The sequence below is a fragment of the Mesorhizobium alhagi CCNWXJ12-2 genome, from assembly GCF_000236565.1.
Classification (GTDB): Bacteria; Pseudomonadota; Alphaproteobacteria; order Rhizobiales; family Rhizobiaceae; genus Allomesorhizobium; species Allomesorhizobium alhagi.
In genome coordinates, this window is sequence record NZ_AHAM01000033.1 from 1 (window position 1) to 55,638 (window position 55,638).

The window sequence follows — 55,638 nt, forward strand, 5'->3', positions numbered from 1 at the left end:
GGCTCCATTAGCCGGCGGCGGCGTGATCACACCTTGCGTCGTCTGGTCGCCGGCGCCCTTGACGTTGCCGTTCTCGTCAAAGGTGATGGTGCCGAAGGTCTTCGGCGCGCCTGGCGCGGACGGGTCGACACTGGTCGCGTCGCCGGTGATGATCTCCTCGACGCTACCGGGCGCCTGTGCGGCGCCGCCGGCAGGCGCCTGCCGCTCGGACGCCGGCGCTTCGGCGACGTTGCGGTTGGATTTGCCTTTGGCGTCCGAGCGCTTTTCAAGCTCCTGGAATCGGAACTCGTTGTCTTCCTGCATCTTGCGCATCTGCTCCTGCATCTGCAGGATCTGGAAGTTGAGCTCCTCGATCGTGCCCGACAGCGAGCGAATCTGCTCTTCGAGCGCGACCACGCGCGGGTCGCCGGCTTGTGCATACCGCACGGTCTCGTCGGCCTTCTTGGAGCCGAATACGCCGGGAAGTCCGAATTTGGGCAGCAGGTCGATGATGCCGGGGCGGTCTTGCTCGCTCGGCTGCGCGAAGGCGGCCGTCCCGGAAAGAAGGATTGCGGCGAGTGTGCCGCTCAGGATCGCTCGAAAATACATATGCCTCTCGCGGAAAGTGGATGTTGCCTCGCGCGGAACCGCGCTTTTTCGCTTTTATCAGGGCGTGAGACTTCGGCCAAATTTTGTTTGCGGGCAGCATGAACAAAAAAGGCGGCCCTTGGGACCGCCTTTGAATGCAACTGTGTCAGGGAGGTCAGCTTCCGGCGCCGCTCAGCGCGGTGACGGCGCGGCGGTTCTGTGACCAGCAGGAAATGTCGTCGCAGACCGCGACCGGCTTTTCCTTGCCGAAGGAGATGGTGCGCATGCGGTTGGCGGCGACCCCACGCGCGGCGAGATAGTCGCGGGTCGCGGCGGCGCGGCGTGCGCCGAGCGCCAGATTGTATTCGCGCGTGCCGCGCTCGTCGGCATGGCCTTCGATCTGGATGGCGTAGTTGGGGTACTTGTTCAGCCATTGCGCCTGGCGCGCGAGCGTTCCCTGAGCATCGGCGCGGATTGCCGAGGAGTCCGTATCGAAGAAGATTCGGTCGCCGACATTGACGGTGAAGTCCTGCGCCGAGCCGGGGGTCGCCGCACCCGCACCAAGGCCGAGATCGGCCGCGCTGTTGGGCGTCTTCCTGGAGGCGCAGCCGGTGATCGCCAGCGCCGCCACCATGGCGATTATTACGGGATTCGTGGTCAGTCTCGCGATGCGGCGCATCCCCGCCTCTCCTTCGCATTTGAGTGAAATCATTGAATTTCCAGTAACCACGTTGCGGTTAACCGGGGTTCAAAGAACATGGTTAAATTTCGGTTGCCGCCACCGCCGTCCGCAATGCCGGGCCGTTCCATGTTCCAGTTTGCGCGCACCCTAGGCGGAAATGGGGCGCAAACGCGGCGATATGGTGAGCCGCCGCGCTTAGCGGATTATTCGAGCAGCGGCGACCAGGCCGGGTCCGAGGCGAAGTTCGCTGTCGGGATAGGCTGTTCATTGCGGCCGGTCAGGTCGATCGAGTGTAGGCGCGGTCCGCCCGAGCCGGCCGCTTCCTTGAAGAACATGATGACACGGCCATTGGGCGCCCAGGTCGGGCCTTCCTGCTGGAAGCCTGTCGACAGGATGCGCTCGCCGGAACCGTCAGTCTTCATCACACCGATCGAGAACTGCCCGCCCGACTGCTTGGTAAAGGCTATGAGGTCCCCGCGCGGCGACCACACCGGCGTCGAATAGCTCCCGCCACCGAAGGAGATGCGGGTCTGGCCGGAGCCGTCGGCGCCCATCACGTAGATCTGCGGTTGGCCGCCGCGGTCGGAGGTGAAGACGACTTTGCTGCCGTCAGGCGAATAGGAGGGCGAAGTGTCGATCGCGTTGGAATTGGTCAGCCGCGTCGTCGTGCGGCTGCGCAGATCCATGGAAAAAATGTTGGAGTTTCCGTCTTCGCGCAGCAGGCTCATGATCACTTTCTGGCCGTCGGGCGAAAAGCGCGGCGCAAAGGTCATGCCCGGGAAATTGCCGACGAGCTCGCGCTGCCCGGTCTCGATCTGCAAGAGATAGACCTTGGGCTCGCCGCTCTCATAGGACATGTAGGTGATTTCCTGGCGGGTCGGCGAAAAGCGCGGCGTCATCGCGATCGACTTGCCATCCGACAGGTAGCGCACGCCGGCTCCGTCCTGATCCATGATCGCCAGGCGCTTGCGGCGCTGGTTCTTGGCGCCGGACTCGTCGATGAACACGACGCGCGTGTCGAAATAGCCCTTCTCGCCGGTCAGCCGCTCATAGATCGCGTCGGCGATAATGTGGGCGACGCGGCGCGAATTGGCCTTGGACGAGAAGAACTGCTCGCCGGTGAGCTGCTGGCCGGCAAAGGTGTCCCACAGGCGGAACTCGGCGCGCAGCCTGCCGTCGGCCTCCTCGCTGACGCGGCCGGTGACCAGCGCCTGCGCGTTGATGACTTTCCAGTCCTCGAAGCGGGGGGCCGCGTCGGGGTTGGAGATCTTTTCGATGAACGCGCCCTTGTCGATCGGCGCGAACAGGCCGGACCGCTTGAGGTCGGCGGCGACGATGCCGGCGATTTCCGCACCCAGCGCATCGCCCGACAGGAAATCGGTGATGGCGATCGGCAGCGGTTCGACATTGCCCTTGTTGACGTCGATCTCAACCAGCGCCTGTGCCGGCAGGACAGCCGCGCTCATTCCGGCGGCGAGAGCGCCTAACATCAGGAGTGTCGTCAGGAAGTGCTTCATGAAGTTCAGCCTCTTTGGTCCGTATCGGGGCATGCGAGAGCCTTCAGAACATCTCGCTGGGGTCGAAATTGACGATGACGTCGGCCCACGCGTCATACTTTTCGGCGGGGAGATTGTAGGGGGCGCAGCGCGACACAGCCCGGCGGGCGGCCTCTGCGGCCGCGCGCTCGACACCTGAAGAGCCGCCGCCGGCGATGATCTCGGGCGTGCCTTCGAGAGCGCCGCTGGGGTCCAGCTTGAACTGGACCGACACTCTGAGCGCCTCGCCGTCGAGCGCACCGGCGGGAATGTTCCAGCAGCGCTGGACCTGGCCGCGCAACGCGTCCATCTCGCTTTGCGACAGTTTCGAGCCGCTGGTGGTCTTGTCGCCGCCGAGCGCCGCCTGCTGCGTCGAGCGCTTGGCGCCGCCGCCGGAAGCCTTCTCCTTGTTGAGAAGGGCCGCCACTTCGTCGGCATTGAATTCCTTTTCGGTCGATTTCGGCCTGGACGCCGCTTTCTGCGTCGGCTTGTCGGCTTCCTTGCGGTCCGGCGTCTTGGCGGTCTGCGCCTGCGGCGGCTTCGGCCGCGCCTCGGGCGCCGGAGCGTTTTCGGGGAGCTTCACCGCCTCGGCCTCGGCCGTCTCGGCAACGATCGTCTCGGCGACCGGGTCCGGCGTCACCTCCTGCTTCGGCTCGGCGGCCGGCGCGACTTCGGTGGCGGGCGCCGCTTCCTGCTTCGGCTCGGGTGGCTTCACCGGCTCGGGTTTCGGCTGTTCGACCGGCTCGGGTCGCGGCGCAGGCTCGGGGGAGGGTGGAGGCGCTGCCGCCGTCTCGACCGGCTTGGGCTTTGCCTCAGGCGTCACCGGCTTGTCGGTGTCGACGGTGTTTTCGCCGACCTTCTGCGCCTCGGGCACGATGTCCGGCTTCTTGGTCGGCAGCGGCGCCGGCGTTTCGTTGACGGTCGCAGTCTTATCGCCCTGCTGGATCTGGGTGATCTCCTCGACCGGCACGATGTCGACCGGCAACGCCTCGACGTCGGCGACTTCGAGCGCGCTCGGCGCCGACAGCGTGAACAGACCGAAGCCGAGCAGCGCCGCGTGCATTATGACCGATGTGGTGAGACCGGCTTTCATCAGGGTTTACTGGCCGTCCTGTTCCTGCAGCGTCACGAGACCGAGATTGCGGTAGCCGGCCGCCGAAATGCGCGCCATCACCTTCATCACCGTGCCGTAGTCGGCGGTTCTGTCGCCGCGCACATAGATGCGCTCCTCATAGCCGGCCTGTGCGATCGCCTCGAGTTTCGGCACCACTTCCTCCAGCGGAATCTCCGTCTCCTGAAGATAGATCTGGCCGCCCTGGTTGACCGAGACCGTGATCGGCTGCGTGTCTGAGTTAAGCGCCTTGGCCTGCGTCTCCGGCAGGTCGATAGGCACGCCGACCGTCAGGAGCGGCGCCGCCACCATGAAGATGATGAGCAGCACCAGCATCACGTCGACGAAAGGCGTGACATTGATCTCCGATATCAGGCCGTGATGGCGGCCGCGCCGCCTGTGGCCGCGCGACCCGCGCCCGCCAGTTTGTCCCGCTGACATTCCCATGCTTTGTTGTCCTCAGCCCTTGGGAGCTACTTTTTCATCGATTTGGCGCGAGAGTATGGCGGAGAATTCATCGGCGAAGCCTTCCATCCTGACCGCTATCTTGCCGGCGTCCGATGACAGCTTGTTGTAGGCGATGACCGCGGGGATAGCGGCGAGCAGGCCGATTGCGGTGGCCAGCAGCGCCTCGGCGATGCCGGGGGCCACGACCGCCAGATTGGTCGACTTCGAGCCGGCGATGGCCTGGAACGAGGTCATGATGCCGACCACGGTGCCGAACAGGCCGATGAAGGGCGCCGCCGAGCCGATGGTGGCGAGGAAGCCGAGCTTGCCTTCGAGCCGCTCCATTTCGCGCGTCAGCGCCAGATCCATCGCCTTGTCGATGCGGGTCTGCAGGCCGAGCGGCGATTTCGCGCCCTTCTCGAAGCTCTTCTTCCACTCGCGCATCGCCGCCACGAAGATCGCGCCCATGCCGACGGTCTTGCGGTCGGCCAGCGTGCGGTAGAGTTCCTCCAGCGATTGGCCGGACCAGAAGATCTGCTCGAACCGGTTCAGCGCGCCGCGCATGCGGGCATAGGCGACCAGCTTGTCGACGACGATCGCCCAGGTCCAGATCGAGGCCAGAAGCAGGCCGATCATAACCAGCTTCACGACCCAGCCGGCCTGCCAGAACAGCCCCCAGATCGACAATTGCACGCCCGGCTCGGCGAGAGGTAGGTTTTCCATACAGACAATTCCTTAGATATCCGGGCTTGGCTCGCGGCTCAGCCCAATGCGCATCATCCCGTTCGGTCCGTTCACGCGAAGCTTCCGGAATGCCCTGAAAATGCGACGGTGCGGGCCTTTTCAGGGCAAAGTTTGGTGAAACGAAGGCGCGCCGAATCCGCCTGATTTCACCGGAGCAAGCCACAGTTTGCTCTGGTCTCTTCATGGACCGTTAAGGTTAAGGATGGGTTAGTGGGCCGGCGAACGGCTCAAAGCTTTCCCGGCATGAACGCCGCGATCCATTCGCGCGGAAAGCGCCTCGGCCGGCCATTCTCGCCGATGATCGCGGCCTCAACCTTGGCCTCGACCAGCACTTCCTCGCCGCGCTTCAACTGCTGCGCCATGAAGATGCGCGCGCCCGAAATCTCCTCGGCGCGTGTCTCCACGGTCAGTATGTCGTCGATGCGGGCGGAGCCGCGAAAATCGATCTCCATGCGCCTCACCACCCAGACGATCCTTTCGCCATGCTTGCCGCCGGCGAGTTCGGTGTGGTGGACGCCGGCGAGCCTCAGGAAATCGGAGCGGCCGCGCTCGAAGAATTCGAGATAACGAGCGTGATAGACGACGCCGGAAAAATCGGTGTCGGCATAATAGACCCGCGCCATCAGCCGGTGCCCGGAGGGCGTCAGTTCGCCGGAGAGGCCGGCCATAAGCCTCTCGCGTTCACCATGGTCACCCATTGCGCTTTCCTTTTCCCACGCGGTCGCCTCGTTCACTCCTCATCCTCAAACAGGCTGATCTGCTGGATTGCAAGGTCGCGCGGCGCTTCCAGCCCGAGATGCTTCCAGGCGTTCGCAGTCAGCACGCGGCCGCGCGGGGTGCGCTGGATAAAGCCCTGCTGGATCAGGTAGGGCTCGATAATATCCTCGATGGCGTCGCGCGGCTCGGAAAGCCCTGCCGCGATCGTCTCGATGCCGACCGGACCGCCGCCGAAATTCTGCGCGATCATCGAGAGATAGCGCCGGTCGAGAGAATCGAGCCCGAGCGCGTCGACTTCGAGCCGGGTCAGCGCGTCGTCGGCCACCTTGCGGGAAACGTGATCGACGCCGGCGACGCTGGCGAAATCGCGCACCCGGCGCAGCAGACGCCCGGCGATGCGCGGCGTGCCGCGGGCGCGCCGGGCGATCTCCAGCGCGCCGTCGTCGCCGAGCGGCATGCCAAGAATGCGCGCGCCACGCCGTACGATCATCTCAAGTTCCTCGACCGAATAGAAATTGAGCCTGACCGGGATGCCGAAGCGGTCGCGCAACGGGTTGGTGAGCAGGCCGAGCCGGGTCGTGGCAGCGACGAGCGTGAACTTCGCCAGGTCGATTTTCACCGAGCGCGCCGCCGGCCCTTCGCCGATGATCAGGTCGAGCTGGTAGTCCTCCATCGCCGGATAGAGGATCTCTTCGACGGCCGGGGACAGCCGGTGGATCTCGTCGATGAAGAGAACGTCGCGGTCCTCGAGATTGGTGAGGAGCGCTGCGAGATCGCCGGCCTTGGCGATGACCGGGCCGGAGGTCGAGCGGAAATTGACACCGAGTTCGCGCGCCATGATCTGCGCCAGCGTGGTCTTGCCGAGGCCGGGCGGGCCGACGAACAGCACATGGTCAAGCGCCTCGCCACGGCCCTTCGCGGCCTCCACGAACACCTTCAGATTTGCCCGCGCCGCGGCCTGGCCGACGAATTCGTCAAGGCTCTGCGGTCGCAGCGTCACATCGACGTCTTCGCCGCGAGGGTCGGGAGAGATGAGGCGGGGCGCGGTGTTCATGCGAGAAGTTCCATCTCCGGTACGACCTTGGCGGCACCGTGATCGAAAGTCACGGTGGAGGTGCAACCCGCACGTCTTGCCGAATAGGAGATCAAGTGATCGGCAAGATCGCCGCGTTCGGCCTCGGCGATGATGCTGGACAGCGCGCTTTCGTCTTCGAAAACAAGTTCTGCAGTCTCGAAGAGTGTTACGACCAGAGAGCGAGTTTCTGCCCGGCTGTATCCATAACGCTGCCGCAACGCCCAAACCAGCTCGGCCAATACAATCAAGCTGACGAAAGCGGGATCTTCCGCGGTTCGGCTATTGAAAAAGGCGGCTGCTTTCGCGAACTGCCGTTCGTCGTCGCGAAGCACGAAACGAAGCACAACATTCGTGTCGACCGCCTTCACTTGCTTTTCCCATAGAGTTCGTTCCACTCGCGGACGATCCGTTCATCGTCCTCGGCGACAGCCTGCCCGATCGCTTCATCGATATCTGTGAGCGTGGCTCCGGCTCCTTTAGGAGGTTTGCCAAGGATTCCGGCGAGGTCGGCAATCCGCCTGTTCTTCGGCAAGGCGACAACTTCGCCATTGCGGACGGTGACATAAAATTTAGTGCCGGGAGTGAGCGCAAGCGCATCGCGGACATCCTTCGGGATGGTCAGCTGACCTTTCGAGGTCATTGTCGTAAAAGCGCCCATGTCATACCTCGTCGGAAATTTCTTACCATACGCAAATAGTAAGAATGTGCTGCCAAGACAACGTCGTCACCGCGCCAGTTCCTTCAGCCCGAGCCTTATCAGCCTGGCCGAATCCGCGCCGTCCCCTGCGCTTTTCATCGCTGCCGCCACCGCATTCGCCGCGATGTCGCGCGAATAGCCGAGATTGGTGAGCGCCGAGACCGCATCGGCGACGGGCGCGGGCGCAACGCCTTCGCCGAGTTCCTGCTTCAGCCCGATCGTGCCGGACGCAGTCCCGGCAAAGGCCGGCGCCTTGTTCTTCAATTCGGTCACGATGCGCTCGGCGACCTTTTTGCCCACGCCCGGCGCTCGCGAGACGGTGGCGATGTCCTTCAGCGCGATTGCATTGGCCAGGTCGGCAGGGGCAAGGGTGGAAAGGATCGCGAGCGCCACCTTGGCGCCGACGCCCTGCACATTGTTCATCAGCATGCGGAACCATTCGCGCTCCAGCGCCGTCCGGAACCCGTAGAGCCGGATCATGTCCTCGCGCACATAGGTTTCGATGAACAGCGTCACCGCCTCGCCCGGCGCGGGCAGCGCGGCAAGCGTGCGCGCAGGGCAATAGGCGACATAGCCGACGCCGTGCACGTCGACGATGCAATGATCCTCGTCGATCTCGTCGAGCGTCCCCTTGAGCTTGCCGATCATGTATGCGCGTCCGGCGCGATGATTTCGACGGAGCTTTTGGGATCAATCAGGGTCGATATCGTCACGTGGTCCCCGCAACCAATCTACATATTCCTTGCCATCCATCCCCATCGTGTCGCAAGTGCCGGACATGCTCGCAACCCGTTCCTCGAATGTCTGGCCCGACGACGAGTCCGCTCGCTTCTGAAGAAAGATGCCATCGTCCCTTTCCACGAATTCCACTTCCGATCCCGGCCCAATGCCAAGGCGGTCCCGAATCTCTTTCGGTATCGTAACCCGGCCTTTGGTTGTAACCCGCATAGCAATGCCCAGGGCGTTTACCTATCTCGCTTACGCGGAACAAGTCAAGAACATCACCCCGCAAGCGCCGCCAGCCTCGCCACCGCGCTCCCGCGATGATGCGCATGGCAAATGGCGATCGCCAGCGCGTCGGCGGCGTCCTCGCTGTCGAACACGGCCTTCGGCATCAGCACCTTGACCATCATGGCGATCTGCTTCTTGTCGCCATGGCCGACGCCGATCACTGCCTTCTTGACGGCGTTCGGCGCGTATTCGGCGACCAGGAGCCCGGCAAGCGCGGGAACCAGCATGGCGACGCCGCGCGCCTGGCCGAGTTTCAGCGTGGCGGCCGCATCCCGATTGACGAAGGTCGCTTCGACCGCCGCTTCATGCGGAAGCTGGGCGCGCAATATCTCCGAGAGCCCGTCATGCAACTGGCAAAGCCGCGCCGCCAGCGCCGCCTTGTCGTCGGAGCGCACGGTGCCCGAAGCGACGAAACGCAGCGAATTGCCGAGTGTCTCGACGATGCCCCAGCCGGTGCGCCGAAGCCCGGGATCAATGCCGATGATGCGAATCGCGCCGTTCATGCGGACGAATCTACCCGCGCCGGGCGCGCTTGTCAGAAAAAGCCTGCAGATCGCTCGTAACAGGGGAACCGATTGCAGGCCACCGCGTTTGCGATGGCTGACACTTTGCCACTGGCGGGTTGCAGTTGAACCGGCGGAATGCCCCCTGTCCCTGTCGACATCTCCGCCGGTTCATCCGCCATTCGTCTAATACAGTGTTTACGCAACTGAACCGCCCCCTATATCCGCCAGGATGCAAGGCCAGGGGAGAATCGTGACTCGCGACAAACGCGAAGACTACATTTACAGCCGGGCTTACGAGCTTGCGGCGACCGGGCTGCACCTCGAGCCCATCACCATCATTGCCGCGCTCATCAAGGAAGGTTACCCAGAGGCCGCCGAACTCCTGGACAGCCCGCTTATACGCAACGATCTGCGGCAGGTCTGCGCCCGCAACTGGCCGGGCGCGGATCCCGAAAGGCCGGCAGACGCCATCGGGCGGCCTGCGCCGCGAAAGCGCCGGAGAAAGCCGCCGTCCAACGGCTTCACCTGAGGAGTGCGGCAGCCGGTGAGGGGCCCGCTATTTGGGGAGGTGGCGAACCGGTCAGCCGCGGGCGAAGGCCGTGTTCAAAAGGGTGATCTGGTCGGAGACCGGATTGGTGCGTCTTGCGGCCGGCGCCGCCGAGTGGTTGCCGGCGCGGCCATAGATCTCTTCGTCCATCCGGCGCACCAGCGCCTGCAATCTCAGCGAACGGTTCACCAGATCGACGAAAGCTTCCGGCAGTTCATTCCAGCCGGCCGCGTCGTCATGAGCCGAAGCGGTGTCGAGCCGCACCTTCGATTTCTCCGACGCCACCTGGTCGCGCGTCATCTCGCCGGAATTGGCGGCGCGCTGCAGGAGGAGCCATGAGGCGACCTGCATCAGGCGGGTGGTGAGCCGCATCGATTCGGCTGCGTAGAGCGTCGCGGCCAGGCGCGACAGCTTCTTGGCTTCGGCGCGGCCCGAACCGTCGAGATATTCGGCAGCCTGTTCGACCAGCCCCATCCCCTCATTGTAGAGGGGCTTGAAGGACTGGGAGAAGATCCGGCGTTCCGCCAGCCTGACCGTCTTCGCGCCGCTCTTCGAAGCCTCGATCATCATTGTCGCCCCTGCATTCCTGAAACCGCCGCATGCCATATATTGGCAGCCCGCCGGCGCGTTCCGAACCTATACGATACCGTTCCGGGAAAATGCGCCCGTGCATGATTGAAGGCAAGCACATGTTTAACAGAAGGTTAACGCGCCCTGCCGGCGGCGGGTTGTCCACAGCGAACCGCCGAGGAAAAAAAGAGCCGCTGAAAAGCGGCTCTCAGGAGTTTAACAGGGAGGCGTCAAACGAAGTGGCTCCAAACCACTCGGTAAGTATCCAGATCACTGGATGCGCATAGTAAACGCCCGTAAAGCTTAACGGTGGGTTAACGGCCGCGAAAAAATTGTCGTCAACCCGCCGTCGCGTCCCGCGCTGGCACAGCCGCCCGATCGTCGGCTTTCCACAGCACCGGCAGCGCTATCCAGGCGAAAAGCAGCAGCGAGGCGAAGAAGCCGATCGAGCTCACCGCTACGACGGGCTCTATGCCGGGATTGCCGCCGAGCATTACAAACAACCCGGCGACCAGTCCGACGCCGCTCACTGTGGTCAACCAGAAATGCGCAGGCGCCAGCCGCGAGGCGCGGGCCGCTGGCACCAACTGGTAGAAGAACGCGAACACCGCCGACATCAGCCAGCCCGCCACCATGATGTGGGCGTGGGTCGGCATCTGGGCGTGGTCGTGGCTGATCGCCATGGATAGGCCAAGTATCATTCCCGCGATCGCGTAGCCGATCGCCAGCGTGAAGAAATTGCGTGCTATAGCGTGCATTGTGGACCCCCTTGCCGAGCCGCCCCCGCGGCCGTGCATCATCATCATACCGCGTTGGCCGGCCTTTTGCAGCAGCATTGTTTCGGCGCCATGTCGCCGTGCACGGGCCGTGTCGGTGCGCGGTTACATAGCCGCTACAGAGCCTTTGCCAGTTCGCGCAGCCGGAATTTCTGCATCTTGCCGGTTGAGGTTTTGGGGATCTCGGCGAAGATCACAGTCCGCGGACATTTGAAGCGCGCCAGGAGCGTGCGGCAATGCTCTATGATCTCGCTCTCCGTTGCAGCCTTTCCGGGCTTCAGCTCGACATAGGCGACGGGCGTCTCGCCCCATTTGTCGTCGGGCCGCGCGACGACTCCGCAGGAGGCGACCGCCGGATGCTTGTAAAGCGCGTCCTCGACCTCGATCGAAGAAATGTTCTCGCCGCCCGAAATGATGATGTCCTTCGACCGGTCCTTGAGCTGGATGTAGCCGTCCGGATGCATCACGCCGAGGTCGCCGGAATGGAACCAGCCGCCCGCGAAGGCTTCGTCGGTCGCCGGCCGGTTCTTCAGATAACCCTTCATGACGATGTTGCCGCGGAACATGACCTCGCCGATGGTCTCGCCGTCAGCGGGCGTCGCTTCCATCGTCTCGGGGTCGAGCACCGTCAGCGCCTCCAGCGCGGCATAGCGCACGCCCTGGCGCGCCTTTCTCGCCGTGCGCGGGCCCTTGTCGAGCGCGTCCCAGCCGGCGTGCCATTCATTGACGACGGCGGGGCCGTACGTCTCGGTCAGCCCGTAGAGGTGGGTCACGGCAAACCCCGCGTCGGCCATGCCCGAAAGCACAGCCTCCGGCGGCGGAGCGGCCGCGGTGTTGAAGGTCACCGTCTGCGGAAATTCCCGTTTATCCGCGTCGGGTGCGTCGATCAGCGTCGACATTACGATCGGCGCGCCGCAGAGATGGGTGACGCCATGGTCGGCGATGGCGTCATACATGGCCTTCGCCCGCACCCAGCGCAGGCAGACATGCGTGCCCGCCTGCACCGCCAGCGTCCACGGAAAGCACCAGCCATTGCAGTGGAACATCGGCAGCGTCCACAGATAGGCCGGGTGCTTGCCCATTCCGGCATGGATGGTGTTGGCGTAGGCCATCAGCGCCGCGCCGCGATGATGATAGACCACGCCCTTGGGATTGCCGGTGGTGCCGGACGTGTAGTTCAGCGAAATCGCGTCCCACTCATCGTCGGGCATCGACCAGGAAAATTCCGGGTCGCCACTCGAGACGAATTCCTCGTAATCAAGCGAGCCGATTCGCTCGCCCTTAGGATAGGGTGCGTCGGCGGCGTATTCCGGATCGTCATAGTCGATGACCAGGGGCCGGACCTTGGCGAGCGCCAGCGCCTCCTTCGTGACTGTGGAGAACTCGCGGTCGACGATCAGCACCTTGGTCTCGGCATGGTCGAGCTGGAAGGCGATCACCGCCGCGTCGAGCCTTGTGTTCAGCGAATGCAGCACGGCCTTGACCATCGGCACGCCGAAATGCGCTTCCAGCATGGCCGGCGTGTTGGACAGCATCACCGTCACCGTATCGCCCTTGCCGATGCCCTTCTGCGCCAGCGCCGAGGCAAGCTGCAACGACCGGCGCCAGAAATCGCGGTAGGAGAGCCGTAGGCTGCCGTGGATGATAGCAGTCTGGTCTGGATAGGTCTTCGCCGCACGCTCGAGATAGGTGAGCGGCGTCAGCGGCTGGAAGTTGGCAGTGTTTCGCTCCAGGTCGCTGTCGTAGATGCTCGCCACTGAAGTTTCCCCGCTGGATGAGTTTTAGCGGAGCTTAGCGGCAACGATAGGCGTCGTCATCTGGTGTTGAGCGGTTGGCGGTCACGACCTGTCGTCCTCATAATAGGCGACGATGTCGCGGTGACCCTCGAGGATATTAACGACTTCGAACCGATCTCCATCATATCGAAAGAAGATCACATAGCTTCCGAATGCGAAGCTGCGGATGTCCGGCCGCAGTTCGGGCCGCGCCCGGCCCAGCGTCCCAGGCAGGGCCGCCAGTTTCGCGCACTGCCCGCGTAATTCTTCGGTAAAGCGGCGGCCGATGGCCAGGCTGCCGCTTTCTCGCGTGATGTAATCTAGAATTGCAAGCAGATCCCGCCGAGCCGACGCCAGATAGACGAGGCGCGGCACTCAAAAGCCTTCGTTGGCAAGCGCTGAAGCTTTTGCCGCGATCGCCTCCTCCACTTCGTCGTCGCTGTGGGCACCGCCTTCCGCAATCGACGCATCCAGTGTTGCGCGAAGCGCCTGCAATTTTGCCTCCCGCTCCTCGACGAGCCGCAGGCCTTCACGCACGACTTCGCTTGCCGAACCGTAGCGGCCCTGCTTCACAATGCGGGTGACAAAGCCTTCCCAGCGCTCTCCAATGGAAACGTTCATGGCGATGCCTCCTCTAGGGCGTCAGTATAGCTAATAGCAAGAATGGCGCAATCTTTGTTATTCGCCTGACTTCGCGCGGGCGTGATCAGAAGAGCGCCCCGGCCCTTTCACCGACGGATGCCTTCGGCGACTGCGCGGATCCGGTCGCCGCCATGTCCGCGGGTCGGCGTCCGCCGAAGCCGATCTTCGGCAGCCATTCGAGATAGTAGGCGAAGGCGAATTGCAGCGCGATGCCCGTCGAGATCAGCACCGTGTCGTAGACGAAGCCGCCGGGGCTGACGATCTTCATCACCTGGCAGAGCATCGCCAGCATGGTGCCGGCGATGAAGACGGGCAGCGAATGCCTGCCGAGCACCGCCAGCGGATTGCGGGGGCTCGTCCGCGCCAGGTTCGAGAGGCCGGGCAGCACCGTGATCAGGTAGGCGAGCGAGAGGATGTGCAGAAGTCGGGACAGCGAAAGAAACGTCTTGTCGAAGCCGCCGAGAACTGCGGGCAGCGCCAGCGATGTTTCCGCGCCCCAGAGCGGAAGCCGGACCCAGACCAGAGCGAAGACCAGATAGGCGACGGCCAGCAAGACCAGCCACAGGTTGAAGCGGATCTCGCCGCCACGCCGGACATGCATCGTCGAAGCGACGCCGATTATGAAGAGAAACTGCCAGGACAGCGGATTGAGAAACCAGAGGCCGTCGGCCGGGTAGTTGGCCGGAGCGATCTGCCAGACACCGGCAAGCAGCCATACGAGGCCCGAGACCGTAACCATCAGGCCGAGATTGAGGCTGCCCAGCAGCAGGAAGAACGGCATCATCAGGAGCACGGCCGCATACATGGACAATATGTTGTTGTAGCCGATCTGGTGGCCGAGCGTGGCGATGCCGATCAGCGCCTCCGGCGTGTCCTCGATGATCATCTGGATGTTGATCAGCTTCAGAAGATCGGGCCGGGTGAAATAAAGCGCGGCTGCCGAGAATATGGCCAGTGTCGCCACGGTCGTCATGACATGAGCGACATAGAGCACGCCCGCCCGCTTCCACGCCTTGAGCACAATCACCAGCCTGTTGCCCGGCTGGAATTTCAGCCCGTAGGCCAGGCCGACGGAGACGCCGGAGATCAGGACGAAGGCTTCGGCCGAATCGGAAAAGCCGAAATTCTTGTGGGTGAGGTGCTCGAACAGGGTGCCTGGCACGTGGTTGACGAAGATCGTCAGCAGGGCCAGCGCCCGTAAAACGTCGATGCTGGTGTCCCGCCTGAGTCGGGGACTGACGGTCATCGCGGTCATGACTTCTTCCGTGACGTTCACTCGGTGCCTCGCGGTCCGAGTCGGCGGCGCGGCGAATCCGCCATGCAGAAGCTGTCCGAAAGAGGCGAATTTGTGCGCCTCTCCGTCACAAAATAATTCACCTTCAAAACATTTGGATGACGCCGTCCCAGATCAGCTTGAGCCCGATGATCGCCACCGTGGCGTAAGTGAACGGGTAAAACACTTCCGGCCGCATGCGGCGCACGAGCCATGCGCCGGCAAGCGTCGCGAGCGGCGCCATCGGCATCAGCACGGCCGAAGCCGTCAAGTTGGTCGTGTCGAACTGGCCGAGCGCGAAATAGGGAACCAGCTTGACCGCATTGGTAACCGCGAAAAAGATCGCGCCGGTGCCGGTCAGCACTTTCGGGTCCATCCGCAGCGGCAGCGCATAGACCTGGAAGGGCGGCCCGCCGACATGGGCGACGAAGCTGGTGAAGCCGGCGACGGCGCCCCAGAAGCCCGCGGCGATACGGTTCGGGCTGGCGGCATAGGCGGAGCCGTGCCTGAACTGCTGGTAGACCCAGCGCGCGACGAAAACGATCGCTACCGCACCGACGATGAAGCGCACCATGTCGGCTGTGACCAGCGCCGCCGTCAGCCAGCCAAGGCCGATGCCGGCCAGCGCGCCGGGCAGCATCGTTGTCAGCGTCAGGCGGTCGAACACGCCGCGCCAGGTCCACAGCGAGACCATGTCCATCAGCACCAGTATCGGCAGCAGGATCGCGGCCGCCTGCACCGGCGGCATGACGAGCGCCATCAAGGGCACGCCGACAAAGCCGACCGCGCCGCCGAAGCCGCCCTTCGACAGGCCGACAAGGATGACGGCCGGAATGGCGGCCGCGTAGAACCACGGATCGGTGAGCAGCGCGTTCATGGAAAGGGCCTTTCGCCATCCCGCAATATCGCGACAGCGGCGATTCGGCGAGAGGCGCAAACCCTGTTCAAGCGGCCAGCCTTCGTCTATGCCCAAATCCAACCACGATCCCGCTGCATGGGAACCGACAGAAAGCTCAGCAATGCACGTCACACCGCCCAACCGCTGCCGCATAGTGCTGATCGCTCCGTCCGGCGAAGACGCCGCGGCGTTCGAGCCGCGCTTGCGCGCCGCGATCTCGGGCGGCGACATCGCTTCGATCATCCTGCCGGCCTACGAGCTCGACGAAGCCTCGTTCCAGGCTTTCGCCGAGCGGATCGTGCCGGTTGCGCAGGCGGCCAACATTGCCGCCATCATAGCCGACGATACGCGGATCGCCGGCCGGGTGGGGGCAGACGGGCTGCATCTCGAAACGGGAAGGGCCGCACTCGAGGAGGCGATCGAACGCTTCCAGGACCGGATGACGGTCGGCGCGGGCGGGGCCAAGACGCGCGACGATGCACTGAATCTGGGCGAGGCGCGTCCCGATTACATGTTCTTCGGCCGCTTCGGCTACGACAACAAGCCAGAACCGCACAATCGCAACCTTGCGCTCGGCCATTGGTGGGCCGAGATGATCGAAATCCCCTGCATCCTCATGGCCGGCTCGGACATCGCTTCGGTCGAAACGGTGGCGGAAACGGGATGCGAGTTCGTGGCGCTGTCAAGCGCCGTATTCGGTGATGGCGTCGATCCCGCACAGGCCATTGCGCGCGCCAACGCCATTCTCGACGAGACGGCGCCACGGTTCGAGGAGTAGGTTTTGACTGCATTGAAACCATCCGTCCGAGCATGGCTCACGGCGCTGGCATTGCTTTCAGCGGCGCCCGGCGTCCATGCGGAGGACGCTGCGCCGGCTGATCCCGCACCGGCACAGAAGGCCGCGCCGGAAACGAAATTGCCTGCGGAGACTACCACGGAGCCGCCGCCGAAAGCTCTCACAGCAGAGCCGCCGGCAAAAATCCCCGCCGCTCCGCCACTAGCTAGCCCATTGCCCGCTCCCGCGGAGGCAAAGCCGCTAGGCGTCGATCCCACGCGGTTCGGCGGCCCCCGAACCGCCGACGGCAAGCCCGACCCGGCGCGCTTCGGGGCCAAGCCCGCCGATCCCGCCTATGGCGCGTTCCAGCGCGGGCTCTACAAGACCGCCTACAATCTGGCGCTGGTGCGCGCCGAAAACGGCGACCCGGCCGCGCAGACATTGGTCGCTGAGATACTGTCGCGCGGGCTCGGCATGGCCCGCAACGAGGCCGAGGCCGCCAGATGGTACGCGCGCGCTTCCGAGCAGGGCGTTCCGGAGGCGCAGTTCCAGTATGGGCTGATGCTCCTCGACGGGCGCTTTGTGAAGAGGGACCCGCAGGGCGCCTATGCGCTGATGCAAGCGGCCGCCGAAGCCGGCAACCGTCTGGCGCAATTCAATTTCGCGCAGATGCTGGTCGACCGCGAGGGTGGGGCGAAAGGGCTCGAAAAGGCAGTCTCCTACTACGAGCGCGCGGCCAAGTCCGGTCTTGCCGACGCGCAATACGCAATGGCGCAAATCCATGCCAACGGTGTCGGCGGCAAGGCCAGGGACGAGAAGGAAGCGCGGCGCTGGCTGGTGTTGGCGGCACGGCAGAATTTCGACACCGCCCAACTCGATCTTGGCACCTGGCTGGTCGACGGGCGCGGTGGTGCGCGCAATCTGAAGGAAGGTTTCGGCTGGATGCGGCGGGCGGCGGCGGGCGGCAATGTCGCGGCGCAGAACCGCCTCGCCAAGCTCTACATGAAGGGACTCGGCGTCGAGCCGGATTCCATTGCCGCCGCCGCCTGGTACATCCTCGCCCGGCGCGCGGGGCTTACCGATCCCGAAATGGAGGATTTCTTCAACGGGCTGACCGACGAAGAGCTCAAGAAGGCCCTGGAGCGCGCCAACCGGCTCCGCTGAGGGCCTGCTTCTCCGGCATTTCCTTCGATCCCTTGCCTCTTTTGCCGATTTGTGGTCTTGGAGGCGCCGAAACCGCCAATCGGCGTACAAACCTCCGGAATCGCGAAATATGGCCAAGATTAACGGCAACGAAATCCGTCCCGGCAACGTCATCGAGCATGATGGCGGGCTCTGGGTGGCGGTCAGGACCAACCATGTTAAGCCCGGCAAGGGCGGCGCCTACAACCAGGTCGAATTGAAGAACCTGATCAACGGCACCAAGCTCAACGAGCGCTTCCGTTCGGCCGAGACCGTGGAAAAGATCCGTCTCGAGCAGAAGGATTTTTCCTATCTCTACGAACAGGGCGACGCCCTGGTGTTCATGGACACCGAGAGCTACGAGCAGCTCGAACTGCAGAAGGATTTCGTCGGCGACCGCGCCGCCTTCCTGCAGGACGGCATGATGGTGACGGTCGAACTCTACGACGAACGGCCGATCGGCATCTCGCTGCCCGACCAGGTAACGCTGACCATCACCGAGGCCGACCCGGTCGTGAAGGGCCAGACGGCAGCCTCCTCCTACAAGCCGGCGCTGCTCGAAAACGGCATCCGCGTGCTGGTGCCGCCCTTTATCTCGTCAGGCGAGAAGATCGTCGTCGACACCAACGAGATCACCTACGTCCGCCGCGCGGACTGAAATAAGCGAATAGGGAATAGTGAGTAGCGAATAGAAAATTTTTATACCGCAACCGGCGGCTCCCAACCCGCACTCACTACTCACTACTCACTACTCACTATTCGCTATTCGCTATTCGCTAAGGACTTCCCATGCCCCGTTCAGCGATCCTCAACGTCATGGTCCAGGCCGCCATGAAGGCCGGCCGCTCGCTGGCGCGCGATTTCGGCGAGGTGCAGAACCTGCAGGTGTCGCTGAAGGGGCCGGGCGACTTCGTCAGCCAGGCCGACCACAGGGCCGAAGAGATCCTCCACAACGAACTGTCCCGCGCCCGCCCGGGCTATGCCTTCCTGATGGAGGAGCGCGGAGTGGTTTCGGGCGAGGACGACCAGCACCGCTGGATCGTCGATCCGCTCGACGGCACCACCAATTTCCTGCACGGCCTGCCGATCTTCTCGATCTCGATCGGACTGGAGCGCCAGGGCCAGATCGTCGCCGGCGTCATCTACAATCCGGCCATGGATGAGCTCTACACCGCCGAACGCGGCGGCGGCGCCTTCATGAACGACCGCAGGCTGCGCGTGGCGAGCCGCACCAAGCTCACCGATACCGTCATCGGCACCGGCGTGCCGCACCTCGGCCGCGGCCATCACGGCAACTACCTCATCGAGCTTCGCAACGTCATGGCTGAAGTGTCGGGCGTGCGCCGGCTCGGCTCGGCTGCGCTCGATCTCGCCTATGTCGCGGCGGGCCGCATGGACGGCTTCTGGGAGCATGCACTGTCGCCCTGGGACATGGCGGCGGGCATATTGATGATCCGCGAGGCCGGCGGCTTCGTCAGCGACCCGGCAGGCGGCGCCGGCATGTTGGAGAGCGGCTCCATCGTCGCCGGCAACGAGGCCATCCACCGCGCCCTCCTGAAGACACTCAAGAAGCCGCTCGCGCCGCGCTGAACCGCCGCGCCCCCAAGGCTTGAAAAACGACCCGGCGACCGCTCAAATAAGCTCGATCGAGCAGATGACGAGCGACCCGCAACCACTTCAAGCCGACGTGCCCTACAGGGGGCGCTTCGATTATTCGCGCGCCGAGTTCATCGCCGACGGCATCGTTCACGCGGTGGGCATAGTGCTTGCGATCGCCGCCGGCTCGGCGCTGCTGGCGATGTCGGCCTTTCGCGCCGGTCCGGGCGAATACATCGCCGCGGCATTCTACGTCGTCTCGGTCCTGACGGTGCTGTCGATTTCGCTCGCCTATAATCTCTGGCCGATATCGCCCGCTAAATGGATATTGCGGCGCTTCGACCATGCGGCGATCTATCTCCTGATCGCGGCGACCTACACTCCGTTCCTCACGCAATTGAACGATGCCTGGCTTGCGCGCGGAATGCTCGGCGTCGTCTGGTCCGCCGCCGCCCTCGGCATGGCCGCCAAACTGCTCTTTCCCGGCCGCTTCGATCGCGCCGCCATAGTCTTCTATCTCGCGATCGGCTGGAGCGGCGTCGTGGTCCTGCGGCCGATCCTGGAAATCCTGCCGCCGACGACAATTGCGCTGATCGTCACCGGCGGCATCGTCTATTCCTGCGGCGTGGTGTTCTTCGTGTGGAAAGGCCTGCGATTCCAGAATGCGGTCTGGCACGGCTTCGTCGTCACGGGCGCCGGCCTGCATTTCGCGGCCCTGATCAACACTCTGGTCGTCGACCGCCTCTGATTGCGTCTCAGCCGCGGTTGCGGCCTCACGGCGTCTTTCAATTTCGTCACAATTCCGTTTAGAGTCGCGCTCAGTTTATTGCGGCAGACTCGCGATCAATCTGGTCGCGGCAACGGGATTCGGGCGCGCATGGCATTTTTGCGAAAATTCGGCGGGGGCGAGGCATCTGATAGCAGCGGCTACGACCCCTACCGGCTGTCGAGTCCGCAGGTCTTCCTCCTCTCAATGCTGGTGTTCCTGGCGATCGTCGCCTTCATCGCGGCGATCCTAGCCCGGCAGATTTCCTCGGCTTTCGGCACCAATCCCGGCCTCAACGGGCTGATCCTCGGCGTGCTGGCGGTGGGCATCCTGCTCGCCTTCGTGCAGGTGCTGCGGCTGTTTCGCGAAATCCGCTGGGTCAATTCGTTCCGCGCCGGCTCCGAAGTCGTCGAGCCGGTGCTGCTCGCGCCGATGAAGGCGCTGCTCAGCCGCTCCACCTCCGTGGCGCTGTCGACCAGCTCTATGCGCACGATGCTCGATTCGATCGCCACCAGGCTCGACGAGACCCGCGACATCTCGCGCTACCTGATCGGGCTGCTGGTGTTTCTCGGCCTGCTCGGCACCTTCTGGGGCCTGCTGCAGACGATCGGCTCGATCGGCGACACCATCCAGTCGCTCGATCCCGGCTCGGGCGACGCCGCCGCCGTGCTCGATTCGCTAAAATCCGGCCTTTCCGCGCCGCTCGAAGGCATGGGAACGGCGTTCTCGTCGTCGCTGTTCGGCCTCGCCGGCTCGCTGGTGCTGGGTTTCCTCGACCTCCAGGCTGGCCGGGCGCAGACGCGCTTCTACACCGAGCTGGAAAACTGGCTGTCCTCGGTCACCGACCTTTCGTCCGACGTCATAGTGGCCGACCCGGCCAAGGCCGGTTCCGCCGACGAGATCAAGGCGCTCTCCGAAAGGCTGCGCAGCCTGCAGGAATCCGGCGGCTCCAATCCGCGCATCGCCACCGCCATGGCCAACCTCGCCGACGGCATTTCTGGACTGGTCAAGAACATGCGCTCCGAGCAACAGATCATGCGCGACTGGGTCGAGGCGCAGTGGGAAGAGCAGAAGGCGATGCGCAACACGCTGGAAAAGATCGCCGATGCTCTCAAGAAACGGGAACTGAGTTAGGATGGCTCTAGCCCGCGCAAGGCGCGACCGCCGCGTAGACTACTGGCCGGGCTTCGTCGACGCGCTCTCGACGCTGCTTCTGGCCATCATGTTCCTGCTTTCGGTCTTCGTGCTGGCGCAGTTCCTGCTCAGCCGCGAAATCTCCGGCAAGGACGAGGTGCTCACCCGCCTCAACTCCCAGATCAACGAGCTGACGCAGCTTCTGGCGCTCGAGCAGTCGAACACGCAGGATGCGGAGGATGCGCTCGCCAACCTGCAAGCCTCACTCGCCCAGGCCGAATCCGACCGCACCCGCCTGCAGCAATTACTCGACCGGGGCGCGGGAGCCGGCGCGGAGGCCGAAGAGCGGATAGGCGCGCTGGCAGGCGAACTCGACAGTGAGCGCCAGATCAGCCAGCGGGCGCTGTCGCAGGTCGAACTTCTCAACCAGCAGATCGCGGCGTTGCGCAAGCAGATCGGCGCCCTCGAACAGGCGCTGGACGTGTCGGAGCAGCGCGACCGCGAATCCAACACCAAGATCGCCGATCTCGGCCGCCGGCTGAACGTCGCCCTGGCGCAGCGCGTACAGGAACTGAACCGCTACCGCTCGGACTTCTTCGGCCGGCTGCGCGAAATCCTCTCCGACCGCGAAAACATCCGCATCGTCGGCGACCGCTTTGTGTTCCAGTCGGAAGTGCTGTTTCCGGTCGGTTCGGAGATCATCAACGACGCTGGCCGCGCCGAAATGCAGAAGCTCGCCGGCGCGATCATCGAGTTGCAGAAGGAGATCCCGCCGGAGATCAACTGGGTGCTGCGCGTCGACGGCCATACCGACGACCGGCCGCTGTCGGGTACCGGGCGCTACCGCGACAATTGGGAGCTGTCGTCGGCGCGCGCGACTTCCGTGGTCAAATATTTGATCGACAACGGCGTGCCGGCCAACCGGCTGGTGGCTGCCGGCTTCGGCGAGTTCCAGCCGCTCGACCCCGCCGATACCGCAGAAGCGCGCAGCCGCAACCGCCGCATCGAGCTGAAGCTGACGGAGCGGTGAGCTACCAGCCGGCGAGCAGAGTCCCCAGCGCAAGCACCGCCGGAACCGCTTGCACATAGAGAATCTTCCGGCTGACGGTGGCCGCGCCGAACAGGCCGGCGGCGATCACGCAGGCCAGGAAGAAGACCTTGATCGTGAAACCGGCCTCGCCGAGATAGAGGCCCCAGACCAGCCCGGCGGCGAGGAAGCCGTTGTAGAGGCCCTGATTGGCGGCGAGCACTTTGGAGGCCTTGGCGAATTCCGGCGTCAGCCCGAATGCTCTGTGGCCGGCCGGCGTGTCCCAGGCGATCATCTCCAGATACATGAAATAGAAATGCAGCGCCGCCACCAGCGCGATCAGGACATTGCCAAGCATTTTGCTCCCCCGTCAGGTTTGAGACTCCAGGAGCCACTCAACGCTACGGAAGGGGCGGTAGCAACGAGCAAGGCCCTGCAAAGTGGATAGAATCCACCTCCACTCCGGCTCGTTCACGAAAAGAACTGTTGCGGATCAATGGCATAACAGCCGACGGGAAGAATCTTTGCACCGGATTTGTTCACACATCCTGCCCCTCGCTCATAATCCCACTCGTCCTTCCTGCCGGGAACGCTCCGGAGTCGTTCGAAAGCGGGGAAGGATCGGCGCTTCCGTTCCATGGCCGACGAAGCCATGGGGCCGGAGAGGCCCCGTCCAAGGGTTCCCCTCGGGACACTACGGTCCCGGCGGGCTGGAGGAGCACACAGGACCCGAAAGCCGAAAGGTTTTAAGGGCGCAGCGGAACGGACGGGGACAGAAATCGGCGGCGGGGCGCGGAAGTCGCGCCACGTATTTTAGTTTCGGAAGGCTCGGCCAAGCGCCCCGCTTCCCGGACCACCCCTTCGACCTCACCCTGAGCCCTGAGTTCATCGAAGGGTCGAAGGGCTCTCGCAATAGCCAGGGCGGAAACGCAGCGTGGCAAGGGAGAGGTGCGTCCTTCGACAGGCTCAGGATGAGGACCGTATGTGTTCGGCTAAACCTTCAAGATTGACGGTCAGCGCCCACCTCCCTCATCCTGAGCCTGTCGAAGGACGCACTTAGTGCCAGACTTGCCATCGCCCTTCCCTTGCTGTTCCTTCGCTCCCGTCCCAACAGTCGGAAATCACCATGTCCTTCGAAAAAATCGACCAGCTTTGCCGCAAGCTCGAAGCGCTGGAGCATTCGCTCGCCATCCTCGGCGCCGACGAGGCGACGCATATGGCCGTCGGCGGCGGCGAGAAGCGGGCGGAGGCGATGTCGGCGCTGGCCGGCATGCACCACGCCCGGGCGACAGCGCCCGAAATCGCCGACTGGATCGATACGGCCCAACAGGAGGCGCTCAACGAGGATCAGCGGGCCGCGCTCCACGAATTCCGCCGCCAATACACCAACATGACCTGCCTGCCGACCGAGTTCGTCGAGCGCCAGACCACGGCGCGGCTGCGCTCCGAGCAGCTTTGGCGCGACCTCCGGCCGAAGAACGACTGGCTGAGCTTCCTGCCGGCGCTGGACGGCATTGTCGCGCTGGTGCGCGAGGAGGCGGAGCTTCGCGCCGCGGCAACCGGCCTCGACCGCTACGATGCGCTGATGGAGCAGTACGATCCCGGCCACCGCGCCATCGACATCGCGCCGGTTTTCTCCGAGCTGAAGACTTTCCTGAAAGGCTTCGTGCCGGAAGCGCTGGCGGTGCAGGAGGAGCGGCTGGCAAAAAATCCGCTGCGGCCGCTGTCCGGCGTCTATCCGATCGACAAGCAGCGCGAACTCGGCCTTGCCATGATGGCGGCGGTCGGCTTCGACTTCACCCATGGCAGCCTGTCCGTGTCGCACCATCCGTTCTGCGGCGGCGTGCCGACCGACGTGCGCATCACCACGCGTTACAAGACCAGCGATTTCCTCTCTGCGCTGATGGGCGTGCTGCATGAGACCGGCCATGCCATGTACGAGCAGAACCTGCCCAAGCCATGGTCGCACTGGCCGCTCGGCAAGGCGCGCGGCATGGCGATGCACGAGAGCCAAAGCCTGTTCGTCGAAAAGCAGCTCGGCCGCAACCCGGCCTTCTGGGAGTGGGCGCTGCCGCTGATCGAGCAGTACCTCGGCGAAAAGTGGAGCAAGGACGAGATACTGGCTCACGTGCATTGGGTAGAGCGCGGGCTGATCCGCGTCGACGCCGACGAAGTCACTTATCCGCTGCACGTCATCCTGCGGTTCGAACTTGAGCAGGAACTGGTCAGCGGACGTCTGAAAGCCGCCGACGTGCCGGAAGCCTGGGACGCCAAGATGCGCGACTATCTCGGCCTCTCCACCATCGACACGCCTCAGGACGGGCCGATGCAGGACGTGCACTGGCCAAGCGGCGCCTTCGGCTACTTCCCGTCCTACACGCTGGGTGCGATGATGGCGGCGCAGCAATGGGCGGCGCTGGAGAAGCTGCATCCGTCAGTCGACGACGAGATCGCCAAGGGAAAATTCGACACGGTCACCACCTGGCGGCGCGACAAGATCTGGTCCCAGGGCTCGCGCTGGTCGACGCCGGAGCTGATGGAGCGCGCCACCGGCGAAAAGCTCAACGCGGCGCATTTCACCGCGCATCTGAAGAAGCGCTACGGGGCATGAATTTCGCCCGTCGCTAGGGACCGGCCGGACGTGTGCGTGTCATCTGCCAGCGCACCTCGCCGAATTCGGAAGCCTTGAAGGCGAGCACGATCTGGCGGCTGCGTCGCGGGCCGCCGAGACCGGCGAAGAAGATCGACTCCTCGACCTGCGGCGCGATCTCGTTGCAGGTGAACGTCCAGCGGTCGGAGCGCGGGGCGGCGAGCACGAAGTGACCCTGTCCGTCTCGAAAGAACTCGATGTCCGGGTGAATATGGAACCGGACCGCCACCAGGTCGCGGCCATTGTCGCGCACCGGTGCGCCGCCGGCACGCAGAAAGCGGTCGACGCCGCTCAGCACATCGCCCTGGCCGGACAGAGAAAGCTCGCGTTCGTGATAGATGCCGAAAGCCGGCACATAGCCGTCATGGCTGGCGACAAATCCCTGAATGCCCTTTGAATCCATGCGCTCGCAGGGTACATGGCGCGGCCCGCCTATCAGCGGCGAGCCGAGCAGGCCGAAGCGGGGCGAGTGGGTGAAGCGCGCCGAGGAGGTGTCGTTGACGGAGGCGGTCGAATGCGCCGCAGTGGCGCGCGCCAGCGGCCGAAAATCCTCCGCGCCATAGGTGTCGACCCCGGCATTGACGATGAAATTGTGCCGGCCGGACGACATCTCGAAGGACAGGTAGCCGGCATGGGCGGTGCCGGATACGTCGATGGGCGGCGGCAGGCCGGTATCGGCGATGACCGTGGTCTCGCCCATCGAGAGCCGCTCGTAACCCGAATGCGGCGCATGCAGCAGCGGTGCACCGACCGTGTCGTCATGGCGCAGTATTGCCGCGATGCGGTCCTGGATGGTCGCGCCCATGCCGTTGAAGCGGGCGATGCTGCCGTCTTGATGGCGAAAGAAGCGCAGCGCCGGCAACATGCGCTCGACCGCGCCGATCAGCGCGGCAGGAGGCTGCTCGGCTTGGTTAGCATAGGTCTGGCGCAGCGGCAGCAGGTCCGACAAAAGCTCCAGTACGACGATCGGATTGCGCGAGATATGGCCGCCATCCGGGAGGATCTGGCGTTCGAGTTCTTCCGCGAGGTTGCGCGTGGCGCTGCGCAGGGTCGAAGTCGAGGCGGGCAGCGACAGCGCGGCGAAGGCGAGCGCTATGCGGGTGCGCAGCCGCGCCTTGCCGTCGGGCAATTCACGCGCCATCGACCTGAGATAGCGGATCTGCAGCGCCAGCGATTTCAGGAAGGTGCGGTAGAATGGCAGCTCCGCGCCCTGCAGCACCACGGAGGAATGCTGGAGCCAAGCGATGATGCGCTTGGCAGTCGTCGCCGGTTCCCAGGCGACACCGGAGATGCGGCCGCCATGCATGGCGATCCAGTCGGAAACCAGCGCGCGGGCGTTGGCGGCGGCAAGCTCGGTTCCGGCGGCGCGCATGTGGCGCAGCCAGCGAAAGCCGTGCAGGGATTTCTGCCAGCCGCGGTTGGCCACCTCGATCTGGAAGGGGGAGCGGCCGGCCGTCTCGACCATGTGGCCGGAAAGCGGGAAGTGGCCATAGTAGATTTCGAGCGCGATCTGCGGGTCGGCGAGGCGCAGATCGGGCGGCGCGATCAGCACACGTTCGGGCGTGCGGCCGGTGTACCGCCAGCGATAGACCGGCCCGGCGCGCAGGCGGCGGCGGGCCCTGCGCCAATACTCCCTGGCAACGAGCGCCCAGAGACGCGTCGTATTGCCTGCAGCCACTGCCAAAAAGTCACCCTCCGGACGCCCCCGTCCGAAAAGAGTCTAGATGATTCACGCTGTTGCGCGAAGGCGAAATTGCCCCGTCAGGCGGAATGTCCCCGTAGAACGGCTGCTCCAGGGCGTCGCGCCTCCAAGCTTGCGGTTCAGAACCACGCCATTTCATCCGCCCAACAAAAAAGCGAGGCCCAGCCTCGCTCTTGTTCGCCCCGCGACGATTCAACGCCGGTTGGGCTAGACCGCGTCCTGCAGTGTCGCCAACTGGCCGAGGAAGGCTTCGGCCCTGGTGCGCTCGTCGTCGCTCTTGGCGTCGGCGGCGTCCTCGCGCGCCTCCTGGATGCGGCGGGCGAGATCGTCGCGGTCGATTTCCGCGACCCGCACCGCCGATTCGGCGAGCAGCGTGCAGCCTTCCGGAAGGATGTCGGCGAAGCCGCCGAACACCACATAGCGCTCCTCACCCCCGCCGGCCGATTTCACGGTCACGACGCCAGGCTTGACCGTGGTCATCACCGGGGAGTGGTTGGCCAGAACCGTCATCTCGCCTTCCGCGCCCGGAATCACGACATGCTCGACCTGTTCCGAAACGAGCAGCCGTTCGGGGGAAACGAGTTCGAATTTGAAAGCTTCAGCCATTGCTTAGACCTTTTCCAACGTATTCAGCTTGCCCGTCGGGCGAATACTTGAGGATGGCGGCGTCATGGAAATTCTCATACGTAACCGCCACCGATTTTCCGACTGTCGAAGCCAAGCGAATACAGAACTCACCCAGGTCATCTAGATCGCTTTGACCCGAAACGTCGGTCGGGATGAAGTCCAGTTCCATTTCGCTGTCTGTCCACAAATGGCAGTTCAGACCGCTCGCTAACACGCCTATGCGCAACAACCTTTGATTATCGTGCGACAACTCACCTACAGAAGTGGGAAGGGGCTTCCTTTCACCGTCAACCAGATATTCAAATTTCCAGAATCCTGCGCCAACGGCTGCCAAAAACAACTGCCATTCAGCTGGTCCGCTGTCTGGAACAATAATGTCACGCCAAGCGCCGTCATGGGCGAAGTGTTCTTCGACCTCCGCCCATACCGGCATCACATCAAGCAGCTTCCGCGGCCAGACGCCGTGCCTTTTCGACCGCCATGTCGATGCCGCCGACCATGTAGAACGCCGCTTCCGGCAGGTGGTCGTACTCGCCGTCGACAAGGCCCTTGAAGCTCTTGATAGTCTCTTCGAGCGGCACGAGCTGGCCCGGCGAGCCGGTGAACACTTCGGCCACGAAGAAGGGCTGCGACAGGAAGCGCTCGATCTTGCGGGCGCGGGCGACCGTGATCTTGTCCTCTTCCGACAGCTCGTCCATGCCCAGAATGGCGATGATGTCCTGCAGCGACTTGTAGCGCTGCAGGATCTCCTGCACGCTGCGGGCGACCTGGTAGTGCTCCTCGCCGACGATCAGCGGGTCGAGCATGCGCGAGGTCGAGTCGAGCGGGTCGACGGCCGGGTAGATGCCCTTTTCCGAAATGGCGCGGTTGAGCACGGTCGTCGCGTCCAAGTGGGCGAACGAGGTCGCCGGCGCCGGGTCGGTCAGATCGTCGGCCGGCACGTAGATCGCCTGCACCGAGGTGATCGAGCCCTTGTGGGTGGTGGTGATGCGCTCCTGCATCTGGCCCATATCGGTCGACAGCGTCGGCTGGTAGCCCACCGCCGAGGGAATGCGGCCGAGCAGAGCCGACACTTCCGAGCCCGCCTGGGTGAAGCGGAAGATGTTGTCGACGAAGAACAGCACGTCCTGGCCCTGATCGCGGAAATGCTCGGCGATGGTCAGGCCCGACAGCGCAACGCGGGCGCGCGCTCCGGGCGGCTCGTTCATCTGGCCGAACACCAAGGCGCATTTCGAACCTTCGGTCGAGCCGTTGTTCTCATGCGGGTCCTTGTTGACGCCCGACTCGATCATCTCGTGATAGAGGTCGTTGCCTTCGCGGGTGCGCTCGCCGACGCCGGCGAACACGGAATAACCGCCATGCGCCTTGGCGACGTTGTTGATGAGTTCCTGGATAAGAACGGTCTTGCCGACGCCAGCGCCGCCGAACAGGCCGATCTTGCCGCCGCGCGCATAGGGCGCGAGCAGGTCGACGACCTTGATGCCGGTGACGAGGATCTGCGCTTCCGTCGACTGGTCGACATAGGCCGGCGCGTCCTGGTGGATGGCGCGGCGGCTGGCCGTCACGACCGGGCCGGCTTCGTCGACCGGCTCGCCGATGACGTTCATGATGCGGCCGAGCGTCTCGTCGCCGACCGGAACGGTGATCGGCGAACCCGTGTCATACACGGCCTGGCCGCGCACGAGGCCTTCCGACGTGTCCATGGCAATGCAGCGGATGGTGTTTTCACCAAGATGCTGCGCCACTTCGAGGACGAGCCGGTTATCGCCGTTCATCGTCTCCAGCGCGTTCAGGATCGGCGGCAGTTCGCCGTCGAACTGCACGTCGACGACGGCGCCGATGACCTGCGCCACGCGGCCGGCCTGGCCCTTGGCCATCATCGCAGTCGCGCCCGACTTTGCCGCCGCCGGCTTTGCAGCGGCAGCCTTTGCCGGGGCAGCCTTCGCAGCCGCGGCGGGAGCCTTCACGGCGGCTGCCTTGACAGGCGCCGCCTTCTTTGCCGCGGGGGCCTTCGCCGCCGGAGCCGCTTTCGGAGTAGCTGCTTTAGCCATGGTGATAACCTCTGTGTCCGTTCCTTGTTTCACACGAGCCCGTCCGCAAATGCCTGCGGCGTATCGGGATCATGTGGCTAGAGCGCTTCCGCGCCCGAAATGATTTCGATCAGTTCCTTGGTGATCTGCGCCTGCCGCTGGCGGTTGTAGGTGATCGTCAGCTTGTTGATCATGTCGCCGGCATTGCGCGTCGCATTGTCCATGGCGCTCATCTTGGCGCCCATCTCGCCGGCCGCGTTTTCCAGCAGCGCGCGGAAGACCTGGACGGAAATGTTGCGCGGGATGAGGTCGGAGAGGATTTCGCCTGGCTCCGGCTCGTACTCGTAGACGGCGTTGCCGCCGGCAGTTTCCGGCTCCGCGGCGGCGACTGTCGCCCCGGCGGGAATGATCTGCTGCGCGGTCGGAACCTGGCTGATCACCGACTTGAATTCGGAATAGAACAGCGTGCAGACGTCGAAGCCGCCCTCGTTGAACAGCGCGATCACCTTCTTGGCGATGGCGTCCGCATTGACGAAGCCGAGCGTCTTGACCTCTCGCAGGTCGACGCGCTCGATGATCAGCGCGCCATATTCGCGGCGAAGGATATCGTAGCCCTTTTTGCCGACGGTGATGATCTTAACCGTCTTGCCTTCGGCCAGCAGCTTGCGGATGCGGTCGCGCGCAAAACGCGCGATCTGCGAATTGAAGCCGCCGCAAAGGCCGCGCTCGGCGGTGCAGACGACCAGCAGATGTGTATCGTCGCTGCCGGTTCCCGTCATCAGGCGCGGCGCATCGCTGCCGCCGGCGCTGCCGACTGCCTGTGCGATGTTCGCCAGCACCGCGCCCATGCGCTGAGAATAAGGACGAGCGGCTTCCGCGGCTTCCTGCGCGCGGCGCAGCTTCGCCGCGGCGACCATCTGCATCGCCTTGGTGATCTTCTGCGTCGCCTTGACCGAGGCGATACGGTTGCGAAGGTCTTTTAAGGAAGCCATGCCCTATCCCGCAATCAGGCGAAGTTTTTCGCGTAGGCGTCGATATGGCTCTTCAGCTGGGCGCGCAGATCGTCCGACAGCGCCTTCTCCTTGCGGATGCCGTCGAGCACTTCCTTGCCCTCCGAGCGCATATGCGCGAGCAGCCCCTGCTCGAACTTGCCGACCTGGTTCAGGGCGAGCTTGTCGAGGTAGCCGTTGACGCCGGCGAAGATCACCGCGACCTGCTCTTCCGTCTTAAGCGGCGAGAATTGCGGCTGCTTCAGGAGTTCGGTCAGGCGTGCGCCGCGGTTCAGGAGGCGCTGCGTGGCGGCGTCGAGGTCGGAGCCGAACTGCGCGAAGGCAGCCATTTCGCGGTACTGCGCGAGTTCGCCCTTGATCGAGCCGGCGACCTGCTTCATCGCCTTGATCTGCGCCGACGAACCGACGCGCGACACCGAGAGGCCGACGTTCACGGCCGGACGGATGCCCTGGAAGAACAGGTTGGTCTCGAGGAAGATCTGGCCGTCGGTGATCGAGATCACGTTGGTCGGGATGTAGGCCGACACGTCGTTGGCCTGCGTCTCGATGACCGGCAGCGCGGTCAGCGAGCCGTTGCCGTTCTCGTCGTTGAGCTTGGCGGCGCGTTCGAGCAAGCGCGAATGCAGGTAGAAGACGTCGCCGGGATAGGCTTCGCGGCCCGGCGGGCGGCGCAGCAGCAGCGACATCTGGCGATAGGCGACGGCCTGCTTCGACAAATCGTCATAGGCGATAACCGCATGCATAGCGTTATCGCGGAAATATTCGCCCATGGCGCAGCCGGCGAAGGGCGCCAGGAACTGCATCGGCGCCGGGTCCGAAGCGGTCGCGGCAATGACGATCGAATATTCGAGCGCACCGCGCTCTTCCAGCACCTTGACGAACTGCGCGACGGTCGAGCGCTTCTGGCCGACGGCGACATAGACGCAGTAGAGTTTCTGGCTCTCGTCGTCGCCCTGGTTCAGCGGCCGCTGATTGAGGAAGGTGTCGAGAATGATCGCGGTCTTGCCGGTCTGGCGGTCGCCGATGACCAGCTCGCGCTGGCCGCGGCCGATCGGGATCAGCGCGTCGATGGCCTTGAGGCCCGTCGACATCGGCTCGTGCACCGACTTGCGCGGAATGATGCCGGGCGCCTTGACGTCGACGCGGCGACGCTCGGCGGCGTCGATCGGGCCCTTGCCGTCGATCGGGTTGCCGAGCGCGTCGACCACGCGGCCCAGCAGGCCCTTGCCGACCGGTACGTCGACGATCGAGCCGGTGCGCTTGACGGTGTCGCCTTCCTTGATATCGCGGTCGTTGCCGAAGATGACGACGCCGACATTGTCGCTTTCGAGGTTCAGCGCCATGCCGCGGATGCCGCCCGGGAATTCGACCATCTCGCCAGCCTGGACATTGTCGAGGCCATAGACGCGGGCAATGCCGTCGCCGACGGACAGGACCTGGCCGACTTCGGAGACTTCAGCCTCCTTGCCGAAATTCTTGATCTGGTCTTTCAGAATTGCGGAAATTTCCGCGGCGCGGATGTCCATCAGCCGACCTCTTTCAGTGCGAGCTTGAGCGAATTGAGTTTGGTTTTTAGCGAAGTGTCGATCTGGCGCGAGCCGATCTTGACGATGAGGCCGCCGAGCAGCGACGGGTCGACGGTGACGGCGATCGAGACGTCCTTGCCGGCAACGCCTTTGAGGGCAGTCTTGAATTCCTTCTCCTGCGCCGGGGTCAGCGCATGGGCCGAGGTCACTTCGGCCGAGACCTCGCCGCGCTCTGCGGCGGCGATCTGGCGGAATGCCCGGATCATTGCCGGCACAGCGAAGAGGCGGCGGTTCTTGGCGACGACGCGCAGGAAATTGCCGACCAGGCCGCCGATCTTCGCCTTGGCCGCAATCGCGGAAATCGCCTTGAACTGCTCGTCCGACGAAAAGACCGGGCTGCGGATCATCCGGGTCAGGTCCTCGCTTCCCCCGAGCAGCGCCTCGAAGCGGCCGAGATCGGCTTCCACGGCGGGAACCGCCTTGGCCTGGGCCGCGAGTTCATAGAGCGAACCCGCATAGCGTTCGGCAACTCCGGAGATTGGCGAGCTAGACTGTGCCACGGACCGTCTTTTCTCTTGTCTGACAGGCCGCAAGATTGTTGGCGCGAGTGTGGAACTCTGCTAAATCTTTGACCTTGCTGCAATTTCTCGACGGAGAGCCTGCGCGTGACGCGTCCCCCGAACGAAAGTCGACTGCCGTCTAGCACAGGCCTTTACCGACCGCAACACGTTGCCGGACGGGCGTTTGGGCAGTTTTGTCGCAGCCCTGTGGAGACTGCGTGATTCAGAGCATGAAGCCGAAGGCAAACCCCAGCGGCAGCGCCGCAAGTGCAAGATCGACGAGCACGAAAACCCAGTTGTAGAGGGTGTTTCCACGGTCCGACAGGATCGACACAAACCGGCCGAACGCAGTGAACAGCCAGGAGAAGCCGAGCGCCATATAAAGCAGCGGTTGCGCCAGGAGGATGCAGCACAGGCCGACGCCGAGATAAAAACCCGACATGTTGGCGCGGGCGGCCGCCACCGCCTCCGGATGCGCCTCGGTCGTCTGAAGCCGCAGCGCCTTGAACGACAGGCGCGGCGCGAACAAGAACATCAGGCCGAGCAGCACGGTGACGGCCGCCGAAGACCAGGCCAGCCACTCGCCCTGTGTAACCGGCCACGGAAACGCGAATTCCATTGTCGTCCCCTCCAGAATCGCTCGAACCGCTGCCATACTATCGATCGGCGGCGACTTCGCCAGATAGTTGAACGTCGGGAGAATCGTTATGGCTCAAAAGATTCCGGAGAGGCTGAGCTGGGCAGTTGAGCAATTGAAGATCGCCGGCGACGAGCGGCTGCTGGAAATCGGATGCGGCCGCGGCGTGGCCGTTTCGCTTATTTGCCCTCTGCTGACTTCCGGGACAATCACCGCAATCGACCGGTCGGCGATCGCCATCGACGCCGCTCTGCTCAGGAACGAAGATCACGTCGTAGCCGGCAAGGTCTCGTTCCGCCATACCGCCCTGGAGGATATGACAGGGCCGGCGCGTTCTTTCGACAAGATATTCGCCATCAACGTCAACCTGTTCTGGCTCGACGCTGCCAGAGGTCTCGACGCCGTCACGAAGCTGCTCGCACCGGACGGAACGCTCTTCTTATTCTCCGAGCCGCTGTCGTTGGCGGGGCGCAAGCAGGCGGAGGCGAAGCTCCTCGCCAATCTCGAAGCCAATCGTTTCCAGGTGCTGGAGGTGATCGAGGCGGATGCCAGCCGCTCAAGTCTGTTCGGCGTGGTGGCAAGGCCGATCGGAAACAGCGCGTAGCTTACAAAAAGCTCTGCGGGTCGATATCCACCTGCACCCGCACCGAGCCGCGCAGCTTCGGCCCGCCGGCAAGCATGGCGCGCAAAAAAACCTGCATGTCGGAGCGGCGGCCGCCCTGCACCAGGAGCCGGAAGCGGTGGCGTCCGCCGATAAGCGCTAGCGGCGCCTCGGCCGGGCCGAGCACATGGATGTCGCTTGCCGCGGGCGCTGCCCGCCTCAATTGTCTCGCATGCGCTTCGGCCTCGGCCCGCGTCGCGGCGCTGACGATGATGCCGGCCAGCCGGCCGAATGGCGGCAGCCCGGCCTTTTCGCGCTCGACGATCTCCCGTTCGTAGAATGCCTCGGAATCGCCCGACACGATCGCCCGCATCACCGGATGATCGGGCTGGAACGTCTGCAGCAGGCCAAGGCTCTTCTTACCGGTGCGGCCCGCCCGTCCGGTGACTTGGCTCAGTAGCTGAAAGGTCCGCTCGGCGGCGCGCGGATCGCCATTGGCGAGGCCGAGATCGGCGTCGACCACGCCGACCAGCGTCATGTTGGGAAAATTGTGTCCCTTGGCCACCAGTTGCGTGCCGATGACGATCTCGGCCTCGCCCTTGGCGATGGCTTCCAGTTCGAGCCGGAGCCGCTTCACCCCGCCCATGATGTCGGAGGAGAGCACGATCGTGCGAGCATCGGGAAAATGCCCGACCACTTCCTCGGCGATCCGCTCCACCCCCGGCCCGCAGGCGACCAGATGGTCGAGCGCGCCGCATTCCGGGCAGGCTTCAGGACGCTTTTCATTGTGGCCGCAATGGTGGCAGACGAGTTGTCCGCGAAAGCGGTGCTCGACCAGCCAGGCCGAGCAGTCCGGGCACTGAAAGCGGTGGCCGCAGACCCGGCAGAGCGTCAGCGGCGCATAGCCGCGCCGGTTGAGGAACAGCAGCGACTGTTCGCCCCGCGCCAGCGTCTCGCTGATATGGCCGACGAGGACTGGGGACAAAAAGCCGCCCCGCGCCGGCGGCGCGCGGCGCATGTCGATGGCCTTGATGTCGGGGAGCGCCGCCTCGGCAAAGCGCGCCGGCAGCGCGACGCGGGCGTAGCGGCCCTGGCTCGCATTGACCCGGCTTTCCACAGAGGGCGTGGCCGAGGCCAGCACCACCGGAAAATCGCCGATATGCGCCCGCACCACGGCCATGTCGCGGGCATTGTAGAAAACGCGGTCTTCCTGCTTGTAGGCGGGGTCGTGCTCCTCGTCGACGACGATCAGGCCGAGTTCCCTGAACGGCAGGAACAGCGCCGAGCGCGCGCCCGCCACCACCCTGACGCCGCCTTCCGCCACCTGCCGCCAGACCTTTTCGCGCATGCGCGGCGCGAGGTCGGAGTGCCATTCTGCGGGCTTTGCACCGAACCTGTCCTGGAATCGCTCGAGAAAAGCCTGCGTCAGCGCGATTTCCGGCAGCAGGATCAGCACCTGCCTGCCCTTTTCCAGCGCCGCCGCCACCGCCTCGAAATAGACTTCGGTCTTGCCCGAACCGGTAACACCGTCGATCAGCGTTACGCCGAATGCGCCTTTAGCGCCGGATTCGCGCAAGGACGCCGCCGCCTTCTCCTGGTCGCCAGTCAAGACGGTCGCCGCGAAACTTGGATCGGGCGCGGCCACGACCGGCCGCGGCGGGATCATCGCCGTCTCGAACACCCCTTGCGCCTTCAGCCCGTCGATGACCGTCGACGAGACCCCGGCCGCGTGCGCGAGTCCCGAGCGGGTCCAGGCCAGCCCGTCTGAGGCCATCTCCAAGACACGCGCGCGAGCCCCGGTCATCCGGTCAGGCTCCGAATCGGTCCTAACCAGTCCTTCGATCCATGGCTCCGGGTCGAAAGCCTCCGGTGCACGCAGGATCATCCGCGCCACCATTCCCGGCGGCGAAAGCGTATAGGCGGCGATCCAGTCGACGAAACGGCGCATCTCCTTGCCGATCGGCGGGCAATCGAACACCTGCTCGATCGGCCGAAGCTTCTTCGCGTCGACCGTTTCGCACGCCGAATCCCAGACGATGCCCGCCACCTGTCGCGGCCCGAGCGGCACGCGCACGATCGAGCCAGGCTCGACATGCATCCCGGCCGGCACCGCATAGGTGTAGGGCCGCTCGGCCGGCATCGGCACGAGAACGGGGACGGCAAGCAGCGGCGAATCTTGTTTCATGAGGCGTGACCTTGCCCGGACTTTCGGCTAGAGCAAAGTCCAACCCGCCAGCCGCCTTCGCGGCGCATTCCATTTGCCAGGGAGACTGCCATGAAATTTTTCGTCGACACCGCCGACGTAAAGGAAATCCGCGAGCTCAACGATCTGGGCCTGCTCGACGGCGTCACCACCAATCCGTCGCTGATCCTGAAATCCGGCGGCAATATCGCCGAGGTCACCAGGGAGATTTGCGGCATCGTCGAAGGTCCGGTCTCGGCCGAAGTCGTCGCCACCGAATACAAGGAGATGATGCGCGAAGCCGACGTGCTGTCGAAGATCGCAGACAACATCTGCATCAAAGTGCCGCTGACGCTAGACGGCCTGAAGGCCTGCAAGTCGATCCGTTCAACCGGCCGTCTGGTCAACGTCACCCTCTGCTTTTCCGCGAACCAGGCCCTGCTTGCTGCCAAGGCCGACGCCACCTTTATCTCGCCCTTCGTCGGAAGGATCGACGACACGGGTTCGGATGGAATGGAACTGATCGCCGAGATCAAGCAGATCTACGACAATTACAGTTTCCCGACCGAGATCCTCACGGCCTCCATCCGCACGGTGAATCACGTCAAGCAGGCCGCCCTCATTGGCGCGCATGTCATCACCGCGCCACCGGCCACCCTGCGCGCGCTGGTCAAGCATCCGCTCACCGACAAGGGCCTGGAAGCATTCCTCGCCGACTGGGCCAAGACCGGCCAGAAGATCGGCTAAGCGGCGGGCAGCTATAGCCGCGAAAGATCCTGGCCGATCGCGAGCTTCAGCAACTCGGCCAGTTCGCGGGCGGCGCGGTTTTCGGCGTCGCGCTGGGCCCTGAGCGCGGCGAATTCCTGCCGCGGGCGGTCGTAGGACGAGGAAATCCGTCGCGTACCGCGCGCGACCACCTCGCCCGTGCCGACTTTCGTCAGCCTGTAGGACGAGGTCATCACGATCGTTCCGGCCGACGGCCGGTCCTCACCCGTGGTCGTAGCCGCCAGCAATAAACCGGTGGCCACCTCGGTGACGCCGAGGTCGAGCGAATATTGCGGGTTTGCCGGCTGCCCCGCTCCGCCGTTCAGCATGAAGATCAGGTGATTGCGCACTTCCTGTGCATAGCGCGTCTGGACCGGCTTGATGTCGATCGACGGATACGCAGCCACGGTGGTTCCCGTTCCTCCCGGCGCCACTGTGTTCGAATAAAGCGGCCGCACCGTGCATGCCGATGCAATGGCCATAGCGGCGATACAGGCGGATAACACCGCGCCGCGCAGGAGACGGGCCGGGGCTTTGCATTCAGACGACGACATTGACGATCCTCTGCGGCACGACGATCACTTTTCGCGGGCTTTTGCCCTCGAGCGCCTTCTGCACGAAATCGAGTGCGAGCGCTGCCTTTTCGACGGCACCTTGATCTGCGTCGCGGGCGATTGTCAAATCGCCGCGCTTCTTGCCGTTGACCTGCACCGGATAGGTGATTTCGCTGTCGACGACGAGCGCCGGATCGAAATCCGGCCAGCGGCGATTCGCCACGAACCCCTCGCCGCCGAGTGCGGCCCAGGACTCTTCGGCCAGATGCGGCATCATCGGCGCAATCATCACGATCAGTATATCCACGGCTTCGCGCGCGGCCGAACGCAACTCGGGCGAGGCCTTGCCGGCGGCGACCGCGGCGAACGGCGCCTGCATCGCATTCACCAGTTCGTAGATACGCGCCACCGCCTTGTTGAAGCCGAGTCTGCCTATATCCTCGCCCACTGCTTTCAGCGCCTTGTGCGCGGCCTTCGACAAGGCGCCCGCCTCGCCATCGCTGGCTGCCTGCGGCGCAATACCCGAGAGCTCGGCGGACGTCTCCGAAATCAGTCGCCAGACGCGCTGCACGAAGCGGTGCGCGCCTTCCACGCCGGCCTCCGTCCAGATCACGTCGCGTTCCGGCGGCGAATCCGACAGCATGAACCAGCGCGCCGTGTCGGCGCCGTAGCTGGCAATGATGTCGTCGGGATCGACAACGTTCTTCTTCGACTTCGACATCTTCTCGATCGAGCCGATCTCGATCTCCTCCCCCGTCGCAAGCAGCGTCGCGCGGCGCTTTCCGTCCGTCTCCTCGACCTTGACCTCGGCCGGCTGCACCCAGCCCTTCGGGCCCTTGTAGGTCTCGTGAACCACCATGCCCTGGGTGAACATGCCCTCGAACGGCTCCTTCACCTCGTTCAAATGACCGGTGACCTGCATCGCCCGCGCAAAAAACCGCGAGTAGAGCAGGTGCAGGATCGCGTGCTCGATGCCGCCGATATACTGGTTGACCGGCAGCCAGCCCTGCGGACCGTCGGCGTATTTCGGCGTCGTCGGGCTCTGTTCGTTCCACGGATCGGTGAAGCGCGCGAAGTACCAGGACGAATCGACGAAGGTATCCATCGTGTCGGTGTCGCGCCGTGCCGGCTTGCCGCAGTTCGGACAGTCGACGTGCTTCCACGTCGGATGGTGGTCGAGCGGGTTGCCAGGCTTGTCGAAGCTGACTTCGGTCGGCAGCAGCACCGGCAAATCCTTGTCCGGCGTCGGCACCGAGCCGCAATCGTCGCAATGGACGACCGGGATCGGGCAGCCCCAATAGCGCTGCCGCGAGATCAGCCAGTCGCGCAGCCGGAACTGCACCTTGCGCTCGGCTTGCGGGCGGTTGCCGACGGTCACGCCGGAGAGCCGCATCGCGACCTCGTCGAAAGCCTGTTTCGGAGTCATGCCGTCGAGGAAGCGCGAATTGATCATCACGCCGTCGTCGACATAGGCTTCGTCGATGATCTGGAAGGTTTTCGCGTCCGCACCTTCCGGCATCACCACCGGTACCACCGGCAGGCCGTATTTGTTGGCGAAGTCGAGGTCTCGCTGGTCGCCCGACGGGCAGCCGAAGATGGCGCCCGTGCCGTAATCCATCAGCACGAAATTCGCGACATAGACCGGCAGCGTCCAGCTTTCGTCGAATGGGTGGACGACGCGGATGCCCGTGTCAAACCCCTTCTTCTCCGCCGTCTCGAGCGTGGCGGCCGACGTGCCCATGCGGTGAACTTCGTCGATGAATTTTGCCAGCGCCGGGTTGGTCTCCGCAGCCTTGCGGGCCAGCGGATGGTCGGCAGCGACCGCCATAAAGGAGGCGCCGAAAATCGTGTCCGGACGTGTCGTATAGACCTCGAGTTCGGTCTCGCCTTCGGGCGCGCTTTCCTTCGCCAGCTTCCAGCGGACCAGCATGCCTTCCGAGCGGCCGATCCAGTTCGACTGCATGATCCGCACTTTTTCCGGCCATTTGTCGAGCGTGTCGAGGCTGTCGAGCAGTTCCTGCGACATCGACGTGATCTTGAAGAACCATTGCGTCAGGTCGCGCTGTTCTACCAGGGCGCCGGAGCGCCAGCCGCGGCCGTCGATCACCTGCTCATTGGCGAGCACGGTCATGTCTTCCGGATCCCAGTTGACTTTAGCCGACTTGCGCTCGACCAGTCCGGCGCGCCAGAAATCCAGGAACATCTTCTGCTCGTGGCGGTAATAGCTCGGGTCGCAGGTGGCGATCTCGCGGGCCCAGTCGAGCGACAGGCCCATCGTCTTCAACTGGCCCTTCATCGTCTCGATGTTGGCGTAGGTCCAGTCGCGCGGATTGACCTTGTTGTCGCGCGCGGCGTTCTCGGCCGGCAGGCCGAAAGCGTCCCAGCCCATCGGATGCAGCACATTGTAGCCCATGGCGCGGCGCCAGCGGGCGACTACGTCGCCCATCGCGTAGTTGCGGACATGGCCCATATGGATGCGCCCGGACGGATACGGGAACATTTCGAGCACATAGTATTTCGGGCGCGGATCGTCGTTCTGCGTCTCGAACAGCTTTTCGTCGTCCCAGGCCTTTTGCCATTTGGGTTCGGACGCGCGCGGATTGTATCGTTCGGTTGCCATGACCGGTTTTTCACTTAAAAGACGTGCGGATTGACGGACGGGCGGACCTTCACCACGGTTTGCCGGACCCGTCAACACCATGGCCCGCCGCGGCGGCGGACGACAACCGGGATATATGGATATGACGGATGCGGTCGAACAGCTTGCCGCGGTGCAGACGAAAATCGCTGCAGCCGAACGGCAGGCCGGACGCGAGCCGGATTCGGTCACCCTGGTTGCGGTGTCGAAAACCTTCGACGCGACAGCAATCCGCCCGGTGCTCGTGGCTGGCCAACGCGTATTCGGCGAGAACCGGGTGCAGGAAGCGCAGGGCAAGTGGCCTGCGCTGATGGCCGAATTCCCCGATGTCGAGCTTCATCTCATCGGCCCGCTCCAGTCGAACAAGGCGAAGGAGGCCGTGGCGCTGTTCGACGTGATCGAATCGGTCGACCGCGAGAAGATTGCGGCCGCGCTCGCCGCTGAAATCCGCAAGCAGGGCAGCGCGCCGCGGCTTTATGTCCAGGTCAACACCGGCTCAGAGCCGCAGAAGGCAGGTATCGAACCGCGCGAGGCAGTCGCCTTCGTCAAGCGCTGCCGCGATGTTCACGGTCTCGCCATCGAAGGGCTGATGTGCATCCCGCCGCTCGAAGAAAATCCCGGTCCGCATTTCGCCCTACTTGAAAAACTCGCACGCGAGGCCGACCTAGAAAAGCTTTCCATGGGCATGTCCGGCGACTATGAACTCGCCATTGCCTTCGGCTCGACACATGTGCGGGTAGGATCGGCGATCTTCGGAAGCCGCTGATCGCCTGCCGCGCTCTGCGGCCGGTATCGTTTCCTCAGTCAGGTCTTCAAGTAGTGAATGTTAGAGATTACCGGCCGGATATTGACGGCCTCAGGGCGATTGCCGTTCTCAGCGTGGTCCTGTTCCATTTCGGTTGGGGCCAATTTTCCGGCGGCTTCATCGGCGTCGATGTCTTCTTCGTCATCAGCGGATACCTGATCACCAGGCTGATCACCGGCGAAGTCGCCTCCACCGGCGCCTTCCATTTCCGACGTTTTTACGTGAGGCGAATGCGCCGGCTGTTTCCGGCATTGGCCGTCGTGCTTCTGCTCAGCGCAATCGCCGCCGCGTTCATCTTCTCGCCGGAGCACCTCAAGCGGTTCAGCCGAGAGTTGATGACGGCGGCGCTGTCCGTATCGAACATCTTCTTCTTCACCGTCAGCGGTTATTTCGACGTTGCGAAGAAATTCCAGGCGCTGCTCCATACCTGGTCGCTCGGCGTCGAAGAGCAGTTCTATCTCGTCTGGCCGGTTCTCATTGTATGGGCGATGCGGTCCGGGCGCCGGATCCTGCCGGCGGCCCTCATGGCGGCGGCCATTGCGAGCCTTTACTACGCACAAACGCTCGATGACCGGTCGGCCGCCTTTTTTCTCACGCCGTTCCGCATCTTTGAGTTCGCCATCGGCGCCAGCCTCGTCTGGCTGATAAAAGTCCAGCCCGTGAACAAACTTCTGTTGGAGCCGATCCTGCTCTGTGGACTCGGCATGATCGGGTACGCGGTCTTCGCCTATTCGTCGGAAACGCATCTCCCCGGGCTACTGACGCTGCCGCCGACGGTCGGCGCCGCGCTCGCGATCTATGCCGGCCGCGCCCGCTATACCGGACTGCTCCTGCGGAATCCGCTATCGGTTTGGGTCGGCAAGATCAGCTACTCGCTCTACCTCGTTCACTGGCCGCTGGTTATATTTCCTGCATACATCACTGGCGAGCCGTTTACCGCCATCGAGCGGGTCGGCCTTCTCGCCGTCTCGATCGCGCTTGCCGCCTTGATCCACTACGGCGTCGAACAGCCGCTGCGGCGGCCGCGGGCCCAGGCCGACGGTGGCAATGTCCGATTCATGAAGGGCCTCGCGGCTACCACCTTGCTGCTCCTGGTTTTTGGAGCGAGCGTCGTTCTGGGCCAGGGATGGGCTTGGAGACTGTCGCCGGATGCGGCCAAACTGCTGGCCAGCACCACCCGCGAAATTGAAATGCAAGGCGAATGCCAATACGAGATCAGAGGATCGAACGAGGCCTTCCAACAGAAATTCAACGACTGTGCTGCCAAAGCTGGAAAGGCTGTGCTCATCGTCGGCGATAGCCATGCCAGCGATCTGTTCAACGCGCTTGCCCACAACGGCGCCCGGCGCCACGTCGTCGGCGTGGCGGATGGTGGCTGCCGGCCGATCGGGCCGGAGGCCTGCCGGTACGACGAATTCGGCGCCTTCATCGCCGCCAACAGGGACAAACTCGCCGGCGTACTGTTTGTTCAGATGGGGGGGTATTTTCTGACCGATTTGAGACATCTGCCGGTCGATACCGACGGAATCGACGAGACCATCGATTATCTGACCAGATTCGCGCAGCCCGGCATCCCCTTGCTCTGGGTCGGGCCGCAATGGGAGCCGTATTACGAGGTCAACCAGTTCGTCGCGACAATGCCGACAGTTGAGCGGCCGGACTATCTGCGCAACAGCGCCGTGCATATCGCCGACGTCGATGCGGCCATCGAAGCAGTCGTCAGGCGCCGCGAATCGCCGGTCGACTACGTGTCGCGAACCGGGATCCTCGGCCCGCTCACCGCCGATCAGTTCGTCATTGATGGCGAATACACCTATTCCGACACGGACCACTGGTCCGCCAAGGGCGAGGAGGTGTTCGGAAGACGCCTTCTTGCCGGCAGCGCCAGGCTGCGCGAGATGTTCGGATTGCGCGAAGACCGGGAGACCGCGCCGGACACATGACGCGCCAGTCCATCGCCCATCAGTTCAGCACGAACTCCCCGTCCACCTTGCGCCACTCGTTGGGCGCGATCAGCTTCTGGTGCGTATAGGTCACCGAATGCAGAGGACCGTCGAGTTTCGCCCGCCAGAAGTCGATGAACTTCACCAGCACCGGAAACTTCGGCGCGATGTCGTATTCCTGCCAGATGAATGTCTGCAGCAGGTGCGGATGGTCGGGCAGATGGTAAAGGAACTGTGCGGTGGTCAGTCCGTACCCATTCAGCATCAGTTCCGTTTCCGAAATGTCACGCATGCGTTCGAGCCTTTCAGACAATCCTCCACCGCCAGAGTGTGCGGCGCGATGGTTAACCGTCTATTGATAACGCAATCTATCCGATCGGGTTTCATGCGCAAAATCAAATGCTTGGCAGCATCCGGCCGTGAGTGCTGACAGTGCCGCGGCGGCGCGGGTGCGGCACGCTGCCGCGCAAATCCAAAGGTCTAATATTGTGGCGGGCGGCCAAATGATAATAAATGCCCGCGAATCCGCCCTTGCAGCGGAAATTCCGGCAGTGTCGAGGGCCGGACTTCAATTGGGGAGGGAGACAGAAATGTCCGAGGTAAAGATCCATCGCGTCAAGCCGGAGTGGAAGAAGAACGCGCTCATCGACAACGAGACCTACCAGAAATGGTACGCCGAGAGCGTCAGGAGCCCGGACAAATTCTGGGCCAAGCACGGCAAGCGCATCGACTGGTTCAAGCCCTACACCAAGGTCAAGAACACCTCCTTCACCGGCAAGGTGTCGATCAAATGGTTCGAGGACGGGCTGACCAACGTCTCGTACAATTGCATCGACCGCCATCTGAAGAAGCGCGGCAACCAGACCGCGATCATCTGGGAGGGCGACAATCCGTATGATGACAAGAAGATCACCTACAACGAGTTGCATGAGCATGTCTGCCGCCTCGCCAATGTGCTGAAGAAGCACGGCGTCAGGAAGGGCGACCGCGTCACCATCTACATGCCGATGATCCCCGAAGCGGCCTATGCGATGCTCGCCTGCACCCGCATCGGCGCGGTCCATTCGGTCGTCTTCGGAGGCTTTTCACCGGATTCGCTCGCCGGCCGCATCGTCGATTGCAAATCGACTTTCGTCATCACCGCCGACGAGGGGCTGCGCGGCGGCAAGCCGATCCCGCTCAAGGACAACACCGACAAGGCGATCGCGATCGCCGCGAAGGGCAAGGTGAAGGTCGATAAGGTGCTGGTGGTGCGCCGCACCGGTGGCAAGACCGGATGGGTGGAAGGCCGCGACGTCTGGTATCACGACGAGGTGGCCTCGGTGAAGCCGGACTGCAAGCCCGAGAAGATGAAAGCCGAGGATCCGCTCTTCATCCTCTACACGTCAGGTTCGACAGGCAAGCCCAAGGGCGTCCTGCATACCACCGGCGGCTATCTCGTCTATGTCTCGATGACGCACCAGTATGTCTTCGACTACCATGACGGCGACATATACTGGTGCACGGCCGATGTCGGCTGGGTCACCGGCCACAGCTATATCGTCTATGGCCCGCTCGCCAACGGCGCCACCACGCTGATGTTCGAGGGCGTGCCCAATTATCCGTCGGCATCGCGTTTCTGGGAGGTCATCGACAAGCACAAGGTCAACATCTTCTACACGGCGCCGACCGCGATCCGCGCACTGATGGGCGCGGGCGACAGCCATGTGAAGAAGACCTCGCGCAAATCGCTGCGGGTGCTCGGCACGGTTGGCGAGCCGATCAATCCGGAAGCCTGGGAATGGTATTTCCAAGTCGTCGGCGACAAGAAGGTGCCGATCGTCGACACCTGGTGGCAGACCGAGACCGGCGGCATTCTGATCACGCCGCTGCCTGGCGCGACCGACCTGAAAGCCGGTTCGGCGACGCGGCCGTTCTTCGGCGTGCAGCCTGAACTCGTCGACAATGACGGCAAGGTCATCGAAGGCGCGGGTGACGGCAATCTTTGCATCACCGATGCCTGGCCGGGCATGATGCGAACCGTCTATGGCGATCACGACCGTTTCGTGAAGACCTACTTCTCAACCTACAAGGGCAAATACTTCACCGGCGACGGCTGTCGGCGCGACGGGGATGGCTATTACTGGATCACAGGCCGCGTCGACGACGTGATCAACGTCTCTGGCCATCGCATGGGCACCGCCGAAGTGGAGTCGGCGCTGGTCAGCCACGACAAGGTTTCGGAGGCCGCCGTCGTTGGCTACCCGCACGATATCAAGGGCCAGGGCATCTACTGCTACGTCACCTTGATGGCCGGCGAACAATGGTCGGACGACCTCCGCAAGGAGCTTATCTCCCATGTCCGAAAGGAGATCGGCGCCATCGCCTCGCCCGACAAGATCCAGTTCGCGCCCGGCCTGCCGAAAACCCGGTCGGGCAAGATCATGCGGCGCATCCTGCGCAAGATCGCCGAGGATGACTTTGGCGCATTGGGCGATACCTCGACGCTAGCCGACCCTGCCGTCGTCGACGATCTCATCGCCAACCGGCAGAACAAGAGGGCCGAAGCGAAAGCATAAAAGCTGCACAACCAAAGAGAGAGTTGCATTGACGATTGCAACTTTCACTTGCTTTAGCTAAGTCTGTGGGGCCGACTCGATCGGCGCCACAAACTGCGCGGGGAGCAAGCGATGAAGTATCGGAAGCGGAAGGGGAAAGACACCTGGCATTTCTGCACGAACTGCTCGAACTGGCCGGTCAGCGACTACGACGAGCGTGATGGCAAGCCTACCTATGGCGAGTACTGTAATGAGTGCTTGTCAAAGGACGCGAACGGCACCTGCGCCAAAAAGCAGTAACGCCGTTGGATTCAGATACTTATCTATATAGATCGGCCCGGGTCGGCGGCAGCCCGCTCGGGCCGCGCGCCCGCCTCGTCGCCACGGTCTGATAGATCAGCACCGAGCCGCCGTCGAAGCCGAGCGAGCAGCCGGTGAGATAGAGCAGCCACAGCCTGGCCTTCGCCTCGCCAACCTCGGCGATAGCCTCGTCGAAACGGGCGTGCAGCCGCTCCGCCCACAACCGGCACGTGCGCGCATAATGCTCGCGCAAATTCTCGACATCGTGGACCTCGAAGCCATAGGCCTCCAGGTTTTCCACCGTCATGCCGATGTGATCGACCTCGCCGCCGGGGAAGATGTACTTGATCAGCGCCTTGTAGCTCGGCGCCTTGCGCTTCCATGCCTTGCGGTCGCGCTTCATGCGCCTTGTGATCGCATGGTGCAGATAGATGCCGCCGGGTTTGAGCAGCCGGCGGACGTCCAGGAAATAGGCTTCGTGATTGGCGAGGCCGAGATGCTCGAACATGCCGATCGACGAGATCTTGTCGAATTTCCCCGTCAGCTCGGAATAGGGCTTCACCTCTATGGTGATCCGGTCCTCCAGCCCTTCGGCGCGGATACGCTCGCGGGCAAGCGCTGTCTGCGCCTCCGACAGCGAAACGCCATGGCCGGTGACGCCGTAATGCTTGGCGGCGTGGATCAGCATGGCGCCCCAGCCGCAGCCTATGTCGAGCAGCGTCTCGCCGGGCTTCAGCCGCAGCTTGCGGCAGATATGGTCGAGTTTGTCGGCCTGCGCCTGGTCGATGCCGTTGGCGAAATCCTTGAAGTAGCCGCAGCTATAGACCATGCGCTCGTCGAGGAAGAGCCGGTAGAAGGCGTTCGAAATATCATAGTGATGGGTGATCGCCTCCTTGTTGGAGCCGCTGACGAACGGATTGCGCCCGGCAAGCCGGTCGAGCGCCGCGTCACGCCCGCTCGAAAGCAGGAGCGCCGGCAGATCGCGCAGCAATTGCAGTTTTGGAAGCTGGCGCAGCCTGGCCTTGAGCTTCCCCTGCGGCCGGCGATCGACGATGTCGAACAGCGATCCGTTCTCGACATCGATGGCCTTGGAAATCCAGAGTTCGATCAGCGTATCAAAGACCGGACGCCGCAAGACGCGGCCGACCATACCGCTGTCGTTGATGGCCACCACCGGCCCGTCGGCGGGCCCGAGGCGCTCGCCGTTCCACAGCCGCACCGCGAAGTCCGGCTTAACCTCGTCAAGCACGGTCCGGATGATCCGGGCTGCCCTGTCTGCGCTGTCCATCCTCTGTCGCCGGATCGGGAATCCGGCGTCCCCCTTGGCAGGGACATGATGGCTGCTACGGACCGCCGCCACAACGGCTTTGTTGCATCCGGGGCACGCCGCTCGCGAATTTTCTCCTCGCACTTGCCATTTCAAAACGAACACCCCATCCTTGGAGTGTGTTCAACAAATCGAAAGGAGGTGATCCGATGTCGAGTGATTTCGTTTTCCAGAACGTGGCCTCTGCGGATTGCCCTTTCGGGAAGCAGCCTTCCCGCTAACGGCGCAAGCTGCGCGGCTGGTGGTCCCTTGAGGATCACGGCCAAGGGCCGCGCCACGGACGGAAACACGGAAGGCCGCCTGCTTCGAAAGAAGCGGCGGCCTTTTCCTTTCCCGGAAGCAGCAGGCTATTTGGTCAGCGCCAGCCATTCTATGTTCTTGATGATCGCGTCGAAGGCTTCGCTGAGCGCCTCGCCGTCAGCGGCTTCGTAGTAATGCTGGACCGAAGACGTGTCTTCGGAAGCGCAATCTTTCATCACCTGCTTTGCGTTTGCCTGGTTCAGCATGAAGCCGATTGTGAAGATCTCGATCTTGTCGTCCTTTTTCATAGCCTCGCATAGCTTCTCGGCCTTGCTGCGCGACTTGGCCGGCTGTTCGCGAACCTTTGCATCCTCGGCGACATTCGCAAATGCAGTGTTGAATACCCCATCCGTCATCAGGATGGCGATCTTGGCGACCTTCTTCTCGTCATGGACCTTCGGGTCGGATCCTTTCGGCAGGTAGTTGGCCCAGTTGTTGGACAGCAGATAACGCGTCCACTGTATGCCGATATGGCCGGCCGTATGTCCCTCCGCCTTGAATGCGCCGATCGTGCCGAGAAGTGTGTCCGCATCGGCCGTAAGCGGCTGCAGTTCGACCTCGGGGCAGAACTTCAGCCGAACGTCGCGATTGACCATGGCCACGGCCGGGCTGGCCGCAGTGAACTGGTGCGCGCCTTTCCGTTCGGTCGCGCATTTGTCGGCCCGCCCGGAAACAGCGGCCAAATGGACGCCCGTATAAGCAGGCGGCTCACCAGTGGTGAATGTCTTCTCGTAATGGACATACTCCGACAGAGACCCGGTGTTGACCGCGTCGGAATAGGGCACGATCGCGACCCTGATGCGCGGGTTGTCCGGATCCTGGCCATCCAGCAGTCTTTCCACCGCATCCTCGGCGGCATCCTGAAGGTCGCCTATCTTGTCCGACCACCAGTTCGCCTCCATAGACTTGGTCACGTCCAGCATCATCGCCACTTCGATCGTCTTGTCGGAATAGACGGCGGCCGAACTGATCGAAACGCGCGGGTCCTTGGTCGAGAATATCGGAAACGCCAGGTTCACATTGGCGTAGGCCGTCGCCTCGATGGTTTTCGCCGTGCGGTCGATCACCAGTCTGTCCAGCACGAACCGGTCCGTTGTCGCGAATTTGGGATCGCTGTTGGCGTGGAGGAACGCCTCGACCATCTTGCGAGCCTCCTCCTCCTCGATGGCTCCTGTCGTCAGGTCGCGCGCCGTCGAGGTCACGGCGGAATCGAGCGCGTTGCGCAGGCTGGATTTGAGCTGATAGGACTGCGCGACGTTGACGCCATAGCCCACCGACAGCATCAGCATCGAAGCGACCACACCCGTCAGCACCGCGAAATTGCCGCTTCGGTCGTTGGCCAGATTGCCGGCAAGCTGTTTCGTTTTCTCGAAAATCCGCATCGTTCCTGTCTCCACCTATGCCGACAAGGCCACCTGACCAAAGCAGTGCAGGAATCCGGCCGGATATTCGCAGGAATCGCGCTTAGCTTGACTGCGAAGCGTATACCTCTGTTTTAAAAACACTTTCCTGATCGGGGTGGTAAACCGGCGGTTAATGCGCGGACCGGCTTTTCACCCTCGCACACGCTCATGAGATGGAGGTCGAAACACGCCGGAAGGCATGTGCCATAGCAGGACAGGGTCCCTGTGCCATTCCGGTTCAGCCGCACCAGCTTTGCCGCTTGCCGCCCCGATATGGGCGCACGATGTCGCGCGCGAGCATGATTTCGGAAACGGCGGCGCCGTCCGGCGTCGCGACATCGGCCAGCACGCGGCCGTAATATTTCGCACCGCCAATGTTGGAGATAAACACAATGCCGGTCCCCAGCAATTCCGTCAACACCTCACGGGCGTGCAGGGCGGCGAGGCGCTCGCGCTCGCAACGGCTCTTCACCTCCGGCGCGTCGATCCCCCGCACCCGGATGTTCACGCGTACCGAGTGCCCCGGCCAGACATGCGCCTCGGTAAGGAACGTGTCGCCGTCGATGATCTCGATGACGGTGGCTTCGACCGGACCCTTGAAGCGTTTGGCGGCTTCGGCCGATGCAGCGGGCGAGAGGAGGAATGCAGCCGCGAGCATGGCCCATAAGAACCACGTCGGAGATGGGAATGGCGTCGGCGAATCCATGACAAGGCATTTATTCCTATTTTCGGGAACAATGCAATGCCTGGCGGAGGATCAGGCGATCATATGGGCGCCGACGGTGCGGTCGACGCCGTGATAAGGCGGCTTGGCGGGGTGGCTCTCCTGCTCGTAGGTCCAGACCTTGAAGGTGGTCAGGCTGTGCGGTCCGAAACTGTGCAGCAACGGCACATCGGTCGCGTCGCGGCCGCGCGCCACCACGACGCGCCCGATGCGCGGCACGTTGTGGCGGGCGTCGAACGTATACCATTTGCCACCCAGGAACGCCTCAAACCAGGCATTGAAATCCATCGGCGCCGGGTCCGGCGGCACGCCGATATCGCCCAGATAGCCGTTCACGTAGCGGGCCGGGATGTTCATGCAGCGGCAGAGCGTGATCGCCAGATGCGCGAAATCGCGGCAGACGCCGACCCGCTCCTCATGCGCCTGGGCGGCCGTACGGGTGTGGCGCGCATAGCCGTAGCCGAAGGAGAGCCGGTCGTGAACATAGTCGGCGATCGCCTGCACCCTCGCCCAACCCGCCGGCGTCTGGCCGAACAGGTTCCACGCCAGATTGCCCAGATGGTCGGTCTCGCAATAACGGCTGGCGAGCAGGGAGCCGATCACGTCGTCCGGAAGTTCCTCGATGGGCGTCTCGCCGGCTTGCAGGTTGGTTTCGTCGGGCTCGCCGCTGTCCTCGATCACCGCATCGTAGAGAATGCGAAAGCCGCCCGCCGGCGCCAGGAACCGCCTGCAGCTGTTGCCGTAGCGATCCTCGTAGACATGGCTCGGCGTCGACGGCGAGGTCAGCACGCGGGTCTGCCGCTTAATATCCTTCTGCCGGTCCTTGTGGATCTCCAATACCGAGATGACAGGCGTCGGCTGCGGGCATTCGATCGCGATTTCGTAGCCGAGTCTGATGAGCATCTGTGCAACCCCGCGGAGAGGAGAAAGGACATTCGGCGCTCAACGCGTCGTGTCATTTCTTGTTCCGCAAAAGCCGCCGGCCGGTGCGGCCGGAAGCAGCGCCTGCGGGGCGGCCGGACGCAGCCTCAAAAATCGCTGGTCAGGCCCTTTATTTCCCAGTCGCCATAGCGGCCGGGCTCGTGGCCGCCGCGCCCGCCTACCTCCTTGGGCAGCGCCGCCTCGCGGTCGCGATATGCCTTGCGCCGTTCTTCCGCCTCCTTGAGCGCGCGTTCGGCAGCCGGGCTCAGCCGCTTGGCAACCTTGGGGGCTTCGTCAGCGTTGACTGGTCTGGACATCGGCGCTCCTGGAAGACGATTGAAACCGGGGGTCTGGCTTACCATCATATAGTCGGGCCGAAGCTGCGGTTCGAGCCTTCCTCGCAGCCGGCCATCATGGAGTCGACGATGAACATGATACGCACTGCAATGCTGCTGGCCTTCATGACCGCGCTCTTCATGGGCGTTGGCTACCTGATCGGTGGCGGCAGCGGCATGATGATCGCTTTCGTCATCGCTGCGGGCATGAACCTGTTCAGCTACTGGAACGCGGACAAGATGGTGCTCAGGATGCACCACGCGGTGGAGGTCGACGAGCGCAACGCGCCTGAATATTACGGCATCGTCCGCGATCTCGCCGCCAGCGCCGGCCTGCCGATGCCGAAGGTCTACCTGATCGACAATCCGCAGCCCAACGCCTTCGCCACCGGCCGAAACCCACAAAACGCGGCAGTGGCGGCCACGACCGGCCTGCTGCAGCGCCTTTCCCATGAAGAAGTGGCTGCGGTCATGGCGCACGAACTCGCCCATGTGCAGAACCGTGACACGCTGACCATGACGATCACCGCGACGCTCGCCGGCGCCATCTCCATGCTCGGCAATTTCGCCTTCTTCTTCGGCGGAAACCGCGACAACAACAATCCGCTCGGCATTGTCGGCGTGCTGGTGGCGATGATCGTAGCGCCGCTGGCTGCCGCTCTGGTGCAGATGGCGATCAGCCGCACGCGCGAATATTCGGCAGACCGACGCGGCGCCGAGATCTGCGGCAATCCGCTCTGGCTCGCATCCGCCCTTGACAAGATCGCCCGTAACGCCGAACGCATCCACAATCCGGACGCCGAGCGCAATCCGGCGACGGCGCATCTTTTCATCATCAATCCCCTTTCCGGCGAGCGCATGGACAATCTCTTCTCGACCCACCCCGCCACCGAGAACCGCATCGCCGCGCTGGAAGCGATGTCGCGCGAAGGCGTCGGCCGCGCGGCACAGCCGAGCGTCGAGCCTCCGAAGGCCAATCCGTGGGGACGCAACCCGACCGGGCCTAAGGGCCCGTGGTCGTGACGGACGAGAAAGGCCTGCACCGCAGCCGCAGATCGCCCGAAAGAGCAGCACCAGCCCGCGGCGCCGATGTCGCCGGCCTCGCCGCCCGCAAGGCGGCCGCGAAGCTCCTCGCGGCTGTCGTCGACGCGAAGACCTCGGCCGACGGGCTGACCGACCACGAACACGGCCATCCGCAATACCGGGCGCTCGACATGCGCGACCGCTCGCTGGTGCGGGCGATCCTCGTCACCGCGCTGCGCTTCCGCCGCACCATCGACAATCTGATCTCGGCCCGGCTGGAAAAGCCGCTACCCGCCAATGCCACGGCGCTTTCGCACCTGTTGCATGTGGCGGCCGCGCAAATCCTGTTCCTCGACATACCGGACAGCGCCGCGGTGGATCTCGCCGTCACCCACGCCAAATCCGATTCGCGCACCGCGCGTTTTTCCGGCCTTGTCAATGGCGTGCTGCGCTCGCTGGCACGCGGCAAGGCAGAGGAACTGCCGGTCATGCTGGTCGACACGCAGGACGCGCCGGAATGGTTCCGCAGCCGGCTCATCTCCGCCTATGGCGCCGACACGGCGAAAGAGATCCTCGCCGCGCACCGCGTCGAGGCGCCGGTCGATTTCACCGTCAAATCCGATCCCGAGCGCTGGGCCGCCGAACTCGGCGGCATCGTCCTACCGACGGGCTCGGTGCGCATCGCGCGGCTTGCCGCGCCGGTCGCCGAACTGCCCGGCTATTCCGAAGGCGAATGGTGGGTCCAGGATGCCGCCGCCAGTCTGCCGGCGCGCCTGTTCGGCGGCATCGCGGGCCAGCGGGTCGCCGATTTGTGCGCAGCGCCCGGCGGCAAGACCGCGCAGTTGGCGGCGGCCGGCGCGCGCGTCACCGCCATAGACAGTTCGAAGAACCGCCTGGTCCGGCTAGAATCCAACCTTCAGCGCCTCGGCCTGGCAGCGACAATCATCCAGGCCGACATTTTGCAGTTCGAGCCGGAACAGCTTTTCGACGCCGCGCTGCTCGACGCGCCCTGTTCCTCGACCGGCACGGTGCGCCGCCATCCGGACGTGCCATGGACCAAATCGCCGGCTGACATCGAGAAGCTCGCGGATCTCCAGCGCCGCATGCTCGAACGGGCGATCGGATTCGTGAAGCCTGGCGGTCGCATCGTCTTCTCCAATTGCTCGCTTGATCCACTGGAGGGCGAGACGCTCGTCGCCGCATTCCTCGAAGCGGCTCCCGGCGTCGCCGCCGATCCAATTCTGCCCGGCGAGTTTCCCGATCTCGACCCGTTTCTGACTCCGGATGGCGCGCTGCGCACCACTCCCGCCGACATGGCGCTCGGCGACCCCGCCATTTCCGGGATGGACGGCTTCTTCGCCGCGCGCCTGCGCCGCGTCGGCTAAAGCATTGAAAATCGGAGTCGAGAGGATTTCGATTTTGATTCACCTTTTGTCGGGGTGAATCAAAGGCAAGAGCTATTCATCCAATTGCCGTGATCGGCGGTGGTCTGCATTGCGGGGTGGGGCCGCATTTCGCAGGACGCCGTGTAGCGCGACCGAGTTCAAAAGTGCCGTTGTGGGAAAAGAGCGAGGCCGGGCTCGCTTTTTAATTGGGCGGATGAAAGAACTTGGTTCTGAACCACAGGGTCTGGACGAATGCCGAATGAGACAACATCGCGATCATGGTGGTCGACCGCGCTCGTCTCCTATTTTTTTGGCCCGTTTGGCGGGTTTTTATGGATAGGCCGAGGTGCGCTGGCGGTTGTTGCATTGGCCGTTATCTCCTTGGCGGGCTTGTATGTGAGTTACATAGGCTTGCCCATACTTCCTGGTCTGGATTTGGACGTTCAATCCGTGGTGGGATTGTCCAACATCGGCATCGGCATTCTCTCCGCGTTCATCGTCGTTCCGCTTGCAAGACGATCCAAACCAAACAAGTGGTATTCGCACGGGCTGTCCGTGCTCGTTTTGGCCGGAGCTGTGACGCTGTTAGGGGCGCTTGTGATCCGCTCGTTCCTGGTTCAGCCATTCTCGATCCCGGCCGGAAACATGCAGCCGACGCTTATGGAGGGCGATCACCTCTTCGCCTCCAAACTGGCATACGGCTATAGCCGCCACAGCGTGCCTTTCGGACTGATGCCGATCCAAGGACGCATCTTCGGCAAGGAGCCGGAGAGGGGCGATATCGTTGTTTTCAAATCCCCTCAGGACTTGAGCATCGACTACGTCAAAAGGGCGGTCGGCCTTCCGGGCGAGAAAATTCAGATGACCGGCGGCGTACTCCATATCAATGACGTGCCGGTCCTGCTTGAGGAGATTGGCCCCTACACAGCGATCGAGACTGGAGGAAACTCTGCAGGATTACAGCGAGAGACACTGCCGAATGGCGTCTCATATGAGGTCATAAACCTCACCGACGGGTCTCTTGGCGACGATACCCGGCCCTTTACCGTACCCGCCGGCCATTATTTCATGCTCGGCGATAATCGAGACAATTCCCTGGACAGCCGATTCAGCATAGGGACGGTTCCGTACGAGAACCTGGTCGGCAGGGCCGTGCGTCTTTTCTGGAATTCCAGAGGAATTGACTATTCGGCTCGGCAATCGCTCTCCGGCGCGTCAACTCGCGATTAGTACGCCTGAATTTTCCAGCGCCGACTTCGGCGCAAGCCAGACCTCGACCTCGTGGTCGCGGCCGCGGACGTGGATGGGACCGTGCTCGACCATGCCGGAGAGCGCGTCTTCGTCCCCTGCTCGCTTCACCGCCTCGATGAGATCGGCGCCGACGCAAACCTCGGCATCGAGTTCGCGGCACATCGTCTGCAGCCTGCTTGCCACATTGCAGGTGTCGCCGACTACCGCGAAGGACAGGTTGCGTTCGCTGCCGATGGCACCGAGCACGACCGGGCCGTACTGGCAGCCGATGCGGACATCGACCGGCGCGCTGCCCCGTGCACGGCGCTCGCCATTCCATTCCTCCACGGCCGCCGCCATTGCGCGGGCGCAGCCCAGTGCACGCGTTGCGTCGTCCGTGGCGGAAGCCGGGATGCCGAAAGTCGCCATGATGCAATCGCCGATATAATTGTCGACTGTGCCGCCATGGTCGAACACCACCTGCTCCATGCGGCGGTGGAACGTGCGCAGCAATTCGAACACCTGTTCGGCCGGGTGATCCTCCGAATAGGCGGTGAAGCCGACAATGTCGGCGAAAAGCACCGCGACGTCCTGGCGGCGCACGGGGCCGAACGGTTCGTCGTTCGACGCCAGCTCGTCGACGACGTTGGGCGAGAAATGGCGGGCGAGGTTTGAGCGCGCGCGCTCGGCCGTCGTGTAATCGTCCGCCATCTTGCGCGAGCGCGAAACCACGGTGGCGATAATGCCGGTGATGATCAGGATCACCACCACATGGGTGAGCTGATCGATCAGGTCGACGAAATTCGGATTGAAGTAGAGCCTCACATGCTCGTCGAACCGCATGTTCTCGGCCTTTATCAGCGCAACAATCGTACCTGGACGCGTAACGACCCAGACGACAGCCGCGGTCCAGCAGATCGCCGCCGCGATGCCGAGCCACGCTGCAAGCCGCGGGGAAAGCGTCAGCGCGCCGAGACAGACAAAGATCAGCAGATACTGGAAACCTGCCTCGCGCAGGCTCATGGCCGGCGGCATGATGATCTCCGCAAAGGGATTGGGCCCGACCAGCAGAAGCGTCAGCAGAATCATGTCGAGTGTGCCGAAGACCGCGCCCACCCAAACCGGACTGAAGCCTTTCTTCACGAGCCGGTAGTGGACGAGCCCGATCAGGAAGAAGACGAAGACGGCCGAGAACATGAAGCCGGACGCCGGATCCCACTTGCCGAAGACGGCGAAGAAGAACTCGACCGCCAGCAAGGCTGCGGTGCGCGCCCAAAATTGCAGGCGCGCGCCTTCGCGCTCGGCTTTCGCCATGAGCGAACCCAGCCTCAGGCGGCGTCTCTGTTCGAGATTGAGCGGCGTCGTCGTGGCCACGAAGTGCTCGGGAAGCGGCTGGATTTGCATGCGGAATTCCGGTTTTGAAGCGCAAGACCGGCCGCTGACGGTCAACGAATCTCGCGCAAAATATAATCATACAGCAATTGCGCCGATGCCGAGAGCGCACGGTTGCGGGTTCGGATCATGCTGTAGGGCTGGACGTTGATCTCGAAGGGTACGGGCAGGATTTCGATGGCGCCGGAGAGACCTTCGTCGCTTCTGATGAATTTCGCCACTTCGAGCGCGATCGGAGCGATGGCGTCGGATTGCGCGATCATGACGAGGGTCAGCAGCACCGAGCTCGTGTTCAGCACCCGGTCGGGCAATGCGACATTGTGGGCCATGAAGATGCTCTCGATGGTCCGGCGAAGTAGCGAGCCGCTCGGCTGGAACACCCATTCATACTCGGTCATCTGTTCGAGGCGCACGGTTGCCGCTCCCGCAAGGGGGTGGCCGCGGCGCACCATCAGACACGCCTTCTCGATGCCGATGA

56 protein-coding genes and 1 pseudogene (1 of these 57 only partly in view) are annotated in these 55,638 nt (G+C 63.6%); 17 read left to right on the forward strand and 40 right to left on the reverse strand.

Features of this window, described 5'->3' with window-relative positions:
• The 13 genes and pseudogenes from MAXJ12_RS04680 to ruvC all read right to left on the reverse strand — a co-directional run.
• Positions 1-588 (reverse strand): annotated as a pseudogene (locus tag MAXJ12_RS04680) (tol-pal system protein YbgF); the annotation flags it as partial.
• A 154-nt stretch (positions 589-742) separates the two neighbouring features.
• Positions 743-1,246 carry a peptidoglycan-associated lipoprotein Pal gene (gene pal / locus MAXJ12_RS04685; protein ID WP_008834625.1) on the reverse strand — a complete coding sequence of 168 codons (504 nt, stop codon included), beginning with the start codon at positions 1,244-1,246 and terminating at the stop codon, positions 743-745.
• Between the two features lie 206 nt (positions 1,247-1,452).
• The gene (gene tolB, locus MAXJ12_RS04690; protein ID WP_244421441.1) at positions 1,453-2,739 is read right to left on the reverse strand and encodes a Tol-Pal system beta propeller repeat protein TolB; all 1,287 of its coding nucleotides are present in this window, start codon (positions 2,737-2,739) and stop codon (positions 1,453-1,455) included.
• A gap of 70 nt (positions 2,740-2,809) precedes the next feature.
• Complete coding sequence (locus MAXJ12_RS04695) at positions 2,810-3,877, reverse strand: hypothetical protein (RefSeq protein WP_008834627.1); 1,068 nt, start codon at positions 3,875-3,877, stop codon at positions 2,810-2,812.
• A 6-nt stretch (positions 3,878-3,883) separates the two neighbouring features.
• A complete protein-coding gene (gene tolR / locus MAXJ12_RS04700; protein ID WP_008834628.1) occupies positions 3,884-4,342 on the reverse strand; it encodes a protein TolR in 459 nt (152 codons plus the stop codon).
• Positions 4,343-4,354: 12 nt separating this feature from the next.
• Complete coding sequence (gene tolQ / locus MAXJ12_RS04705; RefSeq protein ID WP_008834629.1) at positions 4,355-5,065, reverse strand: protein TolQ; 711 nt, start codon at positions 5,063-5,065, stop codon at positions 4,355-4,357.
• A gap of 248 nt (positions 5,066-5,313) precedes the next feature.
• Positions 5,314-5,784, reverse strand: coding sequence for a tol-pal system-associated acyl-CoA thioesterase (ybgC, locus tag MAXJ12_RS04710; RefSeq protein WP_008834630.1), 471 nt, complete (start codon positions 5,782-5,784; stop codon positions 5,314-5,316).
• A 32-nt stretch (positions 5,785-5,816) separates the two neighbouring features.
• Positions 5,817-6,857, reverse strand: a complete 1,041-nt coding sequence (gene ruvB / locus MAXJ12_RS04715) for a Holliday junction branch migration DNA helicase RuvB (RefSeq protein ID WP_008834631.1) — start codon at positions 6,855-6,857, stop codon at positions 5,817-5,819.
• Complete coding sequence (locus MAXJ12_RS04720) at positions 6,854-7,246, reverse strand: PIN domain-containing protein (protein ID WP_008834632.1); 393 nt, start codon at positions 7,244-7,246, stop codon at positions 6,854-6,856. Before MAXJ12_RS04720 ends, ruvB begins: the two co-directional genes overlap by 4 nt.
• Positions 7,243-7,536: an AbrB/MazE/SpoVT family DNA-binding domain-containing protein gene (locus MAXJ12_RS04725; protein WP_008834633.1), complete on the reverse strand. Its 294-nt coding sequence runs from the start codon at positions 7,534-7,536 to the stop codon at positions 7,243-7,245. Before MAXJ12_RS04725 ends, MAXJ12_RS04720 begins: the two co-directional genes overlap by 4 nt.
• 66 nt (positions 7,537-7,602) lie before the next feature.
• A complete protein-coding gene (ruvA, locus tag MAXJ12_RS04730; protein ID WP_008834634.1) occupies positions 7,603-8,223 on the reverse strand; it encodes a Holliday junction branch migration protein RuvA in 621 nt (206 codons plus the stop codon).
• 42 nt (positions 8,224-8,265) lie between these two features.
• Complete coding sequence (locus MAXJ12_RS04735; protein ID WP_008834635.1) at positions 8,266-8,523, reverse strand: AbrB/MazE/SpoVT family DNA-binding domain-containing protein; 258 nt, start codon at positions 8,521-8,523, stop codon at positions 8,266-8,268.
• 53 nt (positions 8,524-8,576) lie between these two features.
• Positions 8,577-9,089 carry a crossover junction endodeoxyribonuclease RuvC gene (gene ruvC, locus MAXJ12_RS04740; protein WP_008834636.1) on the reverse strand — a complete coding sequence of 171 codons (513 nt, stop codon included), beginning with the start codon at positions 9,087-9,089 and terminating at the stop codon, positions 8,577-8,579.
• Positions 9,090-9,342: 253 nt separating this feature from the next.
• Here ruvC and MAXJ12_RS04745 point away from each other — a divergent pair, with 253 nt between their 5' ends.
• Positions 9,343-9,621, forward strand: a complete 279-nt coding sequence (locus tag MAXJ12_RS04745) for a hypothetical protein (protein WP_008834637.1) — start codon at positions 9,343-9,345, stop codon at positions 9,619-9,621.
• Between the two features lie 51 nt (positions 9,622-9,672).
• Here MAXJ12_RS04745 and rcdA read toward each other — a convergent pair whose 3' ends face one another.
• The 7 genes from rcdA to MAXJ12_RS04780 all read right to left on the reverse strand — a co-directional run bounded on the left by rcdA (position 9,673) and on the right by MAXJ12_RS04780 (position 15,552).
• A complete protein-coding gene (rcdA, locus tag MAXJ12_RS04750) occupies positions 9,673-10,206 on the reverse strand; it encodes a protease adaptor protein RcdA (protein WP_040584887.1) in 534 nt (177 codons plus the stop codon).
• 341 nt (positions 10,207-10,547) lie between these two features.
• Positions 10,548-10,967 carry a hypothetical protein gene (locus tag MAXJ12_RS04755; protein ID WP_040584915.1) on the reverse strand — a complete coding sequence of 140 codons (420 nt, stop codon included), beginning with the start codon at positions 10,965-10,967 and terminating at the stop codon, positions 10,548-10,550.
• A gap of 134 nt (positions 10,968-11,101) precedes the next feature.
• Positions 11,102-12,742, reverse strand: coding sequence for an acyl-CoA synthetase (locus tag MAXJ12_RS04760; RefSeq protein WP_008834640.1), 1,641 nt, complete (start codon positions 12,740-12,742; stop codon positions 11,102-11,104).
• 81 nt (positions 12,743-12,823) lie between these two features.
• Positions 12,824-13,135: a type II toxin-antitoxin system RelE/ParE family toxin gene (locus tag MAXJ12_RS04765; RefSeq protein WP_008834641.1), complete on the reverse strand. Its 312-nt coding sequence runs from the start codon at positions 13,133-13,135 to the stop codon at positions 12,824-12,826.
• Positions 13,136-13,381: a type II toxin-antitoxin system ParD family antitoxin gene (locus tag MAXJ12_RS04770; RefSeq protein WP_008834642.1), complete on the reverse strand. Its 246-nt coding sequence runs from the start codon at positions 13,379-13,381 to the stop codon at positions 13,136-13,138.
• Between the two features lie 85 nt (positions 13,382-13,466).
• Entirely contained in the window at positions 13,467-14,657 is a 1,191-nt protein-coding gene (locus MAXJ12_RS04775; protein ID WP_008834643.1) for an OpgC family protein, read from the reverse strand.
• A gap of 124 nt (positions 14,658-14,781) precedes the next feature.
• A complete protein-coding gene (locus tag MAXJ12_RS04780) occupies positions 14,782-15,552 on the reverse strand; it encodes a sulfite exporter TauE/SafE family protein (RefSeq protein WP_040584891.1) in 771 nt (256 codons plus the stop codon).
• 142 nt (positions 15,553-15,694) lie between these two features.
• Here MAXJ12_RS04780 and MAXJ12_RS04785 point away from each other — a divergent pair, with 142 nt between their 5' ends.
• The 7 genes from MAXJ12_RS04785 (at position 15,695) to MAXJ12_RS04815 (ending at position 22,056) form a co-directional block, all read left to right on the forward strand.
• Complete coding sequence (locus MAXJ12_RS04785) at positions 15,695-16,351, forward strand: thiamine phosphate synthase (RefSeq protein WP_040584893.1); 657 nt, start codon at positions 15,695-15,697, stop codon at positions 16,349-16,351.
• A gap of 12 nt (positions 16,352-16,363) precedes the next feature.
• Entirely contained in the window at positions 16,364-17,512 is a 1,149-nt protein-coding gene (locus MAXJ12_RS04790) for an SEL1-like repeat protein (protein WP_008834646.1), read from the forward strand.
• Positions 17,513-17,621: 109 nt separating this feature from the next.
• A complete protein-coding gene (gene efp / locus MAXJ12_RS04795) occupies positions 17,622-18,188 on the forward strand; it encodes an elongation factor P (RefSeq protein ID WP_008834647.1) in 567 nt (188 codons plus the stop codon).
• A gap of 131 nt (positions 18,189-18,319) precedes the next feature.
• Positions 18,320-19,120 carry an inositol monophosphatase family protein gene (locus MAXJ12_RS04800; protein ID WP_008834648.1) on the forward strand — a complete coding sequence of 267 codons (801 nt, stop codon included), beginning with the start codon at positions 18,320-18,322 and terminating at the stop codon, positions 19,118-19,120.
• 64 nt (positions 19,121-19,184) lie between these two features.
• The gene (gene trhA, locus MAXJ12_RS04805) at positions 19,185-19,874 is read left to right on the forward strand and encodes a PAQR family membrane homeostasis protein TrhA (protein ID WP_008834649.1); all 690 of its coding nucleotides are present in this window, start codon (positions 19,185-19,187) and stop codon (positions 19,872-19,874) included.
• A gap of 129 nt (positions 19,875-20,003) precedes the next feature.
• On the forward strand, positions 20,004-21,026 hold the full coding sequence (locus MAXJ12_RS04810) for a MotA/TolQ/ExbB proton channel family protein (protein WP_008834650.1): 1,023 nt from the start codon (positions 20,004-20,006) through the stop codon (positions 21,024-21,026).
• Between the two features lies 1 nt (position 21,027).
• A complete protein-coding gene (locus tag MAXJ12_RS04815; RefSeq protein WP_008834651.1) occupies positions 21,028-22,056 on the forward strand; it encodes a peptidoglycan -binding protein in 1,029 nt (342 codons plus the stop codon).
• A gap of 1 nt (position 22,057) precedes the next feature.
• Here the strand turns inward: MAXJ12_RS04815 and MAXJ12_RS04820 are convergent, their stop codons facing one another.
• Complete coding sequence (locus MAXJ12_RS04820; protein ID WP_008834652.1) at positions 22,058-22,411, reverse strand: DUF1304 domain-containing protein; 354 nt, start codon at positions 22,409-22,411, stop codon at positions 22,058-22,060.
• 768 nt (positions 22,412-23,179) lie between these two features.
• On the opposite strand from MAXJ12_RS04820, the gene MAXJ12_RS04825 reads away from it, so the two are divergent.
• Positions 23,180-24,664 carry a carboxypeptidase M32 gene (locus MAXJ12_RS04825; protein WP_008834653.1) on the forward strand — a complete coding sequence of 495 codons (1,485 nt, stop codon included), beginning with the start codon at positions 23,180-23,182 and terminating at the stop codon, positions 24,662-24,664.
• A gap of 13 nt (positions 24,665-24,677) precedes the next feature.
• Here the strand turns inward: MAXJ12_RS04825 and MAXJ12_RS04830 are convergent, their stop codons facing one another.
• The 8 genes from MAXJ12_RS04830 to MAXJ12_RS04865 form a co-directional block, all read right to left on the reverse strand.
• The gene (locus MAXJ12_RS04830; RefSeq protein WP_008834654.1) at positions 24,678-26,387 is read right to left on the reverse strand and encodes a heparinase II/III family protein; all 1,710 of its coding nucleotides are present in this window, start codon (positions 26,385-26,387) and stop codon (positions 24,678-24,680) included.
• A gap of 225 nt (positions 26,388-26,612) precedes the next feature.
• Complete coding sequence (locus MAXJ12_RS04835) at positions 26,613-27,011, reverse strand: F0F1 ATP synthase subunit epsilon (RefSeq protein WP_008834655.1); 399 nt, start codon at positions 27,009-27,011, stop codon at positions 26,613-26,615.
• Complete coding sequence (locus MAXJ12_RS04840; RefSeq protein WP_040584898.1) at positions 27,004-27,468, reverse strand: hypothetical protein; 465 nt, start codon at positions 27,466-27,468, stop codon at positions 27,004-27,006. Before MAXJ12_RS04840 ends, MAXJ12_RS04835 begins: the two co-directional genes overlap by 8 nt.
• Before the next feature lies 1 nt (position 27,469).
• Entirely contained in the window at positions 27,470-29,083 is a 1,614-nt protein-coding gene (atpD, locus tag MAXJ12_RS04845; RefSeq protein ID WP_040584900.1) for a F0F1 ATP synthase subunit beta, read from the reverse strand.
• 77 nt (positions 29,084-29,160) lie between these two features.
• Positions 29,161-30,054, reverse strand: a complete 894-nt coding sequence (locus tag MAXJ12_RS04850; protein ID WP_008834658.1) for a F0F1 ATP synthase subunit gamma — start codon at positions 30,052-30,054, stop codon at positions 29,161-29,163.
• Between the two features lie 14 nt (positions 30,055-30,068).
• Entirely contained in the window at positions 30,069-31,598 is a 1,530-nt protein-coding gene (atpA, locus tag MAXJ12_RS04855; protein WP_008834659.1) for a F0F1 ATP synthase subunit alpha, read from the reverse strand.
• Positions 31,598-32,158, reverse strand: coding sequence for a F0F1 ATP synthase subunit delta (locus MAXJ12_RS04860; RefSeq protein ID WP_008834660.1), 561 nt, complete (start codon positions 32,156-32,158; stop codon positions 31,598-31,600). Before MAXJ12_RS04860 ends, atpA begins: the two co-directional genes overlap by 1 nt.
• Before the next feature lie 223 nt (positions 32,159-32,381).
• Positions 32,382-32,777, reverse strand: a complete 396-nt coding sequence (locus tag MAXJ12_RS04865; protein WP_008834661.1) for an AGROH133_08824 family phage infection protein — start codon at positions 32,775-32,777, stop codon at positions 32,382-32,384.
• A gap of 88 nt (positions 32,778-32,865) precedes the next feature.
• Here MAXJ12_RS04865 and MAXJ12_RS34265 point away from each other — a divergent pair, with 88 nt between their 5' ends.
• Positions 32,866-33,399 carry an SAM-dependent methyltransferase gene (locus MAXJ12_RS34265; RefSeq protein ID WP_008834662.1) on the forward strand — a complete coding sequence of 178 codons (534 nt, stop codon included), beginning with the start codon at positions 32,866-32,868 and terminating at the stop codon, positions 33,397-33,399.
• Between the two features lies 1 nt (position 33,400).
• Here MAXJ12_RS34265 and MAXJ12_RS04875 read toward each other — a convergent pair whose 3' ends face one another.
• Positions 33,401-35,581: a primosomal protein N' gene (locus tag MAXJ12_RS04875; RefSeq protein ID WP_008834663.1), complete on the reverse strand. Its 2,181-nt coding sequence runs from the start codon at positions 35,579-35,581 to the stop codon at positions 33,401-33,403.
• A 90-nt stretch (positions 35,582-35,671) separates the two neighbouring features.
• Between MAXJ12_RS04875 and fsa the strand changes: the two genes are divergently transcribed.
• Positions 35,672-36,325: a fructose-6-phosphate aldolase gene (gene fsa, locus MAXJ12_RS04880; protein WP_008834664.1), complete on the forward strand. Its 654-nt coding sequence runs from the start codon at positions 35,672-35,674 to the stop codon at positions 36,323-36,325.
• 11 nt (positions 36,326-36,336) lie between these two features.
• On the opposite strand, the gene lptE is transcribed toward fsa, so the two are convergent.
• Both lptE and leuS read right to left on the reverse strand, forming a co-directional pair.
• Complete coding sequence (gene lptE, locus MAXJ12_RS04885) at positions 36,337-36,750, reverse strand: LPS assembly lipoprotein LptE (RefSeq protein WP_341872520.1); 414 nt, start codon at positions 36,748-36,750, stop codon at positions 36,337-36,339.
• Between the two features lie 133 nt (positions 36,751-36,883).
• Complete coding sequence (gene leuS / locus MAXJ12_RS04890) at positions 36,884-39,517, reverse strand: leucine--tRNA ligase (RefSeq protein ID WP_008834666.1); 2,634 nt, start codon at positions 39,515-39,517, stop codon at positions 36,884-36,886.
• Positions 39,518-39,638: 121 nt separating this feature from the next.
• Between leuS and MAXJ12_RS04895 the strand changes: the two genes are divergently transcribed.
• A complete protein-coding gene (locus MAXJ12_RS04895) occupies positions 39,639-40,301 on the forward strand; it encodes a YggS family pyridoxal phosphate-dependent enzyme (RefSeq protein ID WP_008834667.1) in 663 nt (220 codons plus the stop codon).
• A 53-nt stretch (positions 40,302-40,354) separates the two neighbouring features.
• Positions 40,355-42,283, forward strand: a complete 1,929-nt coding sequence (locus MAXJ12_RS34270; RefSeq protein ID WP_157999618.1) for an acyltransferase family protein — start codon at positions 40,355-40,357, stop codon at positions 42,281-42,283.
• 19 nt (positions 42,284-42,302) lie between these two features.
• On the opposite strand, the gene MAXJ12_RS04905 is transcribed toward MAXJ12_RS34270, so the two are convergent.
• A complete protein-coding gene (locus tag MAXJ12_RS04905) occupies positions 42,303-42,575 on the reverse strand; it encodes an usg protein (RefSeq protein ID WP_008834669.1) in 273 nt (90 codons plus the stop codon).
• Between the two features lie 298 nt (positions 42,576-42,873).
• Here MAXJ12_RS04905 and acs point away from each other — a divergent pair, with 298 nt between their 5' ends.
• Positions 42,874-44,841, forward strand: coding sequence for an acetate--CoA ligase (gene acs, locus MAXJ12_RS04910; protein WP_008834670.1), 1,968 nt, complete (start codon positions 42,874-42,876; stop codon positions 44,839-44,841).
• Positions 44,842-45,139: 298 nt separating this feature from the next.
• Here acs and MAXJ12_RS04915 read toward each other — a convergent pair whose 3' ends face one another.
• The 5 genes from MAXJ12_RS04915 to MAXJ12_RS04935 form a co-directional block, all read right to left on the reverse strand.
• Positions 45,140-46,408, reverse strand: a complete 1,269-nt coding sequence (locus MAXJ12_RS04915) for an SAM-dependent methyltransferase (RefSeq protein ID WP_008834672.1) — start codon at positions 46,406-46,408, stop codon at positions 45,140-45,142.
• Between the two features lie 386 nt (positions 46,409-46,794).
• The gene (locus tag MAXJ12_RS04920; RefSeq protein ID WP_008834673.1) at positions 46,795-48,129 is read right to left on the reverse strand and encodes a TadE/TadG family type IV pilus assembly protein; all 1,335 of its coding nucleotides are present in this window, start codon (positions 48,127-48,129) and stop codon (positions 46,795-46,797) included.
• A 259-nt stretch (positions 48,130-48,388) separates the two neighbouring features.
• Positions 48,389-48,856: a thermonuclease family protein gene (locus MAXJ12_RS04925; protein ID WP_008834674.1), complete on the reverse strand. Its 468-nt coding sequence runs from the start codon at positions 48,854-48,856 to the stop codon at positions 48,389-48,391.
• Between the two features lie 51 nt (positions 48,857-48,907).
• Positions 48,908-49,777 carry a transglutaminase-like domain-containing protein gene (locus MAXJ12_RS04930; RefSeq protein ID WP_008834675.1) on the reverse strand — a complete coding sequence of 290 codons (870 nt, stop codon included), beginning with the start codon at positions 49,775-49,777 and terminating at the stop codon, positions 48,908-48,910.
• A gap of 125 nt (positions 49,778-49,902) precedes the next feature.
• The gene (locus MAXJ12_RS04935; protein WP_008834676.1) at positions 49,903-50,112 is read right to left on the reverse strand and encodes a DUF1674 domain-containing protein; all 210 of its coding nucleotides are present in this window, start codon (positions 50,110-50,112) and stop codon (positions 49,903-49,905) included.
• A gap of 108 nt (positions 50,113-50,220) precedes the next feature.
• On the opposite strand from MAXJ12_RS04935, the gene htpX reads away from it, so the two are divergent.
• From htpX to lepB, 3 genes are all read left to right on the forward strand, one after another.
• The gene (gene htpX, locus MAXJ12_RS04940; RefSeq protein ID WP_008834678.1) at positions 50,221-51,153 is read left to right on the forward strand and encodes a zinc metalloprotease HtpX; all 933 of its coding nucleotides are present in this window, start codon (positions 50,221-50,223) and stop codon (positions 51,151-51,153) included.
• Complete coding sequence (locus tag MAXJ12_RS04945; RefSeq protein ID WP_008834679.1) at positions 51,144-52,538, forward strand: RsmB/NOP family class I SAM-dependent RNA methyltransferase; 1,395 nt, start codon at positions 51,144-51,146, stop codon at positions 52,536-52,538. Before htpX ends, MAXJ12_RS04945 begins: the two co-directional genes overlap by 10 nt.
• A 252-nt stretch (positions 52,539-52,790) precedes the next feature.
• A complete protein-coding gene (lepB, locus tag MAXJ12_RS39965; protein ID WP_139043788.1) occupies positions 52,791-53,768 on the forward strand; it encodes a signal peptidase I in 978 nt (325 codons plus the stop codon).
• Here the strand turns inward: lepB and MAXJ12_RS04955 are convergent.
• Positions 53,754-55,172 (reverse strand): adenylate/guanylate cyclase domain-containing protein, encoded by a 1,419-nt coding sequence (locus tag MAXJ12_RS04955; RefSeq protein WP_008834681.1) that lies wholly within the window; start codon positions 55,170-55,172, stop codon positions 53,754-53,756. The two genes, lepB and MAXJ12_RS04955, sit on opposite strands and share 15 nt — an antisense overlap.
• A gap of 41 nt (positions 55,173-55,213) precedes the next feature.
• Positions 55,214-55,638, reverse strand: the 3' portion of a protein-coding gene (locus MAXJ12_RS04960) for a LysR family transcriptional regulator (protein ID WP_008834682.1). It continues 568 nt past the right edge of the window; 425 of the gene's 993 nt are visible here — the last part of the coding sequence; its start codon lies off the right edge, out of view; its stop codon occupies positions 55,214-55,216.

Excerpts from the sequence above, each read along its gene's own strand:
- MAXJ12_RS04895 (WP_008834667.1), top strand. The coding sequence starts at position 39,639 with ATGACGGATGCGGTCGAACAGCTTGCCGCGGTGCAGACGAAAATCGCT.
- MAXJ12_RS34265 (WP_008834662.1), top strand. The coding sequence starts at position 32,866 with ATGGCTCAAAAGATTCCGGAGAGGCTGAGCTGGGCAGTTGAGCAATTG.
- atpA (WP_008834659.1), bottom strand. The coding sequence starts at position 31,598 with ATGGACATCCGCGCCGCGGAAATTTCCGCAATTCTGAAAGACCAGATC.
- pal (WP_008834625.1), bottom strand. The coding sequence starts at position 1,246 with ATGCGCCGCATCGCGAGACTGACCACGAATCCCGTAATAATCGCCATG.
- ybgC (WP_008834630.1), bottom strand. The coding sequence starts at position 5,784 with ATGGGTGACCATGGTGAACGCGAGAGGCTTATGGCCGGCCTCTCCGGC.
- leuS (WP_008834666.1), bottom strand. The coding sequence starts at position 39,517 with ATGGCAACCGAACGATACAATCCGCGCGCGTCCGAACCCAAATGGCAA.
- MAXJ12_RS04735 (WP_008834635.1), bottom strand. The coding sequence starts at position 8,523 with ATGCGGGTTACAACCAAAGGCCGGGTTACGATACCGAAAGAGATTCGG.
- MAXJ12_RS04775 (WP_008834643.1), bottom strand. The coding sequence starts at position 14,657 with ATGACCGCGATGACCGTCAGTCCCCGACTCAGGCGGGACACCAGCATC.
- MAXJ12_RS04815 (WP_008834651.1), top strand. The coding sequence starts at position 21,028 with ATGGCTCTAGCCCGCGCAAGGCGCGACCGCCGCGTAGACTACTGGCCG.
- efp (WP_008834647.1), top strand. The coding sequence starts at position 17,622 with ATGGCCAAGATTAACGGCAACGAAATCCGTCCCGGCAACGTCATCGAG.
- rcdA (WP_040584887.1), bottom strand. The coding sequence starts at position 10,206 with ATGATCGAGGCTTCGAAGAGCGGCGCGAAGACGGTCAGGCTGGCGGAA.
- MAXJ12_RS04905 (WP_008834669.1), bottom strand. The coding sequence starts at position 42,575 with ATGCGTGACATTTCGGAAACGGAACTGATGCTGAATGGGTACGGACTG.
- fsa (WP_008834664.1), top strand. The coding sequence starts at position 35,672 with ATGAAATTTTTCGTCGACACCGCCGACGTAAAGGAAATCCGCGAGCTC.
- MAXJ12_RS04810 (WP_008834650.1), top strand. The coding sequence starts at position 20,004 with ATGGCATTTTTGCGAAAATTCGGCGGGGGCGAGGCATCTGATAGCAGC.
- MAXJ12_RS04850 (WP_008834658.1), bottom strand. The coding sequence starts at position 30,054 with ATGGCTTCCTTAAAAGACCTTCGCAACCGTATCGCCTCGGTCAAGGCG.
- MAXJ12_RS04820 (WP_008834652.1), bottom strand. The coding sequence starts at position 22,411 with ATGCTTGGCAATGTCCTGATCGCGCTGGTGGCGGCGCTGCATTTCTAT.
- MAXJ12_RS04915 (WP_008834672.1), bottom strand. The coding sequence starts at position 46,408 with ATGGACAGCGCAGACAGGGCAGCCCGGATCATCCGGACCGTGCTTGAC.
- MAXJ12_RS04865 (WP_008834661.1), bottom strand. The coding sequence starts at position 32,777 with ATGGAATTCGCGTTTCCGTGGCCGGTTACACAGGGCGAGTGGCTGGCC.
- ruvC (WP_008834636.1), bottom strand. The coding sequence starts at position 9,089 with ATGAACGGCGCGATTCGCATCATCGGCATTGATCCCGGGCTTCGGCGC.
- MAXJ12_RS04755 (WP_040584915.1), bottom strand. The coding sequence starts at position 10,967 with ATGCACGCTATAGCACGCAATTTCTTCACGCTGGCGATCGGCTACGCG.
- tolB (WP_244421441.1), bottom strand. The coding sequence starts at position 2,739 with ATGTTAGGCGCTCTCGCCGCCGGAATGAGCGCGGCTGTCCTGCCGGCA.
- tolQ (WP_008834629.1), bottom strand. The coding sequence starts at position 5,065 with ATGGAAAACCTACCTCTCGCCGAGCCGGGCGTGCAATTGTCGATCTGG.
- ruvA (WP_008834634.1), bottom strand. The coding sequence starts at position 8,223 with ATGATCGGCAAGCTCAAGGGGACGCTCGACGAGATCGACGAGGATCAT.
- MAXJ12_RS04925 (WP_008834674.1), bottom strand. The coding sequence starts at position 48,856 with ATGGATTCGCCGACGCCATTCCCATCTCCGACGTGGTTCTTATGGGCC.
- tolR (WP_008834628.1), bottom strand. The coding sequence starts at position 4,342 with ATGGGAATGTCAGCGGGACAAACTGGCGGGCGCGGGTCGCGCGGCCAC.
- lepB (WP_139043788.1), top strand. The coding sequence starts at position 52,791 with ATGCCGAATGAGACAACATCGCGATCATGGTGGTCGACCGCGCTCGTC.
- atpD (WP_040584900.1), bottom strand. The coding sequence starts at position 29,083 with ATGGCTAAAGCAGCTACTCCGAAAGCGGCTCCGGCGGCGAAGGCCCCC.
- MAXJ12_RS04825 (WP_008834653.1), top strand. The coding sequence starts at position 23,180 with ATGTCCTTCGAAAAAATCGACCAGCTTTGCCGCAAGCTCGAAGCGCTG.
- MAXJ12_RS04780 (WP_040584891.1), bottom strand. The coding sequence starts at position 15,552 with ATGAACGCGCTGCTCACCGATCCGTGGTTCTACGCGGCCGCCATTCCG.
- htpX (WP_008834678.1), top strand. The coding sequence starts at position 50,221 with ATGAACATGATACGCACTGCAATGCTGCTGGCCTTCATGACCGCGCTC.
- MAXJ12_RS04920 (WP_008834673.1), bottom strand. The coding sequence starts at position 48,129 with ATGCGGATTTTCGAGAAAACGAAACAGCTTGCCGGCAATCTGGCCAAC.
- MAXJ12_RS04695 (WP_008834627.1), bottom strand. The coding sequence starts at position 3,877 with ATGAAAGCCGGTCTCACCACATCGGTCATAATGCACGCGGCGCTGCTC.
- MAXJ12_RS04875 (WP_008834663.1), bottom strand. The coding sequence starts at position 35,581 with ATGAAACAAGATTCGCCGCTGCTTGCCGTCCCCGTTCTCGTGCCGATG.
- ruvB (WP_008834631.1), bottom strand. The coding sequence starts at position 6,857 with ATGAACACCGCGCCCCGCCTCATCTCTCCCGACCCTCGCGGCGAAGAC.
- MAXJ12_RS04770 (WP_008834642.1), bottom strand. The coding sequence starts at position 13,381 with ATGAACGTTTCCATTGGAGAGCGCTGGGAAGGCTTTGTCACCCGCATT.
- MAXJ12_RS04800 (WP_008834648.1), top strand. The coding sequence starts at position 18,320 with ATGCCCCGTTCAGCGATCCTCAACGTCATGGTCCAGGCCGCCATGAAG.
- acs (WP_008834670.1), top strand. The coding sequence starts at position 42,874 with ATGTCCGAGGTAAAGATCCATCGCGTCAAGCCGGAGTGGAAGAAGAAC.
- MAXJ12_RS04930 (WP_008834675.1), bottom strand. The coding sequence starts at position 49,777 with ATGCTCATCAGACTCGGCTACGAAATCGCGATCGAATGCCCGCAGCCG.
- trhA (WP_008834649.1), top strand. The coding sequence starts at position 19,185 with ATGACGAGCGACCCGCAACCACTTCAAGCCGACGTGCCCTACAGGGGG.
- MAXJ12_RS04935 (WP_008834676.1), bottom strand. The coding sequence starts at position 50,112 with ATGTCCAGACCAGTCAACGCTGACGAAGCCCCCAAGGTTGCCAAGCGG.
- MAXJ12_RS04785 (WP_040584893.1), top strand. The coding sequence starts at position 15,695 with ATGCACGTCACACCGCCCAACCGCTGCCGCATAGTGCTGATCGCTCCG.
- MAXJ12_RS04725 (WP_008834633.1), bottom strand. The coding sequence starts at position 7,536 with ATGGGCGCTTTTACGACAATGACCTCGAAAGGTCAGCTGACCATCCCG.
- MAXJ12_RS04955 (WP_008834681.1), bottom strand. The coding sequence starts at position 55,172 with ATGCAAATCCAGCCGCTTCCCGAGCACTTCGTGGCCACGACGACGCCG.
- MAXJ12_RS04835 (WP_008834655.1), bottom strand. The coding sequence starts at position 27,011 with ATGGCTGAAGCTTTCAAATTCGAACTCGTTTCCCCCGAACGGCTGCTC.